The sequence below is a fragment of the Actinosynnema sp. NPDC020468 genome, assembly GCF_040642015.1.
Classification (GTDB): domain Bacteria; phylum Actinomycetota; class Actinomycetes; order Mycobacteriales; family Pseudonocardiaceae; genus Actinosynnema.
The window spans coordinates 1-56,473 of record NZ_JBFAEO010000015.1 but is presented as its reverse complement, the minus strand read 5'-3'; the positions used below and the strand labels follow the sequence as shown (position 1 = coordinate 56,473).

The 56,473-nt window shown below is 72.6% G+C and carries 55 protein-coding genes (1 of these 55 cut by a window edge); 30 read left to right on the top strand and 25 right to left on the bottom strand.

Annotated elements, in window-relative coordinates:
* Positions 1-164, top strand: partial view of an MFS transporter gene (locus tag AB0G50_RS13595; RefSeq protein ID WP_360106749.1) — the 3' portion only. The gene continues 1,048 nt to the left of window position 1, outside the view; the window shows 164 of its 1,212 coding nt (coding positions 1,049-1,212); its start codon lies beyond the left edge, outside the window; it ends in the stop codon at positions 162-164.
* Between the two features lie 13 nt (positions 165-177).
* Here the strand turns inward: AB0G50_RS13595 and AB0G50_RS13590 are convergent, their stop codons facing one another.
* Positions 178-744: a TetR family transcriptional regulator gene (locus AB0G50_RS13590; protein ID WP_360106746.1), complete on the bottom strand. Its 567-nt coding sequence runs from the start codon at positions 742-744 to the stop codon at positions 178-180.
* Between the two features lie 108 nt (positions 745-852).
* Between AB0G50_RS13590 and AB0G50_RS13585 the strand changes: the two genes are divergently transcribed.
* Entirely contained in the window at positions 853-1,767 is a 915-nt protein-coding gene (locus AB0G50_RS13585; RefSeq protein WP_360106743.1) for an SDR family NAD(P)-dependent oxidoreductase, read from the top strand.
* 633 nt (positions 1,768-2,400) lie between these two features.
* Here the strand turns inward: AB0G50_RS13585 and AB0G50_RS13580 are convergent.
* Positions 2,401-2,955, bottom strand: a complete 555-nt coding sequence (locus AB0G50_RS13580) for a cysteine hydrolase family protein (RefSeq protein WP_360106740.1) — start codon at positions 2,953-2,955, stop codon at positions 2,401-2,403.
* A gap of 59 nt (positions 2,956-3,014) precedes the next feature.
* Positions 3,015-3,434, bottom strand: a complete 420-nt coding sequence (locus AB0G50_RS13575; protein WP_360106737.1) for a MarR family transcriptional regulator — start codon at positions 3,432-3,434, stop codon at positions 3,015-3,017.
* Positions 3,435-3,485: 51 nt separating this feature from the next.
* On the opposite strand from AB0G50_RS13575, the gene AB0G50_RS13570 reads away from it, so the two are divergent.
* Positions 3,486-4,073, top strand: coding sequence for a TIGR03086 family metal-binding protein (locus AB0G50_RS13570; RefSeq protein ID WP_360106734.1), 588 nt, complete (start codon positions 3,486-3,488; stop codon positions 4,071-4,073).
* A 304-nt stretch (positions 4,074-4,377) separates the two neighbouring features.
* On the opposite strand, the gene AB0G50_RS13565 is transcribed toward AB0G50_RS13570, so the two are convergent.
* Both AB0G50_RS13565 and AB0G50_RS13560 read right to left on the bottom strand, forming a co-directional pair.
* On the bottom strand, positions 4,378-4,908 hold the full coding sequence (locus AB0G50_RS13565) for a CAP family protein (protein ID WP_360106731.1): 531 nt from the start codon (positions 4,906-4,908) through the stop codon (positions 4,378-4,380).
* Between the two features lie 1,107 nt (positions 4,909-6,015).
* Positions 6,016-6,597, bottom strand: a complete 582-nt coding sequence (locus AB0G50_RS13560) for a hypothetical protein (protein WP_360106728.1) — start codon at positions 6,595-6,597, stop codon at positions 6,016-6,018.
* Between the two features lie 72 nt (positions 6,598-6,669).
* Here AB0G50_RS13560 and AB0G50_RS13555 point away from each other — a divergent pair, with 72 nt between their 5' ends.
* Complete coding sequence (locus AB0G50_RS13555) at positions 6,670-6,900, top strand: hypothetical protein (protein ID WP_360106725.1); 231 nt, start codon at positions 6,670-6,672, stop codon at positions 6,898-6,900.
* A gap of 346 nt (positions 6,901-7,246) precedes the next feature.
* Here AB0G50_RS13555 and AB0G50_RS13550 read toward each other — a convergent pair whose 3' ends face one another.
* Both AB0G50_RS13550 and AB0G50_RS13545 read right to left on the bottom strand, forming a co-directional pair.
* Positions 7,247-8,182: a hypothetical protein gene (locus tag AB0G50_RS13550; RefSeq protein WP_360106722.1), complete on the bottom strand. Its 936-nt coding sequence runs from the start codon at positions 8,180-8,182 to the stop codon at positions 7,247-7,249.
* A 71-nt stretch (positions 8,183-8,253) separates the two neighbouring features.
* A complete protein-coding gene (locus AB0G50_RS13545; protein WP_360106719.1) occupies positions 8,254-8,670 on the bottom strand; it encodes a peptidase inhibitor family I36 protein in 417 nt (138 codons plus the stop codon).
* A 166-nt stretch (positions 8,671-8,836) separates the two neighbouring features.
* Here AB0G50_RS13545 and AB0G50_RS13540 point away from each other — a divergent pair, with 166 nt between their 5' ends.
* On the top strand, positions 8,837-12,058 hold the full coding sequence (locus AB0G50_RS13540; protein ID WP_360106716.1) for a BTAD domain-containing putative transcriptional regulator: 3,222 nt from the start codon (positions 8,837-8,839) through the stop codon (positions 12,056-12,058).
* Positions 12,059-12,064: 6 nt separating this feature from the next.
* Here the strand turns inward: AB0G50_RS13540 and AB0G50_RS13535 are convergent, their stop codons facing one another.
* Positions 12,065-12,775: a hypothetical protein gene (locus AB0G50_RS13535; protein ID WP_360106713.1), complete on the bottom strand. Its 711-nt coding sequence runs from the start codon at positions 12,773-12,775 to the stop codon at positions 12,065-12,067.
* Positions 12,776-12,866: 91 nt separating this feature from the next.
* Positions 12,867-13,721, bottom strand: a complete 855-nt coding sequence (locus AB0G50_RS13530) for a LysR family transcriptional regulator (protein ID WP_360106710.1) — start codon at positions 13,719-13,721, stop codon at positions 12,867-12,869.
* A 70-nt stretch (positions 13,722-13,791) separates the two neighbouring features.
* Here AB0G50_RS13530 and AB0G50_RS13525 point away from each other — a divergent pair, with 70 nt between their 5' ends.
* Positions 13,792-14,508 carry an SDR family oxidoreductase gene (locus AB0G50_RS13525; RefSeq protein ID WP_360106707.1) on the top strand — a complete coding sequence of 239 codons (717 nt, stop codon included), beginning with the start codon at positions 13,792-13,794 and terminating at the stop codon, positions 14,506-14,508.
* Positions 14,509-14,536: 28 nt separating this feature from the next.
* Here AB0G50_RS13525 and AB0G50_RS13520 read toward each other — a convergent pair whose 3' ends face one another.
* The 7 genes from AB0G50_RS13520 to AB0G50_RS13490 form a co-directional block, all read right to left on the bottom strand.
* Positions 14,537-15,265: an alpha/beta fold hydrolase gene (locus tag AB0G50_RS13520; protein ID WP_360106704.1), complete on the bottom strand. Its 729-nt coding sequence runs from the start codon at positions 15,263-15,265 to the stop codon at positions 14,537-14,539.
* A 40-nt stretch (positions 15,266-15,305) separates the two neighbouring features.
* On the bottom strand, positions 15,306-15,896 hold the full coding sequence (locus AB0G50_RS13515; protein WP_360106701.1) for a TetR/AcrR family transcriptional regulator: 591 nt from the start codon (positions 15,894-15,896) through the stop codon (positions 15,306-15,308).
* Between the two features lie 24 nt (positions 15,897-15,920).
* Positions 15,921-16,796, bottom strand: coding sequence for an ATP-binding cassette domain-containing protein (locus AB0G50_RS13510; protein WP_360106698.1), 876 nt, complete (start codon positions 16,794-16,796; stop codon positions 15,921-15,923).
* Positions 16,793-18,655, bottom strand: coding sequence for a dipeptide/oligopeptide/nickel ABC transporter permease/ATP-binding protein (locus AB0G50_RS13505; RefSeq protein WP_360106696.1), 1,863 nt, complete (start codon positions 18,653-18,655; stop codon positions 16,793-16,795). Before AB0G50_RS13505 ends, AB0G50_RS13510 begins: the two co-directional genes overlap by 4 nt.
* Complete coding sequence (locus AB0G50_RS13500; RefSeq protein WP_360106692.1) at positions 18,652-19,593, bottom strand: ABC transporter permease; 942 nt, start codon at positions 19,591-19,593, stop codon at positions 18,652-18,654. Before AB0G50_RS13500 ends, AB0G50_RS13505 begins: the two co-directional genes overlap by 4 nt.
* A gap of 61 nt (positions 19,594-19,654) precedes the next feature.
* Positions 19,655-21,160: an ABC transporter substrate-binding protein gene (locus tag AB0G50_RS13495; RefSeq protein ID WP_360106689.1), complete on the bottom strand. Its 1,506-nt coding sequence runs from the start codon at positions 21,158-21,160 to the stop codon at positions 19,655-19,657.
* 284 nt (positions 21,161-21,444) lie between these two features.
* Positions 21,445-22,425: a methyltransferase dimerization domain-containing protein gene (locus tag AB0G50_RS13490; protein WP_360106686.1), complete on the bottom strand. Its 981-nt coding sequence runs from the start codon at positions 22,423-22,425 to the stop codon at positions 21,445-21,447.
* A 584-nt stretch (positions 22,426-23,009) separates the two neighbouring features.
* On the opposite strand from AB0G50_RS13490, the gene AB0G50_RS13485 reads away from it, so the two are divergent.
* From AB0G50_RS13485 to AB0G50_RS13415, 15 genes are all read left to right on the top strand, one after another.
* Complete coding sequence (locus AB0G50_RS13485; RefSeq protein ID WP_360106683.1) at positions 23,010-23,732, top strand: SDR family oxidoreductase; 723 nt, start codon at positions 23,010-23,012, stop codon at positions 23,730-23,732.
* Between the two features lie 249 nt (positions 23,733-23,981).
* Positions 23,982-25,088 (top strand): zinc-binding dehydrogenase, encoded by a 1,107-nt coding sequence (locus AB0G50_RS13480; protein WP_360106680.1) that lies wholly within the window; start codon positions 23,982-23,984, stop codon positions 25,086-25,088.
* 17 nt (positions 25,089-25,105) lie between these two features.
* On the top strand, positions 25,106-26,062 hold the full coding sequence (locus AB0G50_RS13475) for an aldo/keto reductase (RefSeq protein ID WP_360106677.1): 957 nt from the start codon (positions 25,106-25,108) through the stop codon (positions 26,060-26,062).
* Positions 26,062-27,066 carry an alpha/beta hydrolase gene (locus tag AB0G50_RS13470; protein WP_360106674.1) on the top strand — a complete coding sequence of 335 codons (1,005 nt, stop codon included), beginning with the start codon at positions 26,062-26,064 and terminating at the stop codon, positions 27,064-27,066. Before AB0G50_RS13475 ends, AB0G50_RS13470 begins: the two co-directional genes overlap by 1 nt.
* Positions 27,063-28,043 (top strand): alpha/beta hydrolase, encoded by a 981-nt coding sequence (locus tag AB0G50_RS13465; RefSeq protein ID WP_360106671.1) that lies wholly within the window; start codon positions 27,063-27,065, stop codon positions 28,041-28,043. The genes AB0G50_RS13470 and AB0G50_RS13465 overlap by 4 nt, the downstream gene beginning before the upstream one ends.
* Entirely contained in the window at positions 28,040-29,257 is a 1,218-nt protein-coding gene (locus AB0G50_RS13460; RefSeq protein WP_360106668.1) for a multidrug effflux MFS transporter, read from the top strand. Before AB0G50_RS13465 ends, AB0G50_RS13460 begins: the two co-directional genes overlap by 4 nt.
* Before the next feature lie 457 nt (positions 29,258-29,714).
* A complete protein-coding gene (locus AB0G50_RS13455) occupies positions 29,715-29,792 on the top strand; it encodes a putative leader peptide (RefSeq protein WP_360106957.1) in 78 nt (25 codons plus the stop codon).
* A 129-nt stretch (positions 29,793-29,921) separates the two neighbouring features.
* Entirely contained in the window at positions 29,922-30,938 is a 1,017-nt protein-coding gene (locus AB0G50_RS13450; RefSeq protein ID WP_360106665.1) for an NrtA/SsuA/CpmA family ABC transporter substrate-binding protein, read from the top strand.
* A complete protein-coding gene (locus AB0G50_RS13445) occupies positions 30,935-31,780 on the top strand; it encodes an ABC transporter permease (RefSeq protein WP_360106662.1) in 846 nt (281 codons plus the stop codon). Before AB0G50_RS13450 ends, AB0G50_RS13445 begins: the two co-directional genes overlap by 4 nt.
* Positions 31,777-32,514, top strand: coding sequence for an ABC transporter ATP-binding protein (locus AB0G50_RS13440; RefSeq protein ID WP_360106659.1), 738 nt, complete (start codon positions 31,777-31,779; stop codon positions 32,512-32,514). The genes AB0G50_RS13445 and AB0G50_RS13440 overlap by 4 nt, the downstream gene beginning before the upstream one ends.
* A complete protein-coding gene (locus AB0G50_RS13435; RefSeq protein WP_360106657.1) occupies positions 32,495-33,520 on the top strand; it encodes an ABC transporter substrate-binding protein in 1,026 nt (341 codons plus the stop codon). The genes AB0G50_RS13440 and AB0G50_RS13435 overlap by 20 nt, the downstream gene beginning before the upstream one ends.
* Positions 33,517-34,431 (top strand): LLM class flavin-dependent oxidoreductase, encoded by a 915-nt coding sequence (locus AB0G50_RS13430; RefSeq protein ID WP_360106654.1) that lies wholly within the window; start codon positions 33,517-33,519, stop codon positions 34,429-34,431. Before AB0G50_RS13435 ends, AB0G50_RS13430 begins: the two co-directional genes overlap by 4 nt.
* Position 34,432: 1 nt before the next feature.
* Positions 34,433-35,596 (top strand): LLM class flavin-dependent oxidoreductase, encoded by a 1,164-nt coding sequence (locus AB0G50_RS13425; RefSeq protein ID WP_360106652.1) that lies wholly within the window; start codon positions 34,433-34,435, stop codon positions 35,594-35,596.
* Positions 35,597-35,632: 36 nt separating this feature from the next.
* Complete coding sequence (locus AB0G50_RS13420; RefSeq protein ID WP_360106649.1) at positions 35,633-36,391, top strand: IclR family transcriptional regulator; 759 nt, start codon at positions 35,633-35,635, stop codon at positions 36,389-36,391.
* A gap of 76 nt (positions 36,392-36,467) precedes the next feature.
* Entirely contained in the window at positions 36,468-37,409 is a 942-nt protein-coding gene (locus AB0G50_RS13415; protein WP_360106648.1) for an ABC transporter substrate-binding protein, read from the top strand.
* 318 nt (positions 37,410-37,727) lie between these two features.
* On the opposite strand, the gene AB0G50_RS13410 is transcribed toward AB0G50_RS13415, so the two are convergent.
* Positions 37,728-39,359 (bottom strand): amidohydrolase, encoded by a 1,632-nt coding sequence (locus AB0G50_RS13410; RefSeq protein ID WP_360106646.1) that lies wholly within the window; start codon positions 39,357-39,359, stop codon positions 37,728-37,730.
* Positions 39,360-39,703: 344 nt separating this feature from the next.
* On the opposite strand from AB0G50_RS13410, the gene AB0G50_RS13405 reads away from it, so the two are divergent.
* Complete coding sequence (locus AB0G50_RS13405; protein WP_360106643.1) at positions 39,704-39,862, top strand: RGCVC family protein; 159 nt, start codon at positions 39,704-39,706, stop codon at positions 39,860-39,862.
* 2 nt (positions 39,863-39,864) lie between these two features.
* On the opposite strand, the gene AB0G50_RS13400 is transcribed toward AB0G50_RS13405, so the two are convergent.
* The 4 genes from AB0G50_RS13400 to AB0G50_RS13385 form a co-directional block, all read right to left on the bottom strand.
* Positions 39,865-40,785 carry an acyl-CoA desaturase gene (locus AB0G50_RS13400; RefSeq protein ID WP_360106640.1) on the bottom strand — a complete coding sequence of 307 codons (921 nt, stop codon included), beginning with the start codon at positions 40,783-40,785 and terminating at the stop codon, positions 39,865-39,867.
* 284 nt (positions 40,786-41,069) lie between these two features.
* Positions 41,070-43,457, bottom strand: coding sequence for an excinuclease ABC subunit UvrA (locus AB0G50_RS13395; protein ID WP_360106638.1), 2,388 nt, complete (start codon positions 43,455-43,457; stop codon positions 41,070-41,072).
* Between the two features lie 47 nt (positions 43,458-43,504).
* Positions 43,505-43,915, bottom strand: coding sequence for a VOC family protein (locus AB0G50_RS13390; RefSeq protein ID WP_360106635.1), 411 nt, complete (start codon positions 43,913-43,915; stop codon positions 43,505-43,507).
* 10 nt (positions 43,916-43,925) lie between these two features.
* Positions 43,926-44,366, bottom strand: coding sequence for a helix-turn-helix transcriptional regulator (locus AB0G50_RS13385; protein ID WP_360106632.1), 441 nt, complete (start codon positions 44,364-44,366; stop codon positions 43,926-43,928).
* A 231-nt stretch (positions 44,367-44,597) separates the two neighbouring features.
* Between AB0G50_RS13385 and AB0G50_RS13380 the strand changes: the two genes are divergently transcribed.
* The 3 genes from AB0G50_RS13380 (at position 44,598) to AB0G50_RS13370 (ending at position 45,696) form a co-directional block, all read left to right on the top strand.
* Positions 44,598-45,170: a dihydrofolate reductase family protein gene (locus tag AB0G50_RS13380; protein ID WP_360106629.1), complete on the top strand. Its 573-nt coding sequence runs from the start codon at positions 44,598-44,600 to the stop codon at positions 45,168-45,170.
* 58 nt (positions 45,171-45,228) lie between these two features.
* On the top strand, positions 45,229-45,438 hold the full coding sequence (locus AB0G50_RS13375) for a hypothetical protein (protein WP_360106626.1): 210 nt from the start codon (positions 45,229-45,231) through the stop codon (positions 45,436-45,438).
* An 84-nt stretch (positions 45,439-45,522) separates the two neighbouring features.
* Positions 45,523-45,696 carry a hypothetical protein gene (locus AB0G50_RS13370; protein WP_360106623.1) on the top strand — a complete coding sequence of 58 codons (174 nt, stop codon included), beginning with the start codon at positions 45,523-45,525 and terminating at the stop codon, positions 45,694-45,696.
* Between the two features lie 192 nt (positions 45,697-45,888).
* Here the strand turns inward: AB0G50_RS13370 and AB0G50_RS13365 are convergent, their stop codons facing one another.
* Positions 45,889-46,197: a hypothetical protein gene (locus AB0G50_RS13365; protein ID WP_360106620.1), complete on the bottom strand. Its 309-nt coding sequence runs from the start codon at positions 46,195-46,197 to the stop codon at positions 45,889-45,891.
* A gap of 209 nt (positions 46,198-46,406) precedes the next feature.
* Positions 46,407-47,219: a DUF1684 domain-containing protein gene (locus AB0G50_RS13360; protein ID WP_360106617.1), complete on the bottom strand. Its 813-nt coding sequence runs from the start codon at positions 47,217-47,219 to the stop codon at positions 46,407-46,409.
* A 450-nt stretch (positions 47,220-47,669) separates the two neighbouring features.
* Here AB0G50_RS13360 and AB0G50_RS13355 point away from each other — a divergent pair, with 450 nt between their 5' ends.
* The 4 genes from AB0G50_RS13355 to AB0G50_RS13340 are packed head-to-tail and all read left to right on the top strand — an operon-like array spanning position 47,670 to position 54,123.
* Positions 47,670-49,532 (top strand): hypothetical protein, encoded by a 1,863-nt coding sequence (locus AB0G50_RS13355; protein ID WP_360106614.1) that lies wholly within the window; start codon positions 47,670-47,672, stop codon positions 49,530-49,532.
* Positions 49,533-49,537: 5 nt separating this feature from the next.
* Complete coding sequence (locus tag AB0G50_RS13350; protein WP_360106612.1) at positions 49,538-52,300, top strand: ATP-binding protein; 2,763 nt, start codon at positions 49,538-49,540, stop codon at positions 52,298-52,300.
* The gene (locus AB0G50_RS13345; protein ID WP_360106609.1) at positions 52,297-53,628 is read left to right on the top strand and encodes a hypothetical protein; all 1,332 of its coding nucleotides are present in this window, start codon (positions 52,297-52,299) and stop codon (positions 53,626-53,628) included. The genes AB0G50_RS13350 and AB0G50_RS13345 overlap by 4 nt, the downstream gene beginning before the upstream one ends.
* Positions 53,629-54,123 (top strand): hypothetical protein, encoded by a 495-nt coding sequence (locus tag AB0G50_RS13340; protein WP_360106606.1) that lies wholly within the window; start codon positions 53,629-53,631, stop codon positions 54,121-54,123.
* An 18-nt stretch (positions 54,124-54,141) separates the two neighbouring features.
* Here the strand turns inward: AB0G50_RS13340 and AB0G50_RS13335 are convergent, their stop codons facing one another.
* A complete protein-coding gene (locus AB0G50_RS13335; RefSeq protein WP_360106603.1) occupies positions 54,142-54,978 on the bottom strand; it encodes a helix-turn-helix transcriptional regulator in 837 nt (278 codons plus the stop codon).
* A gap of 101 nt (positions 54,979-55,079) precedes the next feature.
* Here AB0G50_RS13335 and AB0G50_RS13330 point away from each other — a divergent pair, with 101 nt between their 5' ends.
* Complete coding sequence (locus AB0G50_RS13330) at positions 55,080-56,300, top strand: MFS transporter (protein WP_360106600.1); 1,221 nt, start codon at positions 55,080-55,082, stop codon at positions 56,298-56,300.
* Here AB0G50_RS13330 and AB0G50_RS13325 read toward each other — a convergent pair.
* On the bottom strand, positions 56,275-56,473 hold a 199-nt coding region (locus AB0G50_RS13325; protein ID WP_360106597.1), incomplete at its 5' end, for a hypothetical protein. The two genes, AB0G50_RS13330 and AB0G50_RS13325, sit on opposite strands and share 26 nt — an antisense overlap.

Sequence of the window (56,473 nt, the reverse complement as noted above, 5' to 3'; positions counted from 1 at the left end):
CGGGCGCGGCGAACAGCGTCAACGCGGTCGCCCGCACGATCGGCGGCGCCGTCGGCGGTCAGGCCGCGGCGTTGGCGGCCGGCACGTCCTACTCGACGGCGTTCCTCGTCGCGGCGGTCGTGGTCGTGCCGGGCGTGCTCCTCGCCCGTCGCGTCCACGCGTGACACCCTGGCGCGGTCACAACTCCGGCCACCCGCGGCGGAGGTGGTCGAACGCGACGTCCAGCGCGGCGAGCGGATCGGCCGCGACGCCCGCCAGGTCCGGGATCTCCAGCACGTACCGCGCCAGCAGCCGCAGCGAGAGGTCGGCCGGGTCCCGACCGGTCTCCTCCGCGATCGCCGCCACGAGCGAGGCCTCGCACCCCGTCCACAGCGACCGGGCGTAGGCGCGCAGCGCGGGCGTGGTGATCACCAGGTCGGCCAGCCGCCGGTACGCCGGGTCGGAACCCGGCCGGAACGGACCCCGGGACGCCAGGAAGTCGCGCAGTGCCACCAACACCGACCCGTCCCGCCCCCGCACCGCCGCCACCAGCGCGGCCTCCCGCTCGGTGCGGTCGCCCAGGACCAGCGCCTCCTTCCCGCCCGGGAAGTGCGCGAACAACGTCGACACGGCCGTGTCGGCGACGTCGGCGATCTCGGCCACCGTCACGCCGTCGAACCCGCGCTCCAGGAACAACCGCGTGGCCGCCGCCGACAACGCCTCCCGCGTCGCCGCCTTCTTCCGCTCCCGCCGCCCGTCCGCCATGCGCCCACCGTAGGTCCTGCCGCTAGTCGCGATGAAATCGAAGTCACTCCGATTTCGAAGCAACTTCGGATACCGTGGTGGCACCGTCACCTTCCCGAGGAGCCGACCATGCGACCGCACCACCCCTGGGACGTGCACCGCCTCCCGCGCGCCGACGACCGGACGTTCCTGGTCACGGGCGCGAACGCGGGCATCGGCTACTTCGTCGCGGAACAACTGGCGGGCACCGGCGCGACCGTCCTCCTGGGCGCGCGCAGCGCCACCAAGGCCGCCCAGGCGATGACCGCGATCCGCGCCAGAGTCCCCGACGCCCGCCTCCACCACCGGCACGTGGACCTGTCCGACCCGACCACCCTCACCGCCGACGGCCTCGACCGCCTGGACGCGGTGGTGTGCAACGCGGGTGTGCTGCTGTCCGGCCCACGCCGCACGACCGCGGCCGGCCACGAACTGACGTTCGCCACCAACCACCTGGGCCACTTCACCCTGGTCGCCAACCTGCTCCCACTGCTGGCCGCCGCGCCGGCCGGACGCGTGGTGACCACGGGCAGCTTCGTGGCCAAGTCCGCGGACTTGGACCTCGCGGACCTCCACTGCGCCCGCGACTACACCCCGGACGGCGCCTACGCGAAGTCCAAACTGGCCCAAATGCTCTTCGGCTTCGAACTGGCCCGCCGCCTGGAAGCCCGGGGCAGCACCACGATCAGCGTGGTCGACCACCCGGGCGGCGCACTGGACACCCTGACCCCACCACGCCCACCGCTACCGACCGCCGGCCCCGCCCGCCGCCTGACCGCCCGACCGGCTGCCCTTGTCCTGCAAGGAAAACACGCCGGAGCCTGGCCCGCGGTCCGCGCCACCCTGGACCCGAACACCCACAACGGCGACCTCTGGGCCCCGCGCGCCTTCGGCCTCCGAGGCACCCCGGTCCGCCACCGGGTCCACCCCACCCTGTCCGACCCGACCACCGCCACCCGCCTGTGGGAAGCCTCCGCCGAACTCACCGGCACAACCCCACCCTGACCCACACCGCGTCGGCCCAGTCATCCCACCGATCGACCGCCCGCGGCCCAGCCAGACCAAGCCGACGCCCACTCTCCACACCGACCCGACCAAGGCCGAAGCACCCCGCCACACCCGCCCTGGCCAAGGCGAAGCCGCAGCGCTCAGCCGTCCACACCGGACCCAGCCAAGCGAACCTTCAGCCTCCACGCCGAGCCCAGCCAAAGCGGACGCGAACCCCCAGTCCCCCACGCCGAGCCCGCAGAGCCCAGCCGAGCGGACCTCCAGCCCTACGAGCCGACCGGCCGCGAGCCTCAGTCCACACACACACACACCCGGCCCCAGCCGACACGAGCGCTCAGCTTCCACACCTGGCGCAGCCAACGCCAACCTCAACCCACGCCGGCCCCAGCACACACGAGCGCTCAGCCCGCACACCTCGCCCGGCCAACACCAACCCTCAGCCCAGCCAACGCGAGCGGTCAGACCTCACACCGGGCCAGGCCAACAAGAAGCCCTCGCCCCCGCACACGCCGAGCCCAGCCGAGTCCTAGCCCGCCGCCCCCGGCGCCGACCAACGCCAAGCCGATCGTCGCCCCCGCCGACCAACGCCAAGCCGATGCCCACCCCGGACACCGGCCCGACCCCGAACCGCTACACCGCGAAGTCCACCTCCGCCGTGTCGACCGTGCCAGCGGTGCGCCCCGGCGCGGTCTGGTAGCGCCAGTACAGGTTCGTGTGCGCGATGACCTGCCCGGGCGGCGGAGCGCCGTACGCCGACAGGTCCTCGGTGGTGTGCGCGTCCCCGACCAGCGTCACGTCGTACCCGCGCGTGAACGCGCCGTGCAGCGTCGACCGCACGCACGCGTCGGTCTGGGCACCGGCCACCACCAGCTTGCCGACCCCGCGCCCGGCGAGCACCGACTCCAGGTCGGTCTCCTCGAACGAGTCGCCGTAAGCCTTGTGCACCACCGGTTCGCCGGCACGCCGCACCAGCTCCGGCACGTACTGCCAGACCTCGCTGTCGCGGGGCAACTCGTCGCTGTGGTGCTGAACCCACACGACCTCGACACCGGCCGAGCGCGCGCGGTCCACCAGCGTCCCGATGTTGGCGACGACGGCGTCCCTCTCGTACGCCCCCTGCACCACACCGTTCTGCACATCGATCACGATCAACGCAACACCAGGCCGGTCTGCGAGCGTGGTCATCGGTTACCTCCCCGAAAGTCGTGACCCAACCCTAATCCCGACCACCGACAATTTCGGGCTCACACGGAATCGGCCAGCCGGTCCAGCACCGCGACGAACGCGCGCCGCTCGGTCGCCGGTACCGACGCCAGGAACCCGGCCTCCATCTCCCGGATGCCGCGCCGGCACGCGTCCACCACGGTCCGACCCGGATCGGTGAGCGCGACCACCCGGTTGCGCCGGTCCGCCGGATCGGGCGTGCGGCTGAGCAGTCCGCGCGACTCCAGCCGGTCCAGGATCGGGATGAGCCTGGTCTTGTCCCGACCCACCGCGACGGCGAGTTCGGACTGGGTCGGCGCGGCGGCGGTCTCCAGCGCGGCGAGCACCACGTAGTCCCACATCTCGACACCCTGCGCGCGCAGGATCGGCGTTTCGGCCTCGATCATCGCCCTGGCCAACCTGGCGAACGACGCGCCGAGGTCGTGGCGCTGCCCCGTCATGGCGCGACAATACCTCTCGACAAATCGTCTACCTGGGTAGATAGTCTACTTATGCAGACCATCTTGGAACTCCACCGCCGCGCGCTGGACGCCCTCCGGCCGATCCTCGACCGGGTGCGCCCCTCCGACCTGACCCGGCCGACCCCCTGCGCCGGTTGGGACCTGCACGACCTGCTCGCGCACATGATCGGCCAGGACCACGGCTTCGCGGCCGCCGTGCTGGCGGACGTGCCCGTCGAGGCGTTCGCGCCCCGCGAGCCGACGCCCGCCACGCACCAGGCAGGCCTGGACGCGGTCGCCGTCGCCTTCGCCGCCGCTCCCCCGTCCCGCCCGGTGCTGCTGGCCGAGTTCGAGAACCACCGGTTCCCGCTGGAGGACGCGGTCGGCTTCCACCTGCTCGACACCCTGGTGCACGGCTGGGACGTCGCCGCCACGATCGGCGTCGACGTCGACTACGAGGGCGACCTGCTGGTCGCGGTGAGCCTCCAGGCCGAACTCGTGCCCGACGGCCCGTCCCGCACCGCGCCGGACGCCGCCTTCGCGCCCGCGCTGCCGTTCGCGGCCGAGGCCACCGGCTGGGTCCGCACCCTGGGCCTGCTGGGTCGCGACCCGGAGTGGACGCCCCTGCTCAGCCGGTGACCGCGGCACATCCTCGGCACGCCCCGGAATCGCTGCACTTTGGAGTGAACGACCTCCCGGAACCGCTCCCCACCCCCCGATTTTGTCGGTGGTCGTCCGGACACTTTGCGCCATGACGAACACCGCGACCCACCTGCTCTCCCACCTGCGCCGCCACCTCACCCGGTGGCTCGGCCGCCGCCGTCCGGCCCGACTCCCGACCTACCCGCCGGCGACACACCCACCCTCGACCACCGACGCGGACCCTCCCCGCTCGTCGCCGCGTGCTTCCCGTCCACCGCGCAGCCCCGGTTCGACGCGAGGCTCAGGCACCGGGCCTGCCCACGTTCTCCGCGAACTCGCCCTCGTAGTTGCCGGGCGGGGTGTAGCGCGCCACGACGAAGGTGCTCGGCGTCGACAGGACGGTCCCGGCCGGGCAGGAGACGACCGCCGCGACGACCTGCGTCGTGGACTTCCACACCAGCTGCGTGAAACTGCCCGTCGCCGCCGAGTAGCCCGGGCTGCCGTAGTCGTAGTCGTCGGCCTGCTTGAGCCACGACGTCACCGCGTCCCCGATCTTCCCCCGGCGCGAGGTCGCGGCGTACAGGTTCTCCCCGTACTGCCCGTTCCCGCCGCCGGAGTGCCGGAACTCGCAGGCCTGCGCGAACCGGAGGGTGTCCGCGTACAACTCCGCGTTCCAGGTCAACGGCCCCGCGCCGTACTTCGCCCGCGCGGCGTTGTGCCGGGCGACCACCTCGTCACTCCACCCGTCGGTCACCCGACCGGTCGACGCCGAGGCGGACCCGGCGCACACCACCATCGCCAGGCAGGCCGCCACCACACCACGTACACGCATCACCAGCACCTCTCTCCTCTGTGGACGACTCCGGATCCTGGGCCCTCACCCCGCTTCCACATCCCCTCGGCGACACCATCGTGTGTCACCCGCCGAGGTGGACCTGACCGTCAACCGACTCACGCCCGGCCACCACCCCGGCACGCGCGCGTACCCCCACAACCCCGGCCACCACCCAGCCACCGCGACCGAGCCGGGCGGGGTGATCATCGCGGCGAGCACCTCCACAGGCCCGAACCCGCGATCCCGTAGCCCTCCGCGAGCTGCACCTGACCACCTCCCGGCTCACGCCCGACCACAACCCGGCACCCGCGCGTGACCCCACAACCCCAGCCGCCACCCGGCCCCACCCAGCCACCGCAGCCGAGCCGGGCGGGGTGATCATCGCGGTGGGCAGCTCCACAGGCCTGAACCCGCGATCCGTAGCCCTCCGCCGAGGCGCGCCTGACCACGGCCCGGCTCACGCCCGACCACAGCCCGGCACCCGCGCGTGACCCACAACCACGGCCACCACCCGGCCACCGCGACCGAGCCGGACGGATGATCATCGCGGCGGTCACCTCCACACGCCCGAACCCGCGATCCGTAGCCCTCCGCCGAGGCGCGCCTGACCACGGCCCGGCTCACGTCCGACCACACCCCGAAACGACGATCTCGCAGTCCGACACCGGCCTGTCCCTCGACCTCAGGCCCGGGCCGCCCGACCTTCAAGGAGGAGATCGACGGCGCGAAGCACCGCGTCGTAGTGCCGCGTCGTGGAACGGCACGCTCGCACCGCAGACAGGGGCCGACCCGCTATGGCGGACGGCTTCTGCCCCGGTCGTCCACCGGCCGCGTCGCGGGCCTGAACCGTGCTCGACCGGAGGGGCAGGCTCCGCCGGGCGATCCCCGGCACACCAGTCGATCGGCGGCGTGCCGACCTCGCTTCGGGCGCGACCACAGGCGGGGTGAGCCCTGGGCTCGACGTGAGGTTCGCGGTGAAGGCGTTGCCGGACAAGGGTGTCGGCCTGGTGACGTCGGCCGTCGCGTTCCCGAGGCGGTTCGTCCAACACGACAACACGGTCGCCGGGCGGAGACCGTGCGCCGACCGGGGGCGGCGGTGGCGGGTCAGGCAGACCAGATCTGGCGACCGCCGGCGAGCACGGCGGCGTGGTAGAGCCGCCAGCGGCCCGTGCCGATCTCCAGGTTCCCCTTCTCCCGCGACGAATCCCACAACAGAGAGGACAAACTCGAGTACACGGCCAACTCGTTCACGTCGTCGCCCACCTCCAGCAGGTGGACCCAGTCACCCGACCCGCCGTCCAGGGGTTCTCGCCACGCCCGGCTCAACCGTCGTCCGCCGAGCTCGGCCGCTCCGGTTGCCAGCACGGCGTCGGCCCGGCTCGGATCGGGCGCGTGCGCTGGGCCGTCCGGCCGGAAGTGGAAGCGCGGGGTGGGTGGCGCCGGCACCTCCGGCACCCGGGCGAGTTCCGGGGCGTCCGGGTCCGCGGAGAAGAAGCGGATGAGGTCGCGTTCGGCGCGGGTGATGCCGACACCTTCGCGTGCCAGGCTCAGCAGCAGCACCGACTCGCCCACCGTCCACTCCCCCGCGGCGAAGTGCTCGCGCACAGTGCGCTGGACGTCGTCGGACAGGCGTCCGGCCAGGCGGGCGCACACCTCGTCCACCGCGATGCCGGTCATCAGATCCATGACGCTCCCCTCATCGAACCGTGCCGACGATCCTCGCCGAACTAGGCTGGACGACGACACGCGGAGGTGGTCATGACCGACGAGGAACTGATCGTCGAGTTCGCGCTGACCCGTCTCGACAACCCCGACCTCGACCTGGAGGACGTCGCCGCGCTGCTGGTGCGGCGCGGGGGAACCGATCGCATGGTCGAGTTCGCCTCGCACACGCTGGCGAGTCGCGGGGAGCTGCGCGGGGCGGTGTTCCCGGCGGCGGTCGAGCACGTCCTGCGGGTGGTGCTGACGCTGCGCGGCCCGGCCGACTAAACCCTGGTCGGGGCGTCGTCGGGAGCGCTCGCCGAGCACGGCAAGGCGGACCGCGGCCGGGTGACGGCCACGTGCCCCTCGCCGGATCCGACGGCCCGCCTGGTCGGAGGGGTCGGCGATCGTGGTGGCGGTACCCGTCGGCTCAGATGGCCGGTGGGCTCGCGGCGAGCGCGTCTTGGCGCCGAGCACCGAAAGCCGCGTGCCCTCACGGTCGCCGGTCCGGACAGCGCCGTGCGCGGTCTGCCGCGGACCGTGGTGTTCGGGCGTGGCCTGTCGTGGCGCCCTGTTCCGCACCCGTCACCGGATCGGGTTCGCGGCCTGACGATCCCGTCGGGTGGACCCGGGGTTAGGAGACGCGGCGCGGGCGGGGGCGGGTGGTGTCGCGGAGGAGGAAGACCATGACGTCGAAGGGCAGGTCGTCCTTGATGGCCTGTTCGACGTAGTCCAGGACGCGGCGTGCCTCTCGGCCCAGCGGGGGCGAGGTGGCGGAGGTGGGGGTGGTGATCGCCTCCATGCCGGCCATTTCGGCGGTCCAGCGGGCGTCGCGCACGGCGTTGCGCAACCGGGCCACCGCCTCCGGGGTGGGGCGGCCCTCGGAGGTCAGGACGACGTCCAGGGCTTTGCGGACGGTCGGGTCGTCGGCGATGACCTGTTGGCGGCCGACCCAGTTGCCCACCCGGCGGTCGACCGGCCTCGGTGGCGCGGGGCGGTGGGAGTCCTCGAAGGTCGGGGGTGGGGTGCCGGCGGGCAGGAGGCTGTCCAGGGCGTCCTGGCGGAGTCGGCCCCTGGTGCGGGCGGTGGCGATGGCGTCGCGGTCGTTCGTCCGGACCGTGGCGCGGGCTTCGGCTCGGGCCTTCTCGCCCTCCGCGGTCAGCGGGGCTCGGCGGCGGACCCGGTTGGTGCGTTCGTTGCGGCGGCTGATGTCCCACCACTGGGCGAAGGTCATGCCCTGCACCGGGGGGCGGAGGGGTTCGGTGGCGCTGTCCGCGCCGTCGTCGGCGAACCAGAACCGCAGGCGGTCGCGGAGGAAGAGGTGGGCCTCCTGGCGGTCGCCCTTGCGGCGTTGGAGCGTGCCGGACGGGGTCAGGTCGACGGCGCGCAGGACGGCGTCGACGCACCAGCCCCGGTCGAACCACCGGCCGACCACGGCGGCGACCCGGGCCCGGTTCGCGGTGGCCCACTGGGCGCGCAGGCACAGCGACTCGACGGCGGCGGCGACCTGGGCATCGGTTTCGGGCACCACGCGGCCCGGCCACTGCCGGGGGTCGATCGTCGCGTGCATGTGCCTGCCTCCTGGACGTCGGCGCGGGGGTCCCGGGCCGGGCCGGGACCCCCAGACGATACGGGCGTCGGTCAGCCGACCGCGTGCGAGGCGTTCTCGTCGTAGGTGATCGCGAGGTCCCGGTAGTCGTAGCCGTTCACGACGTCGTCGCCACCGCCGTAGTAGGAGTTGTAGTACACGCGCGCGGCGCCGGCGCGCCGGTTCCACGCCGAACGCGCGTTGTTCTTCACGCACAGCCCCTGTCCGTAGCCGGCACCCTTGAACTCGTAGCAGCCGGGCTGGCTGGTGCCGTAGTCCGGGACGGAGGTGGTGAAGTCGGACACCGACCCCTCGAGTCCGCTCAGGTAGTACAGGCAGAACTCGCCGGTTTCGCAGACGCCGTTGCGCGCCGTCGCCGCGGACGCGGTGGTCGTGGTGGCGAGCGCGAGGGCGGCGGTCGCGCCGAGGGCGACGGCGGCGTGCGCGATCTTCCTGCCGAGTGTGGTCATGGCGCGGTCCTTCCGTTGGCCTGACTGGGTTTTCCGGCGGTTCGGAGACTGCGGACCGCCGTGCCGCCGACGATCGGGGGTCGGTCGTGCGGACGGCTTGCGAGGTTCTGCACTGCGCTGCTCAGGGCCGTCGCGGCCCGGGCGGCGTCACCTTGGGGGTGGTGTGGTGTTGCTGCGGTTGTTGGGCGAGGTCGCCGTGCACGTCCACGGGCACCCGGTGGACCCGGGTCCGGCCAGGCAGCGGTGCGTGCTGGCGGCGCTGGCCGTCGACGCCGGGCGGGTGGTGCCGGTGGATCGGCTGGTGGAACGGGTGTGGGGCGTCGACGCGCCGCGACGGGCGCGGGCCACCTTGCACAGCTACGTGTCCCGGCTGCGCCGGGTGCTGGCCGAAGCGGACGCCGCGAGCCGCGCGAGTGCCGTGGGTGGCGCGAGTGTTGCGGCTGGTGTGGCCGGCGCGAGTGCCGTGGCCGGGGTGGCCGGGGTGGGTGGAGCCGGTGGCGGGGCGGGCGTGGGTGGTGTGGCCCGTGCAGGCGGGACTGGGTTCGTGGGCGGGACCGGTGGCGTCGGTGGGGCTGAGGGCTCGGTCGTGATCGTGCGGCGGTCGGGTGGGTACGCGCTGGTGTCGGCGGAGCCGGTGGTGGATTTGGGGATGTTCCGGGCGTTGCGGGATCGGGCCGGGGACGGGGTGGACCCGGTGCGGGTGTTGGGCGAGGCGTTGGCGTTGTGGCGGGGTGAGGCGTTGACCGGGTTGGACGGGGAGTGGGCGGAGGCGGAGCGGGAGCGGTTGGGGCGGGAGCGGGTGGCTGCGCAGCACGATCTGGTCGACGCGCGGTTGCGGGCCGGGCAGGGCGGTGGGCTGGTGGCGGAGTTGGCCGGGCGGGTGGTGGAGCACCCGTTGGACGAGCGGGTCGCGGGGCAGTACCTGCTCGCGCTCTACCGGGTCGGGCGGGTCGGTGACGCGTTGGAGCACCACCGGGCGTTCCGGGAACGGCTGGTCGAGGAGTTGGGGGTGGATCCCGGGCCCGCGCTCCAGGAGTTGCACCGGAGGATCCTGGTCGCCGATCCGGGGCTCGCCGGGGCCGCGCCAGGACAGGTCACGCCGGGTTTGCCCACGCCGGGGCGAGGCGTGGCGGGACAAGAGGCAGCGGGGCGGCAAGAGGTGGCGGGGCAAGGGGTGGCGGGTCGCGGCGCGGTAGGTCAGGGCGGGGCAGGTCAGGGTGTGCGAGACCAGGCTGCGCTGGAGCACGACGCGGCAGGGCAGGCCGCGCTGGTCGCAGCGCCGGGTCAGGCCGCGCCGGTCGCGGCGCCCGGGCAGGACGTGTCGGGGCAGGACGTGTCGGGGCAGGTTGCGCCGGCTGTTGTGCGCGTCGGCGTGCAGGGTCAGGTTGTCGTGCCGGTTGTCGTGCCGCGGGAGTTGCCCGCCGCGCCCAGTGCGTTCGTCGGGCGGCAGGACGAGTTGGACCGGCTCGACGTGGCGTTGAGCAAGGCGCGCGACGGGGCCACGGTGGCGATCTCCGCGGTCGGCGGTGCGGGTGGCATCGGGAAGACGTGGTTGGCGTTGCACTGGGCGCACCGCAACGCGGAACTGTTCCCCGACGGGCAGTTGTTCGTCGACCTGCGCGGGTTCGGGCCGGACGGGGTGCCGATGAGTTCCGCGGTGGCCGTGCGCGGGTTCCTGGACACGCTCGGGGTGGACCCCGCGCGGATACCGGTCGAGCCGCACGCGCAGGCCGCGCTGTTCCGGAGCCTCGTCGCGGGGCGGCGGGTGCTGCTGGTGCTGGACAACGCCGCCGACACCGCGCAGGTCACCCCGCTGCTGCCGGGCAGCGCGACGTGCACCGTGCTGGTGACGAGCCGCCGTCGGTTACCCGGGTTGACCACCACCCACGCGGCGCACCAGTTGGCGCTGGACGTGCTGTCCGACGCCGAGGCACGGGCCCTGCTGACCGAGCGGCTCGGCGCGGACCGGGTCGCGGCGGAGCGGGCGGCGGTGGGTGAGCTCGTGGCGCTGTGCGGCGGTTTCCCGCTGGCGCTGGGCATCGTCGCGGGGCACGCCCGGGTCCACGAGCGCCTGCCGCTGGCCGAGTCGGTCGCGGCGCTGCGCGAGTTCGGGCTGGACGCGTTGGACGACGACCCGGCCGCCGGCCTACCGACCGTGCTGTCCTGGTCGCGCCGGGGTCTGACACCCGACCAGGCCACCGTGTTCGCCCTGCTGGGTGACGCGCCGGGTCCGGACATCGGGGTGCCGGCGGCCGTCGCCCTGACCGGGTTGCCCGCCGCCGACGTCCGGGCGGCGCTGCGCGGTCTGGAGCAGGCGTCGTTGATCACCCGGCACGCGTCGGGCCGGTACCGGATGCACGACCTGATCCGCGCGTACGCCGCCGCCGAGGTCGCCGAGGACGTCCGTGCCGCCGCCCTGCGCCGGGTGCTGGACTTCTACACCCGCACCGCGCACGCGGCCGACCGGCTCCTGGACCCGCACCGCCAGGCCGTCGAGCCGGGACCGACCGACGTGCGACCGCACCCGCTCGCCGACGGCGCGCAGGCCCTGGCCTGGTTCCACGCCGAGCACCCGAACCTGCTCGCCGCTCACCAGGTCGCGGTCGCGCGGGGGTGGCACGACCTGGTGTGGCTGTCGGCGTGGACGCTGACCGCCTTCCACTACCGCCGGGGTCACCGGCACGACCGGTTGGCTGTGTGGCGCTCCGCGCTGGAGGTCGCCCACCACCTGCCCGACCCGGCGGTCCTGGTGCGCACGCACCGCTTCCTCGGCGTCGCCTACGCGGACCTCGGCCGGCACGAGGAGGCGACCGACCACCTGTCCGAGGCGCTGGCGCTGGCGGAGCGGCACGACGACGCGATGCAGCAGGCCCTCACCCACCGGATGCTCGCGCAGGCGTGGGGAGAGCGCGACGACGACCACCGCGCCCTGCACCACGCCATCCGCTCGCTGCGCCTGCTCCCGACCACCGACCCGGTGGGCCGCGCGGACGCCCTCAACCAGGTCGGCTGGTACGAGGCCCGCACCGGCGCGCACGACGCGGCACGGGCGCACTGCGCGGAGGCCCTGACCCTGCACCGCGCCCACGACAACCGGCCGGGCGAGGCGGCCACCCTGGACAGCCTCGGCTACCTGGACCACCTCGCGGGCCGGCACCACCGGGCCGTCGAGCACTACCGCGAGGCACACGCGCTGTACGCGGCCCTCGACAACACCTACGAGTGCGCGACCACGCTGGACAACCTGGCGCACCCGTACGCGGCGCTGAACCTGCGCGAGCAGGCCCGGGACACCTGGCGGCAGGCCCACGACCTGTACCGCGCCCAGGGCCGCGACGCCGAGGCCGACCTCGTCCGCCGGCACCTCGACGCCCTGGACCGCGGGTGAACGGGCTCAGCCCTCCAGCGGGTGCTTCAGGCCGGCCACCGCGGCCGCGCCGTACCGCTGCGCCAACGTCGCGTCGATCAACTGCTCCACGCTCAGGTTCTGCTGCTTCGCGACCGCCGCCAACGCCTGGTCCGCCAGGGCCAGCAGCGGGCTCAGGTCGATGCGCCAGGCCCCGTCCTCCTTGAGGAAGTCCAGCGACATGCCCGAGTCGGCCCCCTGCACGAGCACCGGTGCCTTGGCCGTGTCGCCGGTGACGACGGGCTCGCCGACCTCCAGCTTCTCGACGGACTTCTCGCCGATCAACCCCTGCTCGACGGCGTAGGTCATCAGGTCCTGCGCGGACATCGACCGCAGCCGCGCGGGGTCGATCTCGGCGCGCAGCACGTACACGGTGACCGCGCTCGACGGGCCGGACGCGACCACGTCGACCTCGCTCCCGGTCAGGGCGAGCTTCTTGGCGTTGTCGTAGAAACCCCGCATGGACGAGGACAGCAGCCGTGCCGCCGCGCCGTCCTTGTCCAACGCCGCCTTCTTGTAGCCGTCGAACGCCGCGCGCACCGCCTTGCCCTCGGCGGCCGCGTCGACCGACGGGGTGGTGGACGTGGCCCCGGCGGCGACCGCGGAGGTGGAGGAAGGAGCGGCGGCCGGGGTCGGGCCGCAGGCGCCGAGGGTCAACGCGGCGCAGACGACCGGGGCAATGATGTGGAATCTTCTCACGTCCAGCAGGGTATTCAGCGATCTCCGCCGCCACCGCGACTCGGGGTGCCCGAGACCCACCCGTGACCCGATTGCACTCCACTGTGGACGGTCACACCGGGGACGTGGTCTCCCGCCGGGCCGCCTTGGCCGCCGCGCGCACGAACGCCGCCACCGCCCGCGACCGGGACCGCTCGGGCCAGCCGACGGCGACCGTCGTGACCGGACCGTCCGACACCGGCACGGCCACCAGGTCGGCCCGCAGGTCGTGCCGCACCGAGTCCGGCAGCACGGCCACCACCTGGCCGACCGCGATCAACTGCATGAGCTGCGCGGAGTCCCGGGCCTCGGGACCGGTGCCGCCCGCCTTGCCCGGCCGGCGCGGGAACGTCTCGCCGGCGAGGTCGGCCATCAGCAGCGTCGACCGGCCCGCCAGCCGGTGCTCGCGCGGCAGCACCGCGACGGCTCCCTCGACCAGCAACTCCTCCACGTCGAACCCGGACGTGTCGTCGTAGGGCAGGTGCAGCAACGCGACGTCCGCCCGCCCGTCCCGCAGCACGCCGGCCTGCTCCCCGATGCCGCACACCGTCACCTCGACCGGCACCGAGTCGGGTTCCGCGCGGTAGGCCTCGAGCGCGGCGAGCAGCAGCCCGGCGTCGCTGTTCGCCTTCATCACCAGCACCAGCCGGGGCTCGTCCAGCCCGGCCCGCCGCGTCCGCCGATCCGCCGCCGCCACGGCGTCCAACGCCTTGCGCGCCTCGTGCAGCAGCACCTCGCCCGCCGCGGTGAGCTCGTTGCCCCGCGCGGACCGCTCGACCAGCACCACGCCCAGCCGCTGCTCGATCCGCCGGATCGCCCGGGACAGCGGCGGCTGCGCGATGCCCAGCCGCCGGGCCGCGCGGCCGAAGTGCAACTCCTCGGCGACCGCGACGAAGTAGGTCAGCTCGCGGGTTTCCAGCAGGTCCATACCCCCACGGTATCGCCCGGGACCGAGCCGGTCTTGGCGCTGTGGGGGTGACCGGTGGTGGACTGGGGACATGATCGAGAAGAGGGTCGCGCTGGTCACCGGCGCGAACAAGGGCATCGGCAGGCAGATCGCGGCACAGCTGGCCGCGCGCGGCGTCACGGTCGTGCTGGCCGCCAGGGACGACACCCGCCGCGCCGAGGCGGCGACCGCGCTGGGCGTGGACTCGGTGCGGCTGGACGTCACCGACCCGGCGTCGGCGCGGGCGGCGGCGGAGCACGTCGAGCGGCGCCACGGGCGGCTGGACGTGCTGGTCAACAACGCGGGCATCACCGGCGGCAGCTTCGACCCGCCGAGCCGCATCGACGTGGACGTGGCGCGGAGGGTGTTCGACACCAACTACTTCGGCGTCATCGCGGTCACCAACGCGATGCTCCCACTGCTGCGCCGCTCGCCCGCCGCGCGGATCGTGAACGTCTCCAGCAGCGTCGGCTCGTTCGCCGCGACCTCGACCCCGGGCTCCGCGCTGGCCTCGCTGCCGCCGTCGGTGACCTACCCGACGTCCAAGACGGCGCTCAACGCGCTGACCGTCCAGTACGCCAAGGAGTTGGCGCCGGAGGGCATCCTGGTCAACGCGGCCTGCCCGGGCTGGTGCGCCACCGACCTGAACGGCAACGCCGGCGACCGGACGCCCGAGCAGGGCGCCGCGATCGCCGTGGAACTGGCCACCCTGCCCGACGGCGGACCCACGGGCGGCTTCTTCGACGACGGCGGCCCGGTCCCCTGGTAGCGCGGGACCGCGACCGCGTCGCGACGGGTCAGACGCCCAGGAACTCGAACACGGCGGCGCGGAACTCCTCGCCGGCGAGCGCGCCGAGGTGGTCGCCCGGCACCTGCCGGAGGCGCGCGTCGGCGATCAGGCCGACGAGCTGGTCGACGCCCTGGGCCATCGGGTCCTCCTGACCGGCCAGGAACAGCGTCGGCACGGCGGGGGCGCCGGCGGCCGGGTCGAACGACTCCCGGGCCAGGCCCTCGACCAGGCGCAGCAGCGACTCGGAGTCCTGGCCGGGCGCGGAGACCATTCCGGTGATGATGCCGGTCAGCATGTCGGTCGGCTGCGGGCCGCCCTGCACGGCCGCGCGGGCCACGGCCAGGTCCACCGCCGCGAACGGCTCCATCGGGCTCAGACCGCCGAGCACCAGGCGGCGCGCCGGCACCAGCTTCGAGGCCACGAGGTCCCACGCGAGGCGGGCGCCGAGGGAGTAGCCCACCACGTCGACCTCGGACACCGGGCCGACGCCCTCGGCCAGCCGCTCCAGCACGCGCGTGGTGGTCACGTCGTCCGCCGAGTCGACGGCCGGGCCGCCGCCGTGGCCGGGCAGGTGCACCACGATCGTCTCGCGGCCGGCGGCGGCCAGCGGGGCGGCCCAGCGCTCGGCGGGGAAGTCCACGTCGCCGGTGGCGGTGAACCCGTGGATCAGCAGCACGGGCGGGCCGGTGACCTCGGTGACGGGCTCGGTGCGGGTGGTCGGAAGCGCGTTGGTCATTCTACAAGTGTAGACGAAAAAGCCCGATCGGAGCCAGGAGTCAGCCCGCGATCCGGCGCATCAGACCGTCCACGTACGCGGTGTACCGGTCGACCAGTTCGCCGACCGGGTGCATCAGGCTGGCCACGTTCGCGCCGATGGCGACCGAGATGATCTCGTCCGCCAGCGCGCCGACGGCCGGCGCCTCGGGCGGCTCGCCGGCGCCCCACGCCGCCGCGATGCGCCGGGTCAGCTCCGCCCGCCACGTGGTCAGCAGGTCCCGGTACTGCCGCGCGAGGTCGGGGTTGGTGACCGAGTGCTCCCACAGCACCAGCAGGACGCGCGCCGAGGTGATGCGGTGCGCGTCCAGGGGCATCGCCGCCTCGACGAACCCCTGGAGCGCCTCCATCGGACTGGCGTCCGGGTCCAGCATGGACATCCGCTCGGCGGTCTCCTGGAGAACGCTGTCGAACGTCGCCGCGATGATCCCGTCCTTGCTGGCGAAGTAGTACTTGAGAGCGCCATTGGCGAAACCGGCCGCGGCGACGATGCTGCGCATCGTGGCCGCCTCGAAGCCGCCCTCGGCGATCAGCTTCTTGGCGACCTCGACGATCTCCCGGCGCCGCTGATCATGATCGATGACCTTCGGCATGATTCGGACTCTAATGCATTCTCGTCACGCCGAGTCGCGAAGACCGAGCCAGGCGGCACGGCGTTCGGCTTGGCGTGCCGGGTCGGCGACGGGGGCGGCGAGCAGCAGCCTCCGGGTGTACGGGTCCTTCGGGTCCTCCGTGACGGACGTGGTCGCGCCCGACTCCACGATCTCGCCCTGGTACATCACCGAGACGCGGTGGCAGATCCGCCGCACGACGCCGAGGTCGTGCGAGACGAACAGGTAGGACACCCCCGTCTCCCGTTGCAACTCGATGAACAGGTCCAGGATCGTCGCCTGGGTGGTGAGGTCGAGCGCGCTCACCGGCTCGTCGCACACGATCAACCGGGGCCGCCGGACGAGCGCGCGGGCGATCGCGATCCGCTGCCGCTGACCGCCGGAGAACTCGCTCGGGTAGCGGTGCACCGCGTCGGTGGGCAGCTTCACCCGGTCGAGCATCTCCGCGACCACCGAGCGGGCCTGCGCCTTCTTCGCGCCGGCCACCTCCAGCGGCTCCGCGAGGACCTCGCCGACCGTCATCGTCGGGTCGAGCGAGCCGTACGGGTCCTGGAAGACCACCTGGATGTCGTTGGCCAGCCGGCGGCGGGCGGCGCCACGCGCGTGCGTGATGTCCTCGCCGTCGAACGTGATGCGACCCTCGGCGGCGGTGGCCAGACCCAGCACGGCCCGGCCGAGCGTGGACTTGCCGGAGCCGCTCTCGCCGACCAGTCCGACGCACTCGCCCGGACCGACGTCGATCGACACGCCCTTGAGGGCGCGGAACCGCACCTTGCGCGAGATCCGGTAGTCCACCACCAGGTCCTCGACCGAGAGCAGGGGCGCGGCGCCCTTGCCGGTGACCTGGGCCTCGACCTCGGGAGCGATGTCGGGCGCGTTCATCGGGAACCGTCCTCTCCGCCCGCGTGCGCGGCGGCAACGTCCTCGGCGACAGGGGACTCCTGCGCCTCCCAGGTCTGGTCCAGCTCGACCCGTCCCTCGGTGTCGTCCAGGGACGCGCTGATCAGCTCGGCCGTGTAGGGGTCCTCCGGGTTCGCGAAGATCCGCTCCACCGGACCGGTCTCCACGATCCGACCGTCCTTCATCACCACGACCCGGTCGCAGATGTCCGCCACCACGCCGAAGTTGTGCGTGACGATCACCAGCGCCATGTTGTACTCCTGCTGCAACTCGCGCAGCAGCTCCAGCACCTCGGCCTGCACCGTGACGTCGAGCGCGGTGGTCGGCTCGTCGGCGACCAGCAGCGACGGCCGCCCGGACACCGCGCCCGCGATCAGCACGCGCTGGGCCATGCCGCCCGAGATCTGGTGCGGGTACGAGCCCAGCACCCGGTCGGGGTCGGTGATGCCCACCCGGACCAGCACCTCGCGGGCACGGGCGCGGGCGTCGGTCTTCGACATGCCGTGCACGTGGCGGAGCGGCTCGACCAGCTGGTGCTCGACGGTGTAGCACGGGTCGAGGTTGGACAGCGGCTCCTGCGGCACGTACCCGATCGAGCGACCCAGCAGCGCGGCCCGCTCCTTCGTGGAGAGCTTGCTGACCTCCTTGCCGGACACCCAGATGCCGTCCGACACCGAGGTGCCGCCCGAGGGCAGCAGGTCCAGCACGGTGAACACGGTCTGCGTCTTGCCCGAACCGGACTCGCCGACGATGCCGAGCACCTCGCCGGGCGCCGCGTCCAGGGACACGCCGCGCACGACCTCCTTCACCCCACCGGGCGACGGGTAGCCGACGCGCAGGTTGTCGATCCGCAGCGCGCAGTCCTCGATCGAGTGCTGGTGCTCGCCGCTCGCGACGCGGTCGGTCAGCTCGCCGGGCTCCGGCGCGGGCGCGGCGAGCGCCCGTCGGGCCAGGATCCGGCCCTTGCGGGTCGGCTGCTCGGCCCGGATGCTGATCAGGTCCGCGAGCGTCGAGCCGATGAACGCCAGCGCGGCGATCGTCAGACCCAGCGCGATCGACGGCCACAGCAGGATCAGCGGGTAGGTCAGCATGGTCTGGAAGCCGTCGTTCATCGCCTGGCCCCAGCTCGGCGTCGACGCCGAGCCGATGCCGAGGAACTGCAAGCCCGCCTGCATGCCGATCGCGATGCCGCCGGTGAGGGCGGTCTGCACCACGATCGGGGCGTAGACCGCGCGCAGCATGTGCGTGCGCAGGATCCGCGGGTTGGTCACGCCGGCCACCCGGGCGGCGTCGATGTAGGGCTCCTTGCCCACGGCCAGCGCGCGGGCCCGGGTGATCCGGTAGTAGCCGGGCGCCAGGAAGATGCCCAGCGCGACCATCAGGACCGGGAACGACGAGCCGGTGCCGGCCGCGACGACCAGCAGCACGATCATGCCGGGCACGGACTGGAGCGCGTCGCTGATCCAGGAGAACACCCGGTCGACGGCGCCGCCGAAGTACCCGGCGACCACACCGGTCGGCACGCCGAGCAGCAGGCCCGCGCCACAGGTGATCACGGCGCCGAACAGCGTGGTCTGCGCGCCGTAGAGCAGCCGGCTCAGGATGTCGCGTCCCGCCGAGTCGCCACCGAGGAGGTGGCCGTTGCCCGGTTCCGCGTGGACGAGCATGAAGTCGACCCGGTTCGGGTCGAACGGCGCGAGCCACGGCGCGAGCAGCGCGGCGGCCACCACGATCAGCAGCACGACGAGCGCGACCACGCCGAGGGGCCGGCGCATGAAGCGCCGGAACAGCGAGATCCGCTTCACGGGTGCCAGTGCGGCGGGGAAGGGGGCAGCGGTCATCGGTCGCGCACCTTCGGGTTGACCCACCCGAGCACGAGGTCGAGCAGGAAGTTGACGATGACGACGAACACCACGGTGATGGCGGTCAGGCCCAGCAGGATCGGGATGTCGCCGATCTGCGAGGCGGACTGGGTCAGGCTGCCGATGCCGGGCAGGTTGAACACGATCTCCACGACGATCGCGCCACCGAGCAGGCCGACGAACATCAGGGCGAGCACGGTCAGCGCGGCCGGCGAGGCGTTGCGCAGCACGTGCATCGTCACGCGCCTGCTCGACAGCCCGCGAGCCCGCAGCGTGCGCACGAAGTCCTGGTTGGCGACCTGCATGAAGCCGTTGCGCAGCTGCTCGGCGACCATGACGATCGCGCCGAGGGCGAGGGACACCGACGGCAGCGTGATCGACCGGATCCACTCGCCGACCGACACGTCCGGCGAGACGTACCCGACCGCGGGGAACCACTTCAGCTGGATGCCGAACCACGTGACCAGCACGAGGCTGACCCAGAAACCGGGGAGCGCGAACAGGACGACCGAGGCCAGCTTGAGCACGCGGTCCAGCACGCCACCGGGGCGCAGGCCGCACGCGATGCCCACCGCCACACCGATGACGGCGGCGAGCAGCGTCGCGAAGACGACGACGGACAGCGTCACCGGGACCCGCAGGGCCAACTGGTCGCCGACCGGCTGGAAGCTGCGCCACGACGTGCCGAAATTGCCGGTGGCGGCGTGCGAGAGCCAGTCCCAGAACTGGACGAGGATCGGCTGGTCGTAGCCGATCTTGGCACGCAGGGCGGCCTGCTGTGCGGGGGTGGCGCTGTTGCCCAGCAGGCCGGGGGTCGGGTCGCCGACGGCCAGGTGGGCGAGGAAGAACGTGCCGCTCGTGACGACCAAGAGCAGCATGATCCCGGACAGCAGGCGTTTTCCGATGAAGGAAAGCATTCTTCGGCTCCTCACCGGAGGGCCCGTCCGATGTGGACGGACCCTCCGGAGCACGGGCGCGTCAGCCGCGCTGGATGAACCGCAACGTCGGGAACATCATGCCGGTCATCGGGGTGACCGTGATGCCCTTGACGCTGAAGTAGGTGTTGTCGGCCTGGTACCAGACATCCCACCAGGCGAGGTCGACCAGCTTGTTGTTCAGCTGCTTGAGCGCGTCCGTCTGGGCCTGACCCGGCTCGGCGGTCTCGGCCTTCTGGACCAGGGCCTTGACCTCGGGGAAGGCGTCGACCGACGGGTTCGGGTTGTACCACTGCGCCGAGGTGACCTGGTCGGTCAGGGTCGCCATGTCGTCGCCGTCCATCGCGATGACGGCGATGAACATCGGGTACGTCGGGGCGTTCTTCTGGTAGTCGGGCATGGCCATGTCCTGCCACTCGACCTTGATGCCCAGCTCGCCGAAGGTCTGGTTGGCGGCCGGCTGCCACGCCGCGAAGATCGGCGACATCGGCATCTTCACCGTGAAGCCGTCCTTGTAACCGGCGTCCGCGAGCAGCTGCTTGGCCTTGGCCATGTCCGTCTTGTACTTGCCGTTGTTGGCGTCGTCGTAGACCTGGCTGCCCTTGACCCACAGCTGGCTGGTCGTGGTGCCCGAGTCGTTGCCGACGGCCTTGAGGATGCCGGCGGCGTCGAACGCGTAGCTGATGGCCTGGCGGACCTTCTGGTCACCCAGGGCCTTGACCTGCGAGCCGGTGCGGTCGGCGAACTGCACGCCCACCCACGAGGACGGCTTGGAGGCGACGTTCCAGCCGCTCTCCTTGGCCTTGGCCAGGTTCGCCGCGTTCGCGAACTGCATGTTCAGCTGGCCGGACAGCATCGCGTTGAAGCTCGCCGTCTGGTCGGTGATCGGGAACAGCTTCACCGACGGGAACGGGAAGGTCGCGCTGTCCCAGTGGTTCGCCTTCTTGGTGAAGACGTACTGCGACTGGGGGGCCGAGTTGGCCTTGTCGTAGGTGTACGGACCGGAGCCCACGGGGCCGTCGGTCAGCTTGCCGGCCTTGATGGCGGCCGGGGAGGCCATCCAGCTGCGGCCCAGACCCATGAAGTAGAGCAGCGCGTCGTCGCGCTTCGAGAGCTTGAGCTCGACGGTGTCCGCGTCCTTTGCGGACACGCTCGCCACGTTGAGGTACGCCTGGCCCGAACGCACACCGGACTTCAGGTGCTCGAGGTTGGCGACCGCGGCCGCGGAGTCGAACTTCTCGCCGTCGTCGAACGTGACGCCCTGACGCAGCTTCGCCGTCAGCGTCAGGCGGTCCGCGGACCACTCCCAGGACGTGGCCAACCCGGGCACCGGCTTGCCGTCCTTGTCCAGCGACACCAGCGGGTCGTAGACAGCCGACAGGTAGGGACCGTCGAAGCCGATGTCGGCGTTCGCCGGGTCCCAGGACGTCACGTCAAGGAAGACGCCGGCCTTGAGCTCGTTGATCTCGGCGCCGGCGGCGTTGGTGCTGCTGCCGGTACTGCCGGAGCTGGTACATCCGGCGAACGCGGTGACCGCTGCGACGGCCATCGCGATCAGTGCCGCTGTCCTTTTCCTCGTCATGAGTCCTTCTCTCGGGTGATGGACTGCCGGCGGAGGTTGCTCGCACCGCTGCCGCGGGCTGGTCCTCGCCTGGAGCGTGTAGATCGAAAGGTGAGACCTGGCTCACTAGGATGCGGGTTAGTCTACGGTCGTCGGCAAATAAATCAACGGTTGACCGACCAGGAATAGACCTAATAGTTACCGAACACCCACAAGCAGGCGGCCGGAAATCGTATACGAATCCTGTTCGGCCACAGAACGCGTCAGCGTCCTCACACGGCGTCGGCGACGAGCACCCGCGGGCTGCCCGGGAGCGAGAGGACCTCGCGCGCGCGCCAGCCGGTCGCGTCGAGCCACGAGCGCACCTCGGACTCGGGGTAGACCACGGTGCCGTCGATGACGAAGTACTCGCCCGCGTGCAGGGCGTCGATCGGGCGCTGGCGCTCGTCGTCGTCCAGGAAGAAGTCGAGCAGCAGCAGGGTCGCGCCGTCCGCCGCCGCCGCGCGGGCGTTGGCGAGGATGGCCTGGTTCTGCTCGGCGGTGAAGCGGTGGATCACGTGGTTCACCATGACGATGTCGTGGTCACCGCCCGGCGCGGCCGTCTCGGTGGGCTCCGGCTCGATCGTCGCCCGGTCGGTGTAGCCGTTCGCGGCGAGCGCGTCGGTGATGCCCTGGGTGGACATGTCGGTGAAGACGAACTTCACGGTCAGGTCCGGGTTGGCCTTGAGCGCGCCGATGGCGAAGTCCGGGGACAGGCCGCCCAGGTCCAGCATCGACTTGTACGGGGTGAAGTCGAACCCGCGCGCCAACTGGGACGCGTGCAGGGCGTTGTACTGCATGACGCCCGCCATGAACGTGCCCCAGCGGGCGTCGTCCATCTGGAGGTCACCCGGAGTGGTGGTGTCGACCGTCTTGTCGAACTGGAGCCAGTGGCCGTAGCTGATCTCGTTCAGGAAGCCCAGGAACGGCGCGAGGTCGACGCCCCCGCCGGCGCCACCCAGGAACTCCGCGGCGTCGGGCGCCAGGGAGTAGCGGCCGTCCTCGCGGTCGAGCAGGCCCTTCGCGTTCATCGCGTCGGCCAGGATGCGGGTGATCTTCTCGCTCACACCGGTGGTGGACGCGATCTCGGCGACCGTGCGGGGACCGTCGGCGAGCGCCGTGAACAGGCCGACGCGGGACGCGGCGAAGAGCTGCTTCGCGCCCATGTAGCCGATGGCGATGTCGACGATGCGGTCCGGGACGGGTCCGGTCATGACGGCTCCTCGAATGGGGATGCGGACACCTCGGTGGTGCCCGGGACGAGAGGGTGTTAGTCTACGCACGTCGACTAAAAGCGCCAGTCCCTTCTCCGGCCCCTTCGGCGGCGGTTACCCGGACGGGTCGCGACCGGCGGGTCGACCACGCTGTTCGGCCGCGCCTGCGCCGTCCCCCGGCGCAGGCGCGCCCACATCGTCCGCCAACCGCGCCGGCCCCGCCACGCCAAGTGGACCCGGGCACCGCGGCGGAACGGACCGAACGGGACGCTCGCGGGCACCGACCACTGTGGAAATACCAGGTCACAAGGCCAGGACCGGGTGGAGGCGACCGGAGTCGTCGCCGAGCGCGACCACGTCGGCACCGTACGCCGCCCGACCGCGGGCGACCGCGCCGCCCCCTACCGGCGCCGACCGCCCGAAGGGGTGGGACGACCGGGCGACCCGAGCCGGCCGCACCCGTCCGCGACACCGTCGCGGACCGCGCGGCCACCCGAGTTCCCCTTGTCGTCCAAGAGGTTTATTTTCTACGCTTGTATACTGCAAACCCGACCGGACACCCGGTCCCGCGAGAGGAACCGACGATGACCTCTGCCCGCACCGTGCTGGTTACCGGAGGCGCCGGCGGCATCGGCCGCGCGATCGCCACCGCGTTCGACGCCATCGGTGACAACGTTGTCCTCGCCGACGTGAACGGCGCCGAGGAGGCGGCCGCGGAACTCGGCGTGCGCGGGGTGACCGTGGACATCACCGACGAGGAGTCGATCACCAGGGCGCTCGACGAGGTCGGCCCGGTGGACGTGCTGGTGAACAACGCGGGTCTGCTGACCATCCACGGCACGCTGCTCGAGCTGCCCGGCGCGGACCTGCTCAAGGTGCTCCAGGTGAACGTGCAGGGCACCTTCCTGATGACGCAGATGGTCGGCAGGCGGATGGTCGAGCGCGGCTCGGGCGGCGTCGTGGTCAACATGTCCTCGATCGGCGGCCGCCAGCCCACGCCGGGCATGGGCGGTTACGAGAGCAGCAAGGCCGCGGTCGACGCGCTGACCCGCTGGGCCGCGATCGAGCTGGCCGGTCACGGCATCCGGGTCAACGCGGTCGCGCCCGGCCCCGTGCTCACCCCGATGCTCGCCCTGGGCCTGCCGGAGGGCTCGCCCGCGCGCGAGGCGTGGCTGAGCCGGATCCCGCTGCGGCAGCTCGCCGCGGTGGAGCAGGTCGCCGCGGCGGTCGTGTTCCTGGCGGGCGACAACGCCGCCCACATCACCGGCACCAGCCTGCCGGTCGACGGCGGTCAGCTCCTCGTCTGAGTGACACCGGGGCCGGACCGCGCGGTCCGGCCCCGCACCCGACCCCGTCCACGCCGGACGGCGCGGTCGGCTCCCGGACCAGGCGGTTCGACGGCGGTGTCCGTCCACAGTGGCCGGTGTGGGGTGAAGCGCGGGGTCGACGTCGACTCGACGCGACCCGATGTGTTCCGGGTCTCGACTTTTTGGTCAACGCCCGTAGACTAACAACCGGGTGGCCCGCACGCGCCTCCCGCCACCGGAAGGAGCCCGATGACCGTCCCGACCTCCACCCGAGCGGCGGTGCTGACCGAGCACGGCAAGCCGCTGCACCTCACCGAGATCCCGCTGCCCGCCGAGGTGGAACCCGGCGCCGCCCTGGTGCACGTCTCCTGCGCCACGCTCTGCGGCACGGACGTGGAAATCTGGTCCGGCAAAATGAGCTTCCCGGGCATGCTCCCGATGGTCCTCGGCCACGAGATGGTCGGCGAGGTCGTCGCGGTCGGCGCCGACACCCGCGACGCGCTCGGCCGCGACATCGAGGTGGGCGCCCGGATCGGCTGGTCCGAGTCGACCTGCGGCGAGTGCTACGGCTGCGTCGTCCTGCGCGAGCCGGTCGCGTGCTCCCGCCGCGGCTACGGCTTCCTCCAGCGCTCCGACGTGCACCCGTTCGCGACCGCCGGCCTGTGCGAGTACGCCTACGTGGTGCCGCGCGCGGCGAAGCTGCTGCTGCCCGACGAGATCCCGGACAACTGGGCGGCCATGGCCGGGTGCGCGGCCAAGACCGTGCTCCGCGCCTTCTCCTACGTCGGCGGCCTGACCGGCAAGCGCGTGGTCGTGCAGGGCTCCGGCGCGCTCGGCGTGTTCGCCACCGCCGTCGCCCACCTCAGCGGCGCCGCCAAGGTGATCACCGTCGGCTCCCCCGCCTCCCGGCTGACGCTGGCAGGCGAGTTCGGCGCGGACGCCACGGTCGACATCGCCGAGGGCTCCGAGCGCATCGTCGAGCGGGTCACCGAGCTCACCGGCGGCCGCGGCGCCGACCTGGTGATGGACTTCGCCGGCGCGCCGTCGGTCGGTCGCGAGGCCGTCGCCATGGCCGCGCAGCGCGGTCACGTGGTGATCGTCGGCAGCACGGGCCCGAACTCGGAGCCGCTGCCGCTCGGCGCGGTGATGGGCAAGGAGCTCACCGTGCACGGCTCGCTCAACGGCGACATCTCCGACTACCACAAGGCGATCGAGTTCTTCTCCGCGTTCGCGGACCGGATGCCGTGGAACGACCTCTTCGGAACGCCGGTCGGCCTGTCCGCCGCCTCCGAGCGGATCGAGGCCATGCACCGGCTGGACGAGGTCAAGGCCGTCGTCGACCCCCGTCTCCCCTGACCTCCTAGGAGCCCACTGTGTCCCCGTTGCCCCGTCGCCGCGTCGGCACGTCCGACCTCGACGTCTCCCTGCTGTCCCTCGGCTCCTGGCACACCTACGACCGGATGGACTTCGCCGACGCCGTCGCGATGGTCCGCGCGGCCGTCGACGCCGGCGTCAACCTGTTCGACGTCGCGGTCTACAGCATGCCCGGCATGACGCCCGCGTTCACCGACGTCATCTGGGGTTCGATCATCCGCGCCGCGGGCATCGCGCGCGACGAGTACCTGGTGTCGGCCAAGCTGTGGCTGGAGGGCTTCGGCGAGCAGGGCTTCCGCCCCCAGCTCGAGAACGCCTTCCTGCGCGGCGGCTTCGACGTCGCCGACCTGGTCATCCTCGGCGACCTGCGGCGCGACGACCTCGCGCTGGAGGACCTGGTCGAGGACCTCGGCCGGCTCACCGCCGACGGGCTCATCCGGGCCTGGGGCGTGAACAACTGGTCCGCCGGCAACATCACCCGGCTGCGCGAGCTGGCCGCCGAGCGCGGCGTGCCCGGCCCGCAGATCGCGCAGCTCAAGTACAGCATCGGCCGCCGGTCCATCCCGGACGGCGAGCCGTTCGGCAGGCTGTTCGCGGACGGGTTCGCCATGCAGTCCTCGGACGTGCTGGAGGGCGGCATCCTCGCCGGCGGCACCGGGCTGACCCGCGAGATCGGTCGCGACCCGGGCGGCGTCCGGGAGGCCATCAAGGAGAAGGCCGTCGGCGTCGTCAAGCTGGCCGAGGAGCTGGGCACGACCGCGGCCCGGCTGTCGGTCGCGTTCACGCTGACCCACCCGGCCAACGTCACCACGTTGTTCGGCGCGACCAAGCTGACGCAGCTGGAGGACAACCTCGCGGCCGTCGACCTGGTCGAGCAGATCGGCGCCGCCGAGCTGCGTTCGCTGGTCGAGCCGTTCTGGGTCGACCGCGGTGTCGTGGACCCGGAGGGGCCGTGATGTCGGAGCAGAAGAGCGAGGAGCGCGCCGTGACCCTGACACCCGTGCCGTTCGACCCGGAGATCGAGGGCGCCCTGGCCCAGATCGTGCCGGCGGACGCGCCGCCGTTCACCCCGGAGACGATCCCGGGCGCGCGGGCGTCGATGGCCGCGATGTTCCCGCCGGCCGCCGAGCAGGTCGGTGACGCCCCGGTCGACGTCGTCGAGCGGACCATCCCCGGTCCCGAGGGCGCGCCGGACCTGGAGATCACGATCATCTCCCCGCGCGGCGTCGAGGGCGCGGTGCCCGGCCTGTACAACATCCACGGCGGCGGCATGATGGTCGGCCACCGCAACATGGACGTCGGCCGGCTGGTCGCGCTGGTGCTGGAGCTGGGCGCCGTCGCGGTCAACGTCGAGTACCGGCTCGCGCCGGAGCACCCGCACCCCGCGCCGGTCGAGGACTGCTACGCCGGTCTGGTGTGGATGGCCGAGCACGCCGAGGAGCTGCACGTCGACCCGGCGCGCATCGTGGTCATGGGCGGCAGCGCGGGCGGCGGGCTGTCCGCCGGTGTCGCGCTGCTGGCCCGGGACCGCCGGGGTCCGGCGCTGGCCGGTCAGCTGCTGCTGTGCCCGATGATCGACGACACCAACACCACGGTCGCGAGCAGGCAGTACAGCGGCATCGGCACCTGGACCCGCGAGTCGAACCTGGCGGGCTGGCGCTCGCTGCTGGGCGACGCGGTCGGCACCGACGAGGTGTCGCCGTACGCGGCGCCCACCCGGGCCACCGACCTGTCCGGCCTGCCGCCCGCGTTCATCGAGGTGGGCAGCGCGGAGCCGTTCCGCGACGAGGACACCGAGTACGCGCTGCGGATCTGGGCCACCGGTGGCCAGGCCGAGCTGCACGTGTGGAGCGGCGCGTTCCACGGTTTCGACATGTACGTGCCCGAGTGGCAGGTCAGCCAGGCCGCCCTCGCCACCCGCAACTCGTGGTTCCGCCGCGTCCTGGGGTTGAGCGCATGACCGCCGAGCACCCGCCCGTCCCGTACGACCCGGAGCTGGAAGCCGGTCTCGCCGGGTTCCTCGACATGGTCGAGCAGATCCCGTTGCGGGCCGACACGATCCTGGCCAACCGGGACCACTTCGCGAGCATCCTGCCCCCGGTCGAGGCGATGGTCGGCGACCGGCCCGTGGTGCTCGAGGAGCGCACGGTGCCCGGGCCCGAGGGCGCGCCGGACATCCAGCTGACCATCGTGCGGCCGGTCGAGCCGGTGACGAACGCCCCGGCGTTCTACAGCATCCACGGCGGCGGCATGGTCCTGGGCAACCGGACCTTCGGCATCGACGGCCTGATCGAGGACGTGCTGCTGTTCGGCGCGGTCGGCGTGTCGGTCGAGTACCGGCTCGCGCCGGAGCACCCCGCGCCGGCGGCGGTCGAGGACTGCTACGCGGGCCTGGTGTGGCTGGCGGAGCACGCCGACGAACTCGGCGTCGACCGGAGTCGCATCGTGGTGACCGGCGCGAGCGCGGGCGGCGGGCTCTCCGCCGGTGTCGCGCTGCTGGCCCGCGACCGCGGCGGTCCCGCGATCGCCGGGCAGGGCCTGCTGTGCCCGATGCTCGACGACCGCAACACGAACGTGTCGACGCTCCAGTACGACGGGCTCGGCGCGTGGGACCGCAACAACAACGACACCGCCTGGAACGCGATCCTCGGCCCGCTGCGCGGAACCGACGAGGCCTCGCCCTACCAGGTGCCGACCAGGATGGCCGACCTGTCCGGTCTGCCTCCGGCGTACGTCGACGTCGGCGCCGCGGAGATCTTCCGCGACGAGGCGACCGAGTACGCGCTGCGGATCTGGGCCACCGGTGGCCAGGCCGAGTTGCACGTGTGGGCCGGCGGCTACCACGGCTTCTCGGGCTTCTCGCCGGACGCCGAGGTGTCCCGCGCCGCCGTCGCGGCCCGACTGTCGTGGCTGCGGCGGATCCTGCGGTCACCGTGAGCCTGCGCCGGATCGCGATCGTGCTCGGACTCCTGGAGATGTTCGGGCCGATCTCGATGGATCTCTACCTGCCCACGCTCCCCCGCCTGGCGGCCGACCTCGGCACCAGCGAGAGCCTGGCGCAGGCGACCATGTCCGCGTGCATGCTCGGGCTGGGTCTCGGGCAGTTGGTGGTCGGACCGGTCAGCGACCGGTTCGGCCGCCGCCGCCCGCTGCTCGTCGGCGTCGGGCTGTTCGCGGTGCTGTCGCTGGTGTGCGCGGTGACGCCGTCGATCGAACTGCTGTTGGCGGCGCGGTTCTTCCAGGGGTTGTGCGGGTCGGCCGGGATCGTGATCGCCCTGGCCGTCGCGCGCGACCTCACCGACGGCGTGGAACTGGTGCGGTTGCTGGCCATGCTGACCACGGTCGGGGCCATCGCCCCGATCGTGGCACCGGTCGTCGGCGGCCAGTTGGCGACCGTGATGGGGTGGCGCGGCATCTTCGCCGTGCTGGCCGGTATCGGGGCGCTGCTGTTCGTGCTCGCGGTGACGTCGTTGCCGGAGAGCCTGCCACCCGGGTCGCGACATCCGACCAGCAGCGCGCACAACTTCGGCGCGCTGCTCTCCGACCGGTTGTTCCAGCGGTTCCTGCTGGTGGGCATGTTCGGCGGGGCGGCGTTCTTCACCTACCTGGCGTCGATCAGCTTCGTGCTCCAGGACAGCTACTCGATGAGCCCGCAGCTGTTCAGCTTCTGCTTCGCGGCCAACGCGATCATGTCCGTGGTGGGCGCGCAGATCAACCGGGCGCTGGTGCGGCGGGCGGGTCCGGCGCGGATGTACGCGCTCGGCGCGACGCTGACCGCCGTGTCCGCGTTGGGGATGCTCGCCGCGGTGGTGTTCCACGCCGGGTTGATCGCGCTGCTGATCCCGTTGGCGCTGTCCATGATCGCGAGCGGCACGTCGATGTCGAACGGCTCGGCGCTGGCGCTGGCCGACCACAAGGACCGCGCGGGCACCGCCGCCGCGCTGATCGGCACCACGTCGTTCGCGGTCGGCCCGCTGGTGGCGCCGCTGGTGTCGCTGGGCGGCACGACGCCGCTGACGATGAGCCTCACCATGGCGGTCGCCTACGGCGGCGCGGCACTGCTCGTGTGGTTCACCGTGATGCCCCGCCTGCGCCGCCGGGCGGTCGCGCCGGTGGAGCAGCTGGAAGTCGTGCCACCCGGGCAACTCTGACGTCCGGCCGACCTCGCGCGAGGGGTCGGCCGGACCCCTCCCGAACGCCTCCCACGCCCTGTGCGCGGGAGGCGTTTTCCGTTGTCCATTGTGGACTGACGAGGGCCGTGAGACACCGGGGAAGCCCGACGGGCACCGGACGAGTCTCGACAGGCCGGCGCGGGGCGCGAGCAGGGCGGTGACGCGGGCGGGGCGGTGGTGCGCGTGCGGGTGTCGCGCAGGGCGGCGCGAGCGGGCAGGGCGGCCGGCCGCACGGGCGAGCACAGGGCGTTGGCGGGTGCGGGCAGCACCGGGAGCGCGGTGTGCGGGCGGTCCCTCGGCGCGGCCCGACTACCACGATGTGGAAGATCCGCGCGATCCTAAGCAGAGAATGCGCAGATCAGGGCAGGTTTCCATGATGCGGGAAGACGTGGGACGTGGTTGACGGTGGCACGCCCCGTACCTAGCGTTCCGTGCCATGAGGCTGCCCCGGCTGACCACGCGTCAGCACGTCGACCTGCTCCGGGTCGCCAGCGCGCTGTGTCCGTCGCGCTGAGCGACGCCGCTTCCTCTCCTCCTCCGGCCGACGCCCCGCGCCCCGAACCGATCGGGCGCCCCGTGTCCGGCGACCCCTTTCTTCTTCACCCACCTTGATTCCTTGTGACAAGGAGTGGCAGGCACCCCCATGGGTTTTTTCGCGCACACCAGGATTTCCCGGCTCGCCGCCACCGGCGTCGCCGCGCTGCTCACGGTCACACTGGCCGCGTGCGGCGGCTCCGCGGACGCCGGTTCCGGGTCGATCGTGGTCAAGCTGGTCGACCCCGGCAACTACGGACCGCTCGCGTACGCCAAGAAGCACAACAGCTTCGACGAGCCGCTGGCCAAGCTCGGCGCGAAGGTCGAGTGGGGCGGCACGTACGCGTCGTTCACCGCGACGACCGACGCGATCCACTCCGGAGCGGTGAACTTCGCCGAGGGCGCGTTCTCCCCCGCGCTCGGCTACCTCGCCACGTCGGACGACATCAAGGTCGTCGCGGTCAAGGACGTGGTCACCGACCAGCGCGCGGGCGCGGGCGACGGGTTGATCGTGCAGCCGGACAGCCCCATCAAGACCGTCGAGGACCTGCGCGGCAAGCGGGTGGCGGTGAACAAGGCCGGTCGCGGCGAGTACCTGCTGCTGCTCGCGCTCAAGCAGGCGGGCATCCCGGCCGACCAGGTCGAACGCGTGTACCTGCAACAGGACCAGGCCGCCTCGGCCTTCGCCTCCGGCCAGGTCGACGCGTGGGTCGCGATCGTGCGGGCCTTCCCGCAGGCGGTCGCCAAGGGCGCCCGGGTGGTGTTCCGCGGCCGGGACCTGCCGTCGGACGACCTGAACATGTTCGTCGCGCGCACCGACCTGCTGTCCCGCAACCCCGAGGTGGTGCGGACCCTGGTCACGATCCTGTCCGGGTTGGACGAGCAGGAGAAGGCCGAGCCGGAGAAGTTCCAGAACGTGTTCGCCGACCAGGGCCCGACGGCCGCGACCGGCGTGCAGCTGGAGAACAACATCGCGATCGGCCGCTACGACAACGTGCTGCGGCTGCCGAAACCCGAGGACGAGGCCAGGCTGACCGGCGTGGCGACGGTGTTCGTGGACAACAAGGTGCTCGCCGCCAAGCCCGACCCGAAGACGGTGTTCTACGACTGGGGCGTCCCGAAATGACCGTGACGCCGCTGCGCGCCACGCCGGCGGCGGCCGGGCTCGCCGAACCGGAGTTCCTGGGCGAGAAGTCGCGCAACCGGTGGCTGTCACTGGCGCTGCGGGCCAGCGTGCCGACGCTGCTGCTGGTGGCGTGGTGGTACACGACGAGCCGCGGCCTGGTGTCGACCGAGGTGCTGGCCTCGCCCGGCCAGGTGGTGCGGGCGTTCGGCGAACTGGTGGAAACCGGGCAGCTGTGGGATTACGCGCTGGCCTCGTTCCGGCGCGCCGGGCTCGGCGTGGGCATCGGGGTGGGCGTGGCGCTGGTGCTGGGTCTGGTCAGCGGGTTGACCAGACTCGGCGAGGAACTGGTCGACGCGACGGTGCAGATCGTCCGCGTGGTGCCGTTCCTCGCGCTGGTGCCGCTGTTCATCTCGTGGTTCGGCGTGGACGAGGCGTTCAAGGTGGCGCTGATCGCGGTGTCGTCGGCCTCGCCGATGTACGCCTACACCTACCTGGGCGTGCGGTCGGTGGACCGCAAGGTGATCGAGGCGGTGCGCGGGTTCGGGTTGCGCGGCACGCGGTTGGCGATCGGGGTGATCCTGCCGAGCGCGCTGCCGAACATCCTGATGGCGCTGCGGATCTGCCTCGGCATCAGCCTCGTCGGCCTGATCGCGGCCGAGCAGGTCGGCGCCACCGAGGGGATCGGCTACCTGGTCACCCTCGCGCAGCAGTACTACCGCAACGACTACATGGTGCTGTGCATCGTGATCTACGCGGCGATCGGGATCGGGGTGGACCTGGTGATCAGGCTGGTCGAGCGGACCGCCATGCCCTGGCGGCGGCACGGGACGGCGAGCGGATGAGCGACGCCGTGGTGCGGTTGCGCGGCATCCGCAAGAGCTTCGGGGACAGAACGGTCCTCGACGGGATCGACCTGGACATCGCGCCGGGCGAGTTCGTCGCGCTGCTCGGGCCGAGCGGCACCGGCAAGACCACGTTGCTGCGCCTGCTGTCCGGGTTGCAGCGCGCGGACGCCGGCACCGTGCTGGTGCCGGAGGTGCGCACGGTCGTCTACCAGGAACCCCGGTTGGTGCAGGCCCGCCGGGTGCTGGCCAACGTCACGATCGGCCAGCGCGGCAAGGCGGCCCGCGGTCCCGGGCTCGCCGCGCTCGCCGAGGTCGGTCTCGCGGACAAGGCCCGGAGCTGGCCCGCCACGCTGTCCGGTGGCGAGGCGCAGCGGGTCGCGCTGGCCCGCGCGCTGGTCCGGCAGCCGGAACTGCTGCTGCTGGACGAGCCGTTCGCCGCGCTGGACGCGCTGACCCGGTTGCAGATGCAGGAACTCGTCGCCGAGCTGTGCGCCGCGCACCGGCCCGCCGTGCTGCTGGTGACGCACGACGTGGACGAGGCGCTGCTGCTGGCCGACCGCGCGATCGTGCTGCGGGACGGCGGTTTCGCGCTCGACCGGCGGATCGACGTGCCCCGGCCGCGCGACCGCGACGGCCACGCGGTGATCGCGCACCGCAAGGACTACCTCGCCGCTCTCGGGGTCAGCCCCGACCGTTCTCCCAGGAGAAGTGATGAGCACGCACACGCTTGAGCAGGACCGGATCTGGTACACCCGCTGCCCCGTGCCGACGGCCAGCGGCCTCGCCTACAACCTCGGCTGGCTGGCCGAGGACTTCGCCGCCGACGGGCTCGAGGTCGGCGTGCTCCAGGACGCACCGCCGGAGATCGCCGCCCGGCACTTCGACCACCGGCTGGTCGGGCTGTTCCGCGAGGGCGGCAACGTGCCCGCGCTGGTCGCGAAGTCCGAGGGCGCGCCGACCAGGCTGATCGGGTTGACCTGGATCGACGAGTCCCAGGTGATCGTGGTCCGGCCGGACTCGGGCATCACCGCGCCGGAGCACCTGGCGGGCCGCCGGGTGGCGCTGCCCGCGAAGGCCGCCGACCACGCCCGCAGCTTCCCCCGGGCGATGGCGCTGCACGGGTTCACCGGCGCGCTGGGCACCGTCGGTCTGTCCACGGAGGACGTCACGTTCGTGGAGGTGCCGACCGGGCAGGGCGACGTCGGTCGGGGCGCGCGGGGCGGCAGCTCGCTGTTCGGCGTCGAGGCGCTGGCCGAGGGCACCGTGGACGCGGTGTACATCAAGGGCGCGCAGGCCGCCGAGCAGGCCGCGGCGCACGGGCTGGTGATCGGGATCGACCTGGACTCGTTCACCGACCGGCGGTTCCGGGTGAACAACGGCACGCCGCGGCCGATCACCGTGCACGAGCGGATCCTGGCCGAGCGGCCGGACCTGGTGGCCCGGTTCCTGGTCCAGACGCTGCGCGCGGCGGACTGGGCGGCCGACAACCTCGACCGGGTCCGCGAGATCCTGGCCGGCGAAACCCGGTCCGGCGTCGACGGCGTCGTGGCCGCGTACCGCGACGGGTTCCACAAGGGGTTGCACCCCGACCTGTCCGACGAACGGCTGGACCTGCTCGACCGGCAGAAGGACTTCCTGCTGTCGAACGGGTTCCTGGCCCAGGACGTCGACGTCCGGGCGTGGGCCGCGCACGAGCCGCTGGCCGAGGCCAGGGCGCTGCTGGAGGCGGGCCGGTGACCGCGCCGCGCGTCATCTGGACCATTCCCACCCGGGGTGACGGCCGGGGCACCCGCGCCCGCGGCTGGGACGGGCCCGCGCCGCTGCCGGCGTCCATTCGGGACGGTCGCGACGGCGGGCCCGCGTTCACCCCGTTCGACTACCTGCACCAGGTCTCCCGTGCCGCCGAACTGGGCGGGCTGGGCGGCGTCCACGTGCCGTACGACCCGCACGGCGAGGAGTCGCTGGTGGTGTCCGCCTCGGTGGGCCGGGACAGCCGGTTCCTGGAGGTGGTGGCCGGGTTCCCGGCCGGCATCGCGACGCCGGTGTACGCGGCGAAGCTGTCCGCGACGTTGCAGCGCGCGTTCGGCGGCCGGCTGTCGTGGCGGCTGGAGGTCGACCTGGACGAGCGCGTGCAGCGGACCCAGGGCGATTTCGTCACCGGCGCGGACCGGTACGCCCGTGCCGCGGAGTTCCTGACCGTGGCGAAAGCCGTGTGGCACGGCCGGGACGTGGACTTCGAGGGCCGGTTCTACGAGGTGTACCAGGGCGGTTTCGTCGGCCCGCTGGCCGGGCTGCCGTTCCCCACCGTGTACCTGTCCGGCACCTCGGACGAGGCGTTGGCGCTGTCCGCCGAGCACGCCGACGTGCACGTGTTCGACCTCGCGCCCGACGACGAGTTGGACCACCACGTGGCCCGGCTGGGTGGTCGGACCCGGCTCGCGCTCCAGGCGACCGTGCACACCCGCGAGGACGAGGCGGAGTTGACCGACCCGGCCGCGTTGCGGGGCACCTACCGGCAGGTCGCCGACCGGATCCTGGCCTACCGGGAACGGGGTTTCGACACCTTCTTCCTGGACGCCGCACCCCGGCTGGAGGAGGCGCTGCGCCTCGCGCAGCACGTCCGTCCACTGCTCGCAGGAAGGGCCTGACATGACGATCGACATCTGGTGGCGGATCGGGATGGCGGGCGACCCGGAGTCGCTGCGCACCGCGCACCGGCAGTCCCGCGGCGACTGGGCGCCTGCCGGTCCGGACAGCATCACGCCCGGCGTGCGCGACGGCGAGCCGGACGGCTACGGGCTGCTGGACTACCTCGTGCAGACCGCGCGCGCCGCGGAGGGCCTGGGTTTCCACGGCGGGCTGCTGCCGTCGTTCCCCGGCACCGACGACCCGTGGGCGGTGGCGGCCGCGCTGGCCCGGGAAACCAAGACGTACAAGTTCATGATCGCGTTCCAACCCGGCTTCCTGAACCCGGTCCAGGCCGCGCGGATGACCGCGAGCCTGCACCGCGCGTCCGGCGGTCGGGTGGCGTACAACATCATCACCGGCGGAGGCGGGCAACCGCAGCTGTGGTGGGGCGACAAGGTCGCGCACGACGACCGGTACGCCCGCACGTCGGAGTTCCTGGACGTGCTGCGCGGCGTGTGGGACGGCGGCCCGTTCGACTTCGACGGCCGCTTCCACCGCGTCGAGGGCGGCGGCCTTCCCGGTCCGCTGGCCGGGTTGTCGTTCCCCGAGGTGTACTTCTCCGGCTCGTCGCCCGCCGCGATCGAGGCCGCGGGGCGGCACGCCGACTACTACCTGTCGTGGCTGGAGCCGTTCGACGCGCTGCGGGCCAAGTTCGACGCGGTCCGGGAGCGCAGCGCGGCGCCGAAGTTCTCGGTGCGGGTGGACGTCCTGGCGCGGGCGACCGCGGAGGAGGCGTGGGCGGACATCGAGCGCGGCTGGCGGCACGTGGAGCCGGAGGCGGTGCGGGCGCAGCTGTCGCGGGACGGCGGCGACTCGTTCGGCGTGCGGCGCGCGGTGGGCTTCCAACCCGAGTCCTTCACCGGGTTCCGCGATTTCGAGGTGGCGCCCAACGTGTTCGCCGGGTTGGCGCTGATGCGGCCGGGTCCGGCGTTCGGCCTGGTCGGCAGCTACGAGCAGGTGGCGCAGCGGCTGGACGAGCTGATCGACCTCGGCGTGGACTCCTTCATCCTGGCGGGCGGCCCGCACATCGAGGAGGCCTACCACGTGGCGGAGGGCGTGCTCCCGTTGCTGCGCGGTCGACTCGGCGCGCGTGGGCGGACCGAGCCGGTGACGCTGCGTGCGTAGACTCACCGCGGCGGCCGACGACCGGGAGAGGCGCTGATGGCGACGAGTGCGGCCCCGACGGGCGCGCAGGCGGTGCGGCGCGCGCTGGGCGTGTTGCAGTGCTTCGCCCACCTCGGGCCCGAACTGGGCGTCACCGACATCGCCAAGGCCATGGACCTGCCGATCAGCACCGCGCACCGGCTGGTGCTCACCCTGGTGGCGGCCGGTTTCCTGGCCCGCGATCCGGACACCGCCCGCTACCGGCTCGGCACCACCGTCGCGGAACTGGGGCAGCTGCACTACTTCCAGCACGGGCTGCACCGGCTGGAGCCCGTGCTGTCCCAGCTCTCCCGCGCCACCAAGGCGTCCGCGAGCATCTCGGTGCGCAGCGGGCACGACGCGCTCGTGCTGATCGGCGGCACGGTGGGCGCCGAGTCCTCCGACGGCATCCGGACCCCGTTGCACTCCACCGCGATGGGCAAGGTGCTGCTGGCGTGGGCGCCGCCGGGCGAGGACGACCTGGACGCGCTGCCCGACCTGGTCCGGCCGACCGAGCGGACCATCGGCGACCGCGCCGAGCTGCGCGCGGAACTGGTCAAGGTGCGCGCGGCCGGGTACGCGCTGAACGACGGCGAGAGCGAAACCGGCATCCGGTCGGTGTCGGTGCCCGTGCTGGACTCCGACGGGTTCAGCTACGCGGCGCTGACGCTGCGCGCCACCCCCGAGCTGATCACCTACGACCGCGTGCGCTGGTTCGTGGACCAGGCGCTGACCCGGGTCGACCGGGTCGCCGCCCTCCTGCTGCCCTCGCGGTAATCCCCTCGATTCCCCTTTGTCCCACCCGGCGCGCGTGTGCGCCGGGTACTTCGTCGCACTCGCCTGGAGGTTCGTGATGACCGTTCGCGTGGGGTACTTCCCGCACAACAACTCGCTGTTCGTGCTGCGGCACACCGGCATCCTGGAGCGCGCGCTGCCCGACGTCACGTGGGTCGACCTGCGGACGCTGCCCCAGGGCGAGCAGCCCGACCCCCGGTCGGGGCTGCCGACCGTCCACAGTGACCAGTTGTTCGCCGACGGCGGCTACGACGTCATCGGCACCGGCTTCACCCCGCCGATCACCGCGCTCGGCGCCGGTCGCGACGTCGTCTACATCGGCGTTTCCGGGCCCCGTACGGAGAACGGCCGACTCGTGGTGCCCGCCGACTCGCCGATCAAGGAGGTCGCGGACCTGCGCGGCAAGCGCGTCGGCATCGCGCACGGCTCGTGGCAGACCACGCTGCTGCTGTTCGCGCTCGACCGGGCCGGGTTGACCTGGGACGACGTCGAGCCCGTCAACACCGGCGCGGACGCGGCGACGTTGTTCCTGGAGGGCGGGATCGACGCGTGGACCGGCTCGTACCCGGACCTGGACCGGGTCGAGGCCCAGGCGCCGGTGCGCACGCTGGTGGAGACCGAGGGTCTGTTCAGCCACCCGTCGCTGTGGTTCACCCGCCGCGACTTCGCCGAGAACCACCGCGCCGAGCTGACCGCGATCATCGAGGCGCTCCAGGAGTCCGACCGCTGGATCGTGGCGAACCCGCGCGAGGCGGCCCGGTTCTTCGTGGACGACGCGGTCGCCCGCGGCGGGCAGGCCGACCTGGACTCGTGGGAGCGCGCGCTGCGGGGACGGCCGTTCGGCGTGAACCCGGTGGACGAGGCGTTCCTCGCCGAGCAGCAGCACGCCGCCGACCTGTTCACCGCGAACGGCCTGCTCCCCCGCCCGGTGACCGTCCGGGACGCGGTGCTGCCGTGGGTGGACGAGGTGGTCGCCGGCACGCTCGCCGCGCGCGCCTGACCCGGGCACCGGCGTCGACGGACACCTGCCGTCGACGCCGGTCCACAGTGGATGGTGGGGGCCGAGGGCGCGGACGCCTGCGCCGGGACGGCGAACGCGGGACCACGCCCCGGATTCGCCGACGAGCCGCTCAGGCGCGCCGTCGGTCGGGGCGGACGGTGGTTCGGGCTCGCGGTCGAGGAGACGACCGGCGGCCGTTCACGCCGGCACTCGACCCGGCTGCCGGAACGACCGGCAGCACGGGCCGGGGAACAACACCGGTGGTTCAGGCCGGCGGGCGACGTGTCGACCGCCGGCCTTCCGCTCAGCGCCGCGGGCTCAGCGGCGGAACACCTGGCGGCCGGCGAACCAGGTTTCGACCACCTTCGTGGTGTGCAGGTCCGCGGTGGGGCTGTCGAAGGGATCGCGGTCGAGCACCACGAAATCGGCCGACTTGCCCGGGCGCAGCGAGCCCGTGACGTCGTCCACGCCCATCGCGCGCGCCCCCGACAGGGTGAACGCCTCGACCGCCTCGGTGAGCGTGATGGCCTGCTCCGGCCACAGCGCGCCGGGGTGCACACCGGTCGGGTCCTGCCGGGTGATCAAACCCTGGATGCCCTCCCACGCGTTCGGCGACTCGCTGACCGGCCAGTCCGAGCCGCCCGCGACCAGCGCGCCGCCGTCGAGCAGCGCGCGGTTGGGCTGCATGCGCTCCGCGCGCTCGGCCGGCAGCACGTTCGCGATCGCGGTCGGGATGACGCCGGGCACCCACAGGAACGGCGAGATGTCCGCGGTCACGCCCAAAGCGCCGAACCGGGCCAGGTCGTCCGGGTGCACGAACTGGCCGTGCGCCACCTGGAACCGGGTGTCGGTGTGGCCCTCGGCGCGCAGCTTCTCCACCGCGTCGAGCGTGGCGCGCACCGCGGCGTCGCCGGTGCAGTGGATCTTGGCGGACAACCCGGCGCCGGCCGCGGCGCGCAGCCAACCCTCCAGCTCGGCGGGCGGCATGGTCGGCGCGCCGTGGAAGCACGCGCCGTGCACCTCGTCGGGCAGGTACGGGTCGAGGAACGCGGCGGTACGGGTGGGCGGCACGCCGTCGAGGAAGATCTTCACGAAGTCCGGCCGGTGGTGCTCGCTGCGGTAGCGCTCGCCGAGCGCGATCAGCTCGGAGCCGATCGGGTCGAACCCGAAGATCGGGTCGTTGATCAGCAGCGAGGACACCACCCACGCGGCCAGCTCGCCCGCGTCGTCCAGCGACTTCAGCGCGGTGAGGATGTCGACCGACACGCCAGCGTCCTGGAACGCGGTGACGCCGTAGGAGTGCAGGACGCCGATGGCGAGCCGCGACGCGGCGGCGTGCTGCTCCTCGGTCAACGAGCGGGTTTCCCGCAGCGCGCGCTCGACCTGCACGCCCGCGGCCTCCAGCAGCACGCCGGTCGGCGCGCCGGAGGCGGGGTCGCGCACGATCACGCCGCCCGCCGGGTCCGGGGTGGCCGCGGTGACGCCCGCCAGTTCCAGTGCCCGGCTGCTCACCCAGCGGTTGTGCCTGCTGTCGTCGGTCAGCATGACCGGACGCCCGCCGGCCGCCTCGTCCAGCGCGCGCCGCGCCGACTCCCGCGACAGGGTCTCGACCAGCGTCGAAGCCCAGGCGCCGCCGACCACCCACTCGTCCGGACCGAGCGTCGCCGACCATGCCCGGACCGCGTCCAGGATCGCCTCGAAGCCCGCGTCGCCGCCGAAGGTGAGCTCGAACAGCTCGGCCCGACCCGCCAGCGCATGGTGGTTGTGCACGTCGACCAGGCCGGGCATGACGAACGCGCCGCCCAGGTCGCGGACCTCGGTGTCGGGTCCCGGCTCGACGGCGTCCAGCGCGAGCACCCGCCCGCCCTCGACGGCCAGCGTGGTGGCCCGCGGCCGGTCGCGGTCGACGGTGTGGACGGTGGCGTTGGTCAGGATCAGATCGGCTGCCAAGGTTGCGGCCACTCCCCGGTCAGGTCGCGGACGGCGAGCGTCCCACGAGGCGAAACACGGAGTTCGTACCCGCTCCGCCCGGTGCGCGCCACCCGGCGCCTCACCGGACCTGCGGTCTGCGCACTCCCCGACCCTGGCAGTCTCGGCACACCACCCGCCCGGCGGAACCGGGCCGCGCGCGCTCGTGCGGCGGCGGACAAGAAGGATGCGCTGACGAGCAACCGACCGCGGGCGCGGAGTAGGGTCGGCGGTGACGGAAGGACATCCGCGCGACCACGTGCCGCGCCCACCGTTGGGGGCCACGCGCCCCCGTCCACTTCCGCACCCGCTCATCGGAGCACCTCGTGAACACCGTCCTGCCGAACGACCAGGCGCCCGCCACCCCCGCCACCGACCAGTGCGACGTCTGCCCGCACCCGTGGAGCGCGCACGACGCGCTCGGCGTGCGGTTCTGCACCGCCACCGCCGCCGCCGCGCTGTCCCGCGGCTGCGTCTGCCGGTAGCGCTACCGGCCCTCGGCCGGGCGCAGCGGACGCGACCACCGCACCTGCCACGCCCAGCCGAGCTTCTCGAACGCCCAGATCACCCGGGCCGAGATGTCGACCTGACCGCGGCGGACGCCGTGCCGGGCGCACGTCGGGTCGGCGTGGTGCGAGTTGTGCCAGGACTCGCCCATGGACAGGATCGCCAGCGGCCAGAAGTTGGCCGAGCGGTCCCGCGAGGCGAACGGCCGGTCCCCGATCATGTGGCAGATCGAGTTCACCGACCAGGTGACGTGGTGCTGGAACGAGATCCGGGCGAGCCCCGCCCACAGGAACGCCGTCAGCGCGCCCCACCAGGACATCGTGATCAGCCCGCCGAGCACGGCCGGCAACCCCGCCGTGACCGCGACCCACAGCGGGAAGAGCCGGTCCACGGCGCGGATGTCCGGGTCCGCCTGGAGGTCCGGTGCGAACCGGTCCACGTTCGTGGTCTCCCGGCCGAACAGCCAGCCCATGTGCGCGTGCCAGAACCCGCGCGCCAGCGCCCGGGGCGATGTGCCGAACAACCACGGCGAGTGCGGGTCGCCCTCGCGGTCGGAGAACGCGTGGTGCCGCCGGTGGTCGGCGACCCAGGTGATCACCGGGCCCTGCGCGGCCAGCCCGCCGGCCACGGCCAGCGCGATCCGCAGCCACCGCTTCGCCTTGAACGCGCCGTGCGTGAAGTAGCGGTGGTAGCCGATGGTGACGCCGAGCGTGGACACGGTGTAGAAGACCGCGGCCAGCGCCACGTCGACCCAGCTCAGCCCCCAGCCCCAGGTGGCGGGCACCACGGCGAGCAGCGCCAGGAAGGGCAGGGCGAGGAACAGCCGGATGGTCACCAGCTCGCCCCGGGTCCGGGGTTCCGCGGACACCGGTTTCGGCCCGGAGAGCGTTGTCGTGCTCATGACGGACTACCTGACTGGCGGACGGCGGCGCGGTTCCGCGCGAGCCGATCCGCCTCGTGACGACAAGTCGACGCCGCCGGACCGGGAGGGAGATGCCCGCGACGCGGTTGACGAACAGCGCCCGACCGCCGAGGGGGGCGGCCGGGCACATCCGACCCGCGCACCCGCGTCATGTGGAGAACGAACGACAGCGCACGTGCCGGGCCTGGACATTCGGCCTGCGAAGCGCCTGTCACCCACGCTACACCGGCCCACGCCCGCCTACCGGTCGCCGGACGCCGTGCTCACGCGCCGACGTAGGCCGCCAGGTGTTCGCCGGTGAGGGTCGAGCGGGCCGCGACGAGGTCGGCCGGTGTGCCCTCGAAGACGATCCGGCCGCCGTCGTTGCCCGCGCCCGGACCGAGGTCGATGATCCAGTCGGCGTGCGCCATCACGGCCTGGTGGTGCTCGACCACGATCACCGACTTGCCCGAGTCGACCAGGCGGTCCAGCAGGCCGAGCAGCTGCTCGACGTCCGCGAGGTGCAGGCCGGCGGTCGGTTCGTCCAGCACGTAGACGCCGCCCTTCTCGCCCATGTGCGTGGCCAGCTTCAACCGCTGGCGCTCGCCGCCGGACAGGGTGGTCAGCGGCTGCCCGAGGCTGAGGTAGCCCAGGCCCACGTCGGACAGGCGCTCGAGCACGGCGTGCGCGGCCGGGGTGTGCGCCTCGCCGGAGCCGAAGAACTCCTTGGCCTCCGCCACCGACATCGCGAGCACCTCGCTGATGTCGCGACCGCCGAAGCGGTGCTCCAGCACCGAGGCCTCGAACCGCTTGCCCTCGCACTCCTCGCACGTGGTCGCCACGCCGGCCATCATCGCGAGGTCGGTGAACACCACGCCCGCGCCGTTGCACGCCGGGCACGCGCCCTCCGAGTTGGCGCTGAACAGCGCGGGCTTCACCCCGTTGGCCTTGGCGAACGCCTTGCGGATCGGCTCCAGCAGGCCGGTGTAGGTCGCCGGGTTGCTGCGCCGCGAGCCGCGGATCGGGGTCTGGTCGATCGCCACCACGCCCTCGCCGGCCGGGATCGAGCCGTGCACCAGCGAGCTCTTGCCCGACCCGGCCACGCCGGTCACGACCACGAGCACGCCGAGCGGGATGTCCACGTCGACGTCGCGCAGGTTGTGCTTGCTCGCGCCGCGCACCTCCAGCGCGCCGGTGGGCACGCGCACCGACTCCTTGACCGACGCGCGGTCGTCGAAGTGCTTGCCGGTCACGGTGTCCGATCCGCGCAGGCCCTCGACGGTGCCCTCGAAGCACACCTCGCCACCGCCCGCGCCGGCGCCGGGACCGAGGTCCACGACGTGGTCGGCGATCACGATCGTCTCCGGCTTGTGCTCCACCACGAGCACCGTGTTCCCCTTGTCCCGCAGGCGGAGCAGCAGGTTGTTCATCCGCTGGATGTCGTGCGGGTGCAGGCCGGTGGTCGGCTCATCGAACACGTAGGTGGTGTCGGTGAGCGAGGACCCGAGGTGGCGGATCATCTTGACCCGCTGCGCCTCGCCGCCGGACAGCGTGCCCGAGGGCCGGTCCAGCGAGAGGTAGCCCAGTCCGATCTCCACGAACGAGTCGAGCGTGGCGGAGAGCTTGTCCAGCAACGGCGCCACCGACGGCTCGTCCAGCGCGCGCACCCACTCGGCCAGGTCGCTGATCTGCATCCCGCACGCGTCGGCGATGGAGATCTTCGCGATCTTGGACGACCGGGCCGCCTCGCTCAACCTCGTGCCGGCGCACTCGGGGCACGTGGTGAAGGTGACCGCGCGCTCCACGAACGCCCGGATGTGCGGCTGGAGCGACTCCTTGTCCTTGGACAGGAACGACTTCTGGATCTTCGGGATCAGCCCCTCGTAGGTGAGGTTGACGCCCTCGACCTTCACCTTCACCGGCTCGTGGTGCAGGAAGTCGCGCATCTCCTTCTTGGTGAACCGGCGGATCGGCTTGTTCGGGTCGAGCAGGCCGGACTCCGCGTAGACCCGCACGGTCCAGAAGCTGTCCGACTTCCAGCCCGGGATGGTGAACGCGCCCTCGGCGATCGACTTGGAGTCGTCGTAGAGCTGCGTGAGGTCGATGTCGGACACCGAGCCGCGGCCCTCGCAGCGCGGGCACATGCCGCCGGTGATGCTGAAGCTGCGACGTTCCTTCACGGTGCGCCCGGCGCGTTCCACGGTGACCGCGCCCGCGCCGCTGATCGAGGCGACGTTGAACGAAAACGCTTGCGGTGAGCCGATGTGCGGCTTGCCGAGCCGGCTGAACAGGATGCGCAGCATGGCGTTGGCGTCGGTCGCGGTGCCGACCGTGGACCGCGGGTCGCTGCCCATCCGCTGCTGGTCCACGATGATCGCGGTGGTGAGGCCGTCGAGCACGTCCACGTCGGGCCGCGCCAACGTGGGCATGAAGCCCTGCACGAACGCGCTGTAGGTCTCGTTGATCATCCGCTGCGACTCGGCGGCGATCGTGCCGAACACCAGCGAGCTCTTGCCCGAGCCCGAAACGCCGGTGAACACGGTCAACCGGCGCTTCGGCAGCTCGACGCTGACGTCCTTGAGGTTGTTGACCCGCGCGCCGTGCACCCGGATCAGGTCGTGGCTGTCGGCAGCGTGGGGCGACCGCGAGTCCGTCGTCTTGGCCTTGCTCATCGTCTCTCCAGTGGTCGGTCGCGGGTCGCCGGTGGGAGCGGTACGGCTCAGCGCCGTTCCTGGATGCGGATCAGGTTGCCCGCGGGGTCGCGGAACGCGCAGTCGCGGACCCCGTACGGCTGGTCGGTCGGCTCCTGCACGACCTCGGCGCCACCCGCCTCGACGCGCGCGAAGGTGGCGTCGAGTTCCTTGGTGGCCAACAGGATGCCGCCGTAGGTGCCCTTCGCCATCATCGCGACGATGGTGCGGCGCTCGTCCTCGGTCACGCCCGGGTCGACGGCCGGCGGGTGCAGCACGATGGAGGTGCCGGGCTGGCCGGTCGGGCCGACGGTGATCCAGTGCAGCCCGTTGTACTCGACCTCCTGGCGCACCTCGAACCCGAGGACGTCGCGGTAGAACTTCAGGGCGGCGGCCGGGTCGTCGTGCGGGAGGAAGCTGGAGAAAATCGTGATGTCCATGCCGGCCACGTTAGGTGCGGCCCGGTGAACGCGCTTCTCGATTCCTGACCGGTCTGGTGACCTGCTTGGCGGTGCACGACGGCATGCCCTCGGCCGACTCGGCCTCGCGCCGGTACACGCTGGGCGGCACGCCGACCAGCTCGGTGAACCGGGTGCTGAACGTGCCGAGCGACGAGCAGCCGACCGCGAAGCACACCTCCGTGACGCTGAGGTCGCCCCGGCGCAGCAACGCCATCGCCCGTTCGATCCGCCGCGTCATGAGGTAGCCGTAGGGCGACTCACCGTAGGCGAGCCGGAACTCCCGGCTCAGGTGCCCGGCCGACATGTGCACCCCGCGCGCGAGCGCCTCGACGTCCAGCGGCTGCGCGTAGTCCCGGTCGATCCGGTCCCGGACGCGCCGCAGCCGGGCGAGGTCGCGCAACCCCTGCGCGGAGTCGGATCTGCTGCCCACCCCGGCGATGGTGCCACATCGCGCAGCGTTCCGGTCCACTGCCGACGGTGAGCACCACCTCCGCGCACCGCTCCCGATCGGGTGAACCCGGCCGCGGGTCGTGGTCGACGCCGGCCGTGTTGTCCCCTTGGGACGGCCCGTGTTCTCTTCTTCCCGGGACGTGTCGATTCCGGGCGTCCCCGTTCGACGCGTTCACGACCGCACGCAGGAACCGACGAAGGAGCACCCCCGATGCGCACCCTGATCACCACCGCGTTCGTCTCGCTGGACGGCGTGGTCGAGGCTCCCGGCGGTGAGCCCGGCTACCGCAACTCGGGCTGGACGTTCACCGACGTCGAGTTCGACCCGGCCGCCTACGAGCTCAAGGGGCGCGAGCAGACCGAGTCGACCGCGATGCTGCTGGGTCGGGTCAGCTACCAGGTGTTCTCGCCCGTGTGGCCGACCATGACCACCGAGTTCGCCGAGTACAACGCGATGCCCAAGTACGTCGTGTCGACCACGCTGGGCGAGGACGACCTGGTCGACAACTGGGGCGAGACCACGATCCTGCGCTCGCTGGACGACGTCGCGGCGCTCAAGCGGACCGAGGGCGGTGCGATCACCGTGCACGGCAGCGCCACCCTCAACCGCGCGCTCGCCGACGCGGGCCTGGTCGACCGCTACCACCTGCTGGTGTTCCCGGTGCTGCTCGGCGCGGGCAAGCGGCTGTTCAGCGAGACGGACAAGGACAAGCAGAACCTGACGCTCGTGGAGAGCGAGTCCTACGGCAACGGCGTGCAGAAGCTCGTCTACGACGTGCGCTGACCGGGTCGACCGGACTTTCCGGATCAGGACGTGCGCGAATTCGGACAGTGTGGCCGCGGTGGTCGCCAGGGCACCAGGTGACGGCGGGCTGCGCGAGAAGCGTTCCGCGCGCACGCCTCCCGCGCAGGACGAGGTGACCACCGCCGCCGACGACCTGTACCCGCAGGTCGTGGCGGCGGTGGTCGGCGCGGGCCTGGGCACGGCCATGGCGCACCGGACCCGTGACCCCGCACGCGACCTCGTGGCGCTGCTGCCCGAACCGCGCTGACCCACCGCACTGACCCACCGAGCCCGCCCGACGGGCTGTTCGGCGTGTCCGGAACCCCGGTCGAACGGCCTCGTCGGCCGGATCGTGCGGACGGTCGACCAGCGGGGCCGCTGCGAGCGGCTCGCGGACAGCCCGATCCACGACCTCCCGGTGCCCGAACTGGAGACGGTGCGGGTGGCGGAGGAGCGCGCGCGGGAACTCGGCGTCGACCTGCGGCGCATACGTTCACCGGGTTCGCCCAGGACGGTGGCGGCGTGACGGTGACCGCGACCGGCCCGGACGGCGACCTCGAACTCCGGGCCGCCACCTCGTCGGCGCGGACAGCGCGCACAGCCGCGCGACCGGCGCGCTGGTCGTGCCGGGGCACGCCCCGATCCGGCCGTTCCCGCCCGTCCGCACCACGACCGGCGGCTTCTCCTACGCGCCGCTGGTCGCCGCGGTCGAGTGGGACTAGCCGGCCACCGACGCGCCGATGACGCCGGCCGAGCGGCGCGCCGGCGTGGCCAGGGTGCTGGGCGCTTCCGGGACCGCCGGGTGTCCCTCGTCGGCGACGCCGCGCACGTGTTCGCCGCCGATGTGCTCGACACCTACGAGACCGAGCGCCGGGCCGCCGCCGAGCGCGCCGTCACCTTCTCCCGGGCCCAGGTCGCACTGCCGGCACCGGGAGAGGACACCGCCGGCCGGCGCGTGCTGTTCGGCGAGCTGCCCACCCGGCCCGAGGTCGCGGGCGCGGGCGTGCGACTGCCGGTGCCCGAGCACGCCCACCCGGCCGCCGGGCCGAACCGGTCCGGCGCGCGCGGCCGTTGCCGATCGACCTCACCGCGCTGCTGCTCCGGCCGGACTCCCCGGTGGTCCGGGCCGCCGGCGAGGTCCACCCCGACCAGGGCGACCTCGACGCCGCCGTCGCCCGCCGGTCCACCGGCGTCCGAGCTCGGAGAGCCCTCGCCGGGCCGGCGAGGGCCTCGCGATCAGACCCGCTCGTAGGGCGTCTTCTCCCCCGCCTCCACGGCGAACGGGAGGTGGTTGCCCGCGGGCGGGATCGGGCACGTGGCGTAGTCGGTGAACGCGCAGGGCAGGTTGGTCGCGCGGGTGAAGTCCAGCACCACCGACCCGTCCTCGCCCGGCGCCGGCACCGCGAGCGACCGGTTCGCCGCGTAGGTGGTGACCCCGCTGGTGGCATCGGTGAACAGGATGCTCAGCCCGGACTCCTTGCCGTTGAACGCGATCAGCGAGTGCTCGACGCCGTCGCGCTCGAACCGCACCACGCCGGGCGCGACGTAGACGTGGCTCAACCCCTCCACCACCGCGCCGACCGTGGTGGGCCGGGGCTCGTCGTACGGCTCGAACACACCCTTGAGGACCCACCGCGCGTCCGGCTCGTACGCCGGCACGCCCCGGAACGCGGCCAACACCGGCGCCTTCGGGTCGTGCACCCGGATCAGGTAGCCGCTCCGCCTGGCCACCTCGATCTCCACCCCGCCCGCCAGGACCCGGGTGCCGGCACCGCTGTTGACCAGGTCGAACGTCACCACCCCGGTGACCGGCGCGCCGTCGTGCACCGCCTCGGCGCCCTGCGGGTCGAAGTAGGCCACCGACGCGTCCTCGGCCTGCCACCACACCCCGGGCAACCCCGGGTACGCCGCGGGCTCGGTGCCGAGCCAGTCCAGCGAGACCAGGGCCAACCACCCGAACGGCTCGGCGAGGCGCTGCTCCCGCTCGTCCTTCCACGCCCGCCACTGCCCGACGAACCCGTCCTGCGTCACGTCCACCACTCCGCTCACCGCGCACTCCTCTCACAACCCCGACATGGAGCCCAACCCGCGGCCCGGGCGACTATTCCGCCTCCCACCCAGTGGAACGCGGACCCCGGGCGGACGCCCGCGACCACCCGGCGAACGCATTCGGCGCCGGCTCCACAATTCGACCGCGACTCACTTCGCCCCGTCCGTAAGAATGCGGATTCGACCATCCCGGCGGAGCCGGCCGGGAACCGTTCCGGAGAGATGTGCTAAAAAGCCACCCCGGCGGTGTACCGGCGATCGGAACGGGTGACCCGGCGAAATGGAGTTCGACTCACTTTTCCAGATCCAGGCGAATATTAGCCCATTCGGGGAAATGGAAACGTGCACGACTCGCGTGTCGATGTAACCGATTGCCCGATCCGCCCGGCGCGTTCGGGTGAGCAGTTCGTGATGGCCGGCCTCGTCGGCCGCGTCCGATGGGAGGTTGTCTTGACCAATTCGACCAGCATCGCGCTGGCTGACCGGCTATTCGCGCCGCAGGAGAGGTGGGGCTGGGAGTACGTGCCGCCGGCACCGGCGTCGCGCAGTCCCGAGGCCGACAGCATTCCGGTGTGGTACGAGCCGCCGGAGGCCGACGTCAGCCTTTTACGGCAGAAGATCGCCGTCGCCAAGCAGAAACTCCCCAAGCGCCTCGGTATCACCGCGGCGGCCTGGATCGTGTTCTCGTTCGGCTCCACCACGCTGGGCTTCGTCGCCCTGGTGGCCGGTGTCGTGGCGTTCGTCGTGCTGCCGATCGTCGTGCCGAACTCCCAGATCAAGTCCGCCCTCGCGCAGGCGAAGACCGAGCGCGACGTGCGGCACAACCAGTTCCAGCAGGCCCGCCAGGACTGGCAGGCCCGGGTGGCGGGCCACGACCAGGCCGAAACCGCCCGGCGCGCCGCGGCCCAGCTGTGGCACCCGTTGCAGCTGCGGTCGGGCCCCAGCCGGGTCGACGTCTTCGGCGGCACCGCCGAGGGCTGGACGAGCCTGCTGGCCACGCTCGGCTGCTCGCTCGTGCAGTCGGGCGCGAAGCTGACCGTGGTCGACTTCAGCGAGCAGTACGTGGCCAGCGCGCTGGCCGGGCTGCTCTACGAGCGCGGCCACCGGATCACCCAGGTCGAGCTGCCCTCGCACGGCGACCGGCACGGCGTGCTGGCCGGGCTGGAGGCCGACGAGCTGGCCGACGTGCTGGCCCAGGCCGTGCACACCATGCGCCGCTCCCACGACCACGTGGACCTGCGCGCACTCGACACCGACCTGCTGGAGGCGGTGGCCCGGCGGTTGACCGGCGGACCCACGTTCCGCCGGATCGTCGCCGGCCTGGAGGTGCTGCGCCGCACCTACGACATCGGCTCCGACGAGACGCTGAGCACCGCGGAGATCACCAGCCTGACCTCGGCCGTGGACACCATCGGCCAGGGCGACCGCGTGCAGCAGGAGTTGCAGTTCCTCACCAGCACGCTCGGCCTGCTGGCGAAGGACGAGATCGCCGGTCCCGACGCGGCGCCGCTGGGCGGGTTGTGGGAGTCCGAGGGCCTCACCGTGGTGACCACCTCGCACACCCAGTCGCGGCGCAAGGACTTCCTGGACCGCGTGGTGTTCCACCGCCTGCTGCACGACCTGCGCGACCGGCGCGGCGGCGAGGACGGCGTGCTGTTCGTCGTCGGCGCGGACGAGATCGGCCTGGAGGGCCTCGAGGCGCTGGCCAAGCACTGCGAACGCGCGGGTCTGCGGTTGATCCTGCTGCTGGAGCGGTTGCGCGGCGACCTCAAGGAGTTGCTGGGCAGCGCGGACAGCGCCGCGATCCTGATGCGCCTGGGCAACGCCCAGGACGCCGGCGCGGCCGCGGAGTTCATCGGGCGCGGGCACAAGTTCGTGCTCAGCCAGATCACCGCGCAGGTCGGCACCGCGGTCAGCAAGGGGACCACGGACACCGACGGCACCTCCGAGGGCACCTCCGTGACGGAGGGCGTCTCCACCACCAAGGGCCGGTCCTGGAACAAGGACGTGGCGAGCTGGTTCGCCCAGTCGGTCGGCGGTTCCGACAGCACGACGAAGTCCACCTCGTTCACCGAGTCGTTGACCCGCAACTGGTCGACGTCGGTGACCGAGTCGACCACCGAGTCGGTCAACCACGGCACCACGCAGGCCCGCGTCTACGAGTTCGCGGTGGAGCCGACGACCGTCCAGTCGCTGCCCGTGACGGCGTTCGTGCTGGTGGAGAACCCGCCGTCGGGACGGCGCGTGGTGATCGGCGACTGCAACCCGGGCATCACGCTGCTCGACCGCGTGGCGCTGTCGCCGCGGAGCTGACACCGGTGGGTCTCCTCGACGGGTTCGCCTTCCACCGGGTGCTGTCCGCGCCGCGTCCGCCACGCGACCCGGCGGTGCCGGACCCGGTGCCGGCGCAGCTGTTCGCGGCGCTGTCCGGCGCGCACGCCGAGCTGTCCGACGACGCGGGCTCCGCGATCGCGGTGGCGTGGTGCCGGCTGCCCGGCGACGAGCGGCTGCGGTTCCTGGTCGGCGGGCGGCCGTACTTCCCGCCCGCCGGCAAGGGCGGCGGCCCGCTGCTCTACCCGCCGGGCGCGACCGGCGTCGGCGCCGACCTCGACGTGGCGGAGTTCCCGCACTGGGTGCGCTGCCCCGGTCGGGTCGACCCGCTGTGGACCGCGGAGGGCACCGGCGCGCGGGGCGGGTTCGACGACTACGTGTCGCACCTGCGCGACCCGTTCGCCTGGCTGGTGGTCGCCGAACCGCTGGCCGCCTCGGTGGTGGACCGCGAGCTGCTGGCGCTGTCGACGTCGATCCCGAGGTTGCGGCAGCGGGAGAACTCCGAGGCCGACCGGGTGGCGCTGGAACGTGCCCAGGCCCGGTACCGGGAGCTGAGCCGGGCCCGCACCGGCGGTATGTGGAACGTGCACGTGCTGGTCGGCGGGGTGACCGAGGTGGGCGCGCGGCGGGCCGCGGCCCTGCTGTGCGGCGCGAGCGAGCTGGACGAGCTGCCCTACGCCCTGGAGCCGGGAACCGCGGTCGGGCCGTTCGACGCGCCGCCGGCGGCCGGTGACGCGGACGCGCCGCGCTCGCCCTTCGCGGCCGGCGCGGAACTGCTGGCGGCCGTGGCCCGCGTGCCGCGCAAGGAGTTGCCGGGCATCCGGCTGGTGGAGCCGGCGGCGTTCGACGTGACGCCGGAGCGCGACGGCACGATCCGGCTGGGCACCGTGCTGGACGAGGCCGACCAGCCGACCGGCCCGTTCGGCGTGGACCCGTCGACGCTCAACCGGCACACGTTCGTCGCGGGCGCGACCGGCGGCGGCAAGTCCCAGACCGTGCGCCACCTGCTCGAGCAGCTGCACCACGCGGGCGTGCCGTGGCTGGTGGTCGAACCGGCGAAGGCCGAGTACGCCGCGATGGCCGGGCGGATCGGCGCCGACCGGGTGGTGGTCATCCGACCGGGCGACCCCGACGCGCTGCCCGTGGGGCTGAACCCGCTGGAGCCGGAGCCCGGTTTCCCCATCCAGACCCACATCGACCTGGTCCGCGCGCTGTTCCTGGCCGCGTTCGACGCCGACGAGCCGTTCCCCCAGGTGCTGAGCCACGCGCTCACCCGCTGCTACGCGGACCTGGGCTGGGACACCGTGCTGAGCGAGTCCCGGTTGCCGGGCATCACGCCGCGCTACCCGACGTTGACCGACCTGCAACGCACCGCGATGGAGGTGGTGGACGGCATCGGCTACGGCAAGGAGATCGCCGACAACGTCCGCGGCTTCATCGACGTGCGGCTGAGCGCGCTGCGGCTGGGCACCCCGGGCCGCTTCTTCGAGGGCGGCCACCCGCTGGACGTGGCGGAGTTGTTGCGGCACAACGTGGTCCTGGAGATCGAGGACGTCGGCAACGACCAGGACAAGGCGTTCTTCATCGGCGCCGTCCTCATCCGCCTGCACCAGCACCTGCGCACCGGAAGGGCGCCCGGCGCGGTGGTGCTGCGGCACGTCACCGTGATCGAGGAGGCCCACCGGCTGCTCAAGCGCGCCCAGGAGGGTTCGCCGACGGCGCACGCGGTCGAGCTGTTCACCTCGCTGCTGGCGGAGATCCGCTCGTACGGCGAGGGCATCGTGATCGCCGAGCAGATCCCGGCCAAGATCGTGCCGGACGTCGTGAAGAACACCGCCCTGAAGATCATCCACCGGCTGCCGGCTCTGGAGGACCGCGAGGCCGTGGGCGCGACGATGAACCTGGACGAGGCGCAGTCCCGCCACATCGTCTCCCTCCCGCCGGGTCGCGCGGTGGTGTTCACCGACGGCATGGACCACCCGATCCGGGTGTCGGTGCCGCTGGGCGAGGGCCGCGAGTCCACCACGTCCCACGCCGCACCGCCGGTGCGCGGCCCGCGCAGCGTGGCGTGCGGCCCGTCGTGCGCCGCCCGCGCGTGCTCGCTGCGCGAAATCGGCCTGGCCACCCGCCTGGCCGACACCCCGCGCTTCGTGCTGTGGCTGGAACTCCTGACCATCGCCCACCTGGTCGGCCGCCCCGCGCCCCGACCGGAGCGGGCGTGGCTGGACGACCTCCGCGCCGCCGACCGCCGAACCCTGGAATGCGCCGTGGCCCACCGGGTGCACACGGCGGTGGACGCCCGCTACACCGGACTGACCGCGCACTACCAACCGGAGGCCCTCACCCGGCACCTGACCGGGTCGGCACTCGCGACCCTGGACGGCGGCGAACCGTGCGACGGCACGGAGACCACCTGGCAGGCGGGCCGCTTCCGGTGGATCGACGTGCTGCGCGACCTGCGTGCCGCGGACCTGCCCACCCCGCACCCGGCCACCGCCGCGTGGGCCGCCCGCGGTCTGGTGCTGACCGGCCGCACGACGGCGGAGCAGCGGGACCACCTGCGTGCCCACCCGGACTCGTGGCGGCCGTCCCGGTCGGTGATCACCGGTGACCACGTCCACGAGGCGGCGACGGCCGAACTCAGCCGCGAACCGAACCCGGCCGACCGCTTCCTGGCCGCGACGAGGTACCTGCGCCTGGGCACCACCTGGCCGCTCACCGTGCTCGGCCTGAGCCGGGACCCCCGATGAGCCTGGAAACCGCGTCACCCGAAGCACAGGAGATCCCGCCCGCGCCACCACCGGAGGCACCCGAGCCGACGTCGGACGCGGAGGCGAGCCTCGACGACGAGGACACCCTCCCCGAGCCCTCCGACGACGCCGCGCCCGACGACGAGGTGGCCGAGGACGAGGCGACCGAGGGCGGGGACACCACCGAGGACGACCCGACCGACGGTGAAGCCCTGGTCGAGCAGGAACAACCCCTCGAAGGCGGCCAGGACGAGGACCGGACCGACGGCGAGACGCTCGTGGAGGACGAAGAACCCGTCGGCGGCGAGGGAGACGACGGGGACGAGGGCGGGGACGACGGCGAGGACGAAGTCCGGGGCGAGGACGGGGACGAGGGCGGGGACGACGTCCGGTCGGCCGACGACACGACCGACGACACGACGGACGACACCACCGACGAGGACCCCGAGGCAGAACCCGACCTCGAGGCCGAAGCAGAACCCGAACCTGAAGCCGAACCCGAACCCGAGCCAGAAGCCGACACCGAGGCTGAGGCTGAGGCTGAGCCGGAAACCGAGGACGAGCCCGAAGCCGAGCCCGAGCCCGAAGGCGAGCCGGAGCCGGAAGCCGAACCCGAAGCCGAACCCGAAGCCGAACCTGAGCTGGAGCCCGAAGTCGAGGCAGAGGCCGAGCCGGAGGCTGAAGCCGAGAGTGAGCCCCAGGTCGACGCGGATGCCGAGGTCGAGCCGGAAGCCGAGGACGGGGGCGATCCCGGGATCGAGGCGCAGGCGGAACCCGGCCCGGCGAGCGAGGCCGACGCCGAGTCCGGCGGCGAGGCCGAGCCCGCCGAGTCGATCGCGTCGGCCACACCTCGCGCCGATTCGATGCGGGCGCAGCGTCCCGACCGGATTCCGGAGGGCACCTGGGGCCGGATCTGCGACGGGGTCGCGTTCAACGAGACGCGCGAGCCCTACTACACCGAACTCGACGGTGGGAACGAAATCATCCTGGACAATGGCAAGCGGCTCGATTCCTACGTGCCCGACGAGGAGATCGTCTCCCGCAAGCACACCCAACTCTCCGATGTCAAGGAAAGCACGGCGTTGGGTTACCTCACCGAACTGAAGTCGAAGTACAATCCCGACCAGACCATTGCCGACAAGCCGCACAATCGTGCGCAGCTGCCGGACCGGATCGGGGAGAGGCTGAGCGGCGACCTCATCCTGGAGGTGCCCGAGCAAAAGAAGGACGTACCACCCGCGGTGCTCGAGGCGGCGAAGTCCCTCGCCATCACGATCCGCGACGAGAACGGCCACAGCCACCGGCTGCCCAACCGCGAGGGGACGTAAATGGACCACACCTACTGCGAGCGCTGGAACTTCCCGGACGTCGCGCCCGTCATCCCGCTGAGCGAGGCGGACGCCCGCCAGCGGGACGCGGAGGGGGAGCTGTACACCGCCGTGATCGGCGAACCGGCGAACCCCGAGGTCCTGGTGGAGGTGGTGCGCCCCGACTACGTCGGCGTGTACTTCCCGGACAAGCTGGGCCGGCAGTGGCAGAAGTTCGCCTTCCGGCGCGTCGACGACGCCCTGTTCCTCGAGTCGATCACCCGCTGGCAGTACGGGGACGAGAGCGCACGCATGCTGGGCGAGGCGGAGCTGATCGAGCAGGTCAAGTACCGGGAGGACGGCACCGTCCACCGGCAGGTCCGCGACAAGAAGGCCCGCGAGAAGCGGGACACCGACTACCACAGCGTGTCGCTCGACATCAACTGGGAGCCCGTGCCCGAGTTCGGGGACTGGGCGTCGGTCGCCCGCTTCGACCGGGACAAGCCGGCGTCGTGACGGGCGGGTGAACCCCGGTCAGGAGATGGAGCGGAGGCGGCCGTGGGCCTGGTGGTGCAGTCGGGTGACGGCCGTGGCCGTTTCGGTGTCGGCGGGCAGGTAGACGACCAGTTGTTGGGCGTCGGGCGGTAGTTCCAGGGTTTCGCGGACCAGCCGGAGTTCCGGGCCCGTCGGGTGGTGCAGGCGGTGCACGCCGCGGTGGGGTACGACGTGGCGGTTCAGCCGGCGGGTGAAGTCCGGACCGGCCAGCGGGGTGAGCTCGGCGGTCAGCCACTCGAGGTTCTCCAGCGACGGGGCCAGCCACAGGTCGAAGGCCTGTTCGTCGGCGACGGCGTCCCAGTCCGCGAAGAAGGTCCGGGCGCGCGGGTCGGTGAAGAGGTAGCGGGTGAGGCTCGGCGAGGCGGTGTCGAGCAGACCCGTTCCGCTGGTGATCGCGGCGAACCCGCCGGTGTGGGCGAGGATGTCGCCCAACCGGTTGGTCACGATGGCGATGCCCGGCTCCAACAGCTGGAGCGTGCCCAGGACCGACGGGCGCACGTGGCGGGACGGCGGCACGGGTGGGATGTGCACGGAGCACTCGCCACCGGTGATCTTCGCCAGGTAGCGCAGGTGGGTGCGTTCCGACGGGTCGAGGTCGAGCGCGTCGGCGAGGGCGCGGACGACGCCCGGTGACGGGTTGCGGTCGCGGCCCTGTTCGATGCGGGCCAGGTACTCCACGCTGATGTCGGCCCGCGCGGCGAGGTCGCCGCGGCGCAGGCCGGGCGACCGGCGACGACCCCGGTTCGGCAGACCGAGCGCTTCCGGTTGGGTGCTGTCGCGCCTGGCGCGGAGGAAATCCCCCAGCGGCGTTCCCATGAACCCCAGCGTACGGCGGTCGGCGACGCGCAGGGTGGCCCTGCGAGGGCCCGTCTGGGCACGGTCTGGTTGTCCCGCCGGCGTACCCCCATCGTGTGCCCATGGAGAACACGTCGACGCGGCGTTCCGGGCAAGTGCTGCTGGTGTGGGGACTGCTGGTGGTCGCGGCGAACCTGCGGGCCGGTCTGACCGGCGTCGGACCGCTGCTGGACCGCGTCCAGGCCGACCTGGGGTTGGCCCCCGCCGTGGCGGGCCTGCTGAACACGCTGCCGCTGCTGGCGTTCGCGGCGCTGTCCCCGATGGTGCCCCGGTTGGCCGCGCGGTGGGGAGCCGAGCGGCTCCTCGGTGGCGCGCTCGTGGTGCTGACGCTGGGCATCGCGGTCCGGTGGGTGCCGACGGCGGTCGGCCTGTTCGCCGGCACGGTGCTGATCGGCGCCGGCATCGCGGTGGGCAACGTGCTGCTGCCGAGCCTGATCAAGCGCGACTTCCCGAACAAGGTCGGTCTGCTGACGAGCGCCTACGCGACCGTGATGGGTGGCATCGCGGCGGTGGCGTCCGGGGTGGCGGTGCCGATCAGCGAGGTGGCGCCGGGCGGTTGGCACACCGCGCTGGGCTTCTGGATCGTGCTCGCGCTGGTGTCGATCGCGCTGTGGCTGCCGCAGATGCGCGCGGTGCGACCGGCCTCGCAGGCGATCCGCCGCCGCCGGTTGCCGTGGAACTCGGGTTTGGCGTGGGCCGTCACGGCGTTCATGGGGTTGCAGTCCTTCGGCTTCTACGTCGTCGTGACCTGGTTGCCGCAGGTGTTCCAGGACAACGGGGTCAGCCCGGCGGCCGCGGGCTGGCTGCTGTTCCTGTTCCAGGCGGTGGCGGTGCTGACCAGCCTCGCGGTGCCGGCCGCGCTGCGGTGGGCGCGGGACCAGCGCGGGTTGGCGACGGTGAGTTCGGCGGTGCTGCTCGTCGGCTACCTCGGGTTGTTCGCGGTGCCGGAGTGGGCGCTGCTGTGGAGCGTCGTCCTCGGGCTGGGCGGTGGTGCGTGCCTGGTGCTCGCGCTGGCCTTCTTCAGCATCCGCGCCCAGGACCCGTCCGTGGCGGGCGCGCTGTCGGCGATGGCGCAGTCGATCGGTTACCTGCTGGCCGCGGTCGGGCCGGTGGTCTTCGGCCTGCTGCACACCGTCAGCGGGGGCTGGCGCGCGCCGCTGCTGCTGATGTGCGTCGTCGCGGCCGCCCAGACGGTCGTCGCGCTGGTGGCCGGCCGGGGCACCGTGCGCGTCACCGACGAGCAGGAGCCCGAACTCGTCACCGCGCCGGGCCGAGCCGGGTGACACCGGCGTGACGCCGGACGTCGGGATCGCCGACGGCACGGTGGACGACCTCCGCGACCCGCGTGAGGCGTCCACCGTGCACCTGGACCGGGCCGCACCACAGCCGCGTGTCGACCTCGGTCTCCAGGTCGGTCCGGGCGAACCAGCAGGTCACCGGGTCCTTCGAGACCCGC

Coding starts and splice junctions, on each gene's coding strand:
- AB0G50_RS13480 (WP_360106680.1), top strand. CDS start 23,982: ATGACCGTCCCGACCTCCACCCGAGCGGCGGTGCTGACCGAGCACGGC.
- AB0G50_RS13330 (WP_360106600.1), top strand. CDS start 55,080: ATGGAGAACACGTCGACGCGGCGTTCCGGGCAAGTGCTGCTGGTGTGG.
- AB0G50_RS13590 (WP_360106746.1), bottom strand. CDS start 744: ATGGCGGACGGGCGGCGGGAGCGGAAGAAGGCGGCGACGCGGGAGGCG.
- AB0G50_RS13415 (WP_360106648.1), top strand. CDS start 36,468: ATGACCGTTCGCGTGGGGTACTTCCCGCACAACAACTCGCTGTTCGTG.
- AB0G50_RS13520 (WP_360106704.1), bottom strand. CDS start 15,265: ATGACCAACGCGCTTCCGACCACCCGCACCGAGCCCGTCACCGAGGTC.
- AB0G50_RS13530 (WP_360106710.1), bottom strand. CDS start 13,721: ATGGACCTGCTGGAAACCCGCGAGCTGACCTACTTCGTCGCGGTCGCC.
- AB0G50_RS13560 (WP_360106728.1), bottom strand. CDS start 6,597: ATGGATCTGATGACCGGCATCGCGGTGGACGAGGTGTGCGCCCGCCTG.
- AB0G50_RS13485 (WP_360106683.1), top strand. CDS start 23,010: ATGACCTCTGCCCGCACCGTGCTGGTTACCGGAGGCGCCGGCGGCATC.
- AB0G50_RS13390 (WP_360106635.1), bottom strand. CDS start 43,915: ATGGACATCACGATTTTCTCCAGCTTCCTCCCGCACGACGACCCGGCC.
- AB0G50_RS13570 (WP_360106734.1), top strand. CDS start 3,486: ATGCAGACCATCTTGGAACTCCACCGCCGCGCGCTGGACGCCCTCCGG.
- AB0G50_RS13505 (WP_360106696.1), bottom strand. CDS start 18,655: ATGACCGCTGCCCCCTTCCCCGCCGCACTGGCACCCGTGAAGCGGATC.
- AB0G50_RS13420 (WP_360106649.1), top strand. CDS start 35,633: ATGGCGACGAGTGCGGCCCCGACGGGCGCGCAGGCGGTGCGGCGCGCG.
- AB0G50_RS13515 (WP_360106701.1), bottom strand. CDS start 15,896: ATGCCGAAGGTCATCGATCATGATCAGCGGCGCCGGGAGATCGTCGAG.
- AB0G50_RS13495 (WP_360106689.1), bottom strand. CDS start 21,160: ATGGCCGTCGCAGCGGTCACCGCGTTCGCCGGATGTACCAGCTCCGGC.
- AB0G50_RS13425 (WP_360106652.1), top strand. CDS start 34,433: ATGACGATCGACATCTGGTGGCGGATCGGGATGGCGGGCGACCCGGAG.
- AB0G50_RS13585 (WP_360106743.1), top strand. CDS start 853: ATGCGACCGCACCACCCCTGGGACGTGCACCGCCTCCCGCGCGCCGAC.
- AB0G50_RS13465 (WP_360106671.1), top strand. CDS start 27,063: ATGACCGCCGAGCACCCGCCCGTCCCGTACGACCCGGAGCTGGAAGCC.
- AB0G50_RS13575 (WP_360106737.1), bottom strand. CDS start 3,434: ATGACGGGGCAGCGCCACGACCTCGGCGCGTCGTTCGCCAGGTTGGCC.
- AB0G50_RS13565 (WP_360106731.1), bottom strand. CDS start 4,908: ATGCGTGTACGTGGTGTGGTGGCGGCCTGCCTGGCGATGGTGGTGTGC.
- AB0G50_RS13380 (WP_360106629.1), top strand. CDS start 44,598: ATGCGCACCCTGATCACCACCGCGTTCGTCTCGCTGGACGGCGTGGTC.
- AB0G50_RS13395 (WP_360106638.1), bottom strand. CDS start 43,457: ATGAGCAAGGCCAAGACGACGGACTCGCGGTCGCCCCACGCTGCCGAC.
- AB0G50_RS13545 (WP_360106719.1), bottom strand. CDS start 8,670: ATGACCACACTCGGCAGGAAGATCGCGCACGCCGCCGTCGCCCTCGGC.
- AB0G50_RS13440 (WP_360106659.1), top strand. CDS start 31,777: ATGAGCGACGCCGTGGTGCGGTTGCGCGGCATCCGCAAGAGCTTCGGG.
- AB0G50_RS13450 (WP_360106665.1), top strand. CDS start 29,922: ATGGGTTTTTTCGCGCACACCAGGATTTCCCGGCTCGCCGCCACCGGC.
- AB0G50_RS13525 (WP_360106707.1), top strand. CDS start 13,792: ATGATCGAGAAGAGGGTCGCGCTGGTCACCGGCGCGAACAAGGGCATC.
- AB0G50_RS13580 (WP_360106740.1), bottom strand. CDS start 2,955: ATGACCACGCTCGCAGACCGGCCTGGTGTTGCGTTGATCGTGATCGAT.
- AB0G50_RS13510 (WP_360106698.1), bottom strand. CDS start 16,796: ATGAACGCGCCCGACATCGCTCCCGAGGTCGAGGCCCAGGTCACCGGC.
- AB0G50_RS13555 (WP_360106725.1), top strand. CDS start 6,670: ATGACCGACGAGGAACTGATCGTCGAGTTCGCGCTGACCCGTCTCGAC.
- AB0G50_RS13455 (WP_360106957.1), top strand. CDS start 29,715: ATGAGGCTGCCCCGGCTGACCACGCGTCAGCACGTCGACCTGCTCCGG.
- AB0G50_RS13400 (WP_360106640.1), bottom strand. CDS start 40,785: ATGAGCACGACAACGCTCTCCGGGCCGAAACCGGTGTCCGCGGAACCC.
- AB0G50_RS13490 (WP_360106686.1), bottom strand. CDS start 22,425: ATGACCGGACCCGTCCCGGACCGCATCGTCGACATCGCCATCGGCTAC.
- AB0G50_RS13445 (WP_360106662.1), top strand. CDS start 30,935: ATGACCGTGACGCCGCTGCGCGCCACGCCGGCGGCGGCCGGGCTCGCC.
- AB0G50_RS13340 (WP_360106606.1), top strand. CDS start 53,629: ATGGACCACACCTACTGCGAGCGCTGGAACTTCCCGGACGTCGCGCCC.
- AB0G50_RS13470 (WP_360106674.1), top strand. CDS start 26,062: ATGTCGGAGCAGAAGAGCGAGGAGCGCGCCGTGACCCTGACACCCGTG.
- AB0G50_RS13435 (WP_360106657.1), top strand. CDS start 32,495: ATGAGCACGCACACGCTTGAGCAGGACCGGATCTGGTACACCCGCTGC.
- AB0G50_RS13500 (WP_360106692.1), bottom strand. CDS start 19,593: ATGCTTTCCTTCATCGGAAAACGCCTGCTGTCCGGGATCATGCTGCTC.
- AB0G50_RS13345 (WP_360106609.1), top strand. CDS start 52,297: ATGAGCCTGGAAACCGCGTCACCCGAAGCACAGGAGATCCCGCCCGCG.
- AB0G50_RS13335 (WP_360106603.1), bottom strand. CDS start 54,978: ATGGGAACGCCGCTGGGGGATTTCCTCCGCGCCAGGCGCGACAGCACC.
- AB0G50_RS13550 (WP_360106722.1), bottom strand. CDS start 8,182: ATGCACGCGACGATCGACCCCCGGCAGTGGCCGGGCCGCGTGGTGCCC.